The sequence below is a fragment of the Streptomyces muensis genome, assembly GCF_021474425.1.
Taxonomy (GTDB): domain Bacteria; phylum Actinomycetota; class Actinomycetes; order Streptomycetales; family Streptomycetaceae; genus Streptomyces; species Streptomyces muensis.
Window position 1 is genome coordinate 1 of sequence record NZ_JAKEIP010000016.1, and the last position, 57,671, is coordinate 57,671.

Genomic DNA, 57,671 nt, shown 5'->3' on the forward strand with positions numbered 1-57,671 from the left:
GATCGTGGGGGGTGGGGTGGGGTCGCATCCGGTGCCCACGCCTGTGCTGACTCCTCGGGGGTCCACTGCGCCGCCGTCTCGTTGAGCGCCGTTGGTGGCTGCGGGTGCGTTGTGGCTGGTCGCGCCCACGCGGCGGAGCCGCACATCGATACAGCCCCGCGCCCCTATCGGGGCGCTCCAGCACCGTCGGCTCTGATGTGACGTTCGCCGCTCCCGCCCCCAGGACTGTGCAGCCACGTTACTCGTAAGTAGCATGGGCCTGAGCGCGCGCTCAGCGCTTGCGCAGTGCAGCAGTGCCATCCCGCATCTGGAGGAGAGCCATCGTGCCTCGTACCGTCAGGGACGTCGTCTTCGTCGACGGCGTCCGCACCCCGTTCGGCAAGGCGGGCCCGAAGGGCATCTACCACGAGACCCGTGCCGACGACCTCGTCGTGAAGGCGATCCGGGAGCTGCTGCGCCGCAACCCGGGTCTGGACCCGAAGCAGATCGACGAGGTCGCCATCGCCGCGACCACGCAGATCGGTGACCAGGGCCTGACCATCGGCCGTACCGCCGGCATCCTCGCGGGGCTGCCGCAGTCCGTGCCGGGCTACTCCATCGACCGTATGTGCGCCGGCGCCCTGACCGCCGTCACCACGGTCGCCGGTTCCATCGCCTTCGGCGCGTACGACGCCGTCATCGCCGGTGGTGTCGAGCACATGGGCCGCCACCCGATGGGCGAGGGCGTGGACCCCAACCCGCGGTTCGTGAGCGAGAAGCTGGTCGACGAGTCCGCGCTGTTCATGGGCATGACCGCGGAGAACCTGCACGACCGCTACCCCACCATCACCAAGCAGCGCGCCGACGAGTACGCGGTGCGCTCGCAGGAGAAGGCCGCGAAGGCGTACGCCAACGGCAAGATCCAGCAGGACCTGGTGCCGATCTCCGTACGCCGGACCAACGCCGAGGCGGGCGAGACGGGCTGGGGCCTGGTCACCGCCGACGAGCCGATGCGCCCGGGCACGACCCTGGAGAGCCTCGCCGGTCTCAAGACGCCGTTCCGCGTCCACGGCCGCGTCACGGCCGGTAACGCGGCGGGTCTGAACGACGGCGCCACCGCCTCGATCATCGCGTCCGAGGACTTCGCCCGCGAGAACAACCTGCCGGTCAAGATGCGTCTCGTCTCGTACGCCTTCGCGGGCGTCGAGCCGGAGGTCATGGGCTACGGCCCGATCCCGGCCACCGAGAAGGCCCTCGCCAAGGCCGGTCTGTCGATCGAGGACATCAACCTCTTCGAGATCAACGAGGCCTTCGCGGTCCAGGTGCTCGCCTTCCTGGAGCACTACGGCATCGCCGACGACGACGCGCGCGTCAACCAGTACGGCGGCGCCATCGCGTACGGCCACCCGCTCGCCTCGTCGGGTGTGCGTCTGATGACGCAGCTGGCCCGTCAGTTCGAGGAGCAGCCGGAGGTCCGTTACGGCCTCACCACCATGTGTGTCGGCTTCGGCATGGGCGCCACGGTGATCTGGGAGAACCCGAACCACAAGGACGCCGGAGGCGACAAGTGAGCACCACCGCTGAGCTTCTGAAGGGCGCAGCCGAGCTGTTTCCCGACGAGGTAGTGACGTCCGCGCACGTACGTCACCTCGACCTGCCGTTCGGCGCCGGGCGCTTCGCCCTGATCACGCTGGACAACGGCTTCGACCACACCAAGCCGACCACCTTCGGCCCGGCCTCGCTGGCGAACCTGAACGCCGCCATCGACCAGGTCGAGAAGGAGGCCGCGGACGGCGGCATCGTCGGCGTCGGCATCACCGGCAAGCCGTTCATCTTCGCCGTCGGCGCCGACCTCAAGGGCGTCGAGCTGCTGAAGGAGCACAAGGACGCGCTGGCCATCGGCAAGGGCGGCCACGAGGTCTTCAAGCGCCTCGCGGGCCTCGCCGTGCCGACCTTCGCGTACTACAACGGCGCCGCCATGGGCGGTGGCGTCGAGGTCGGTCTGCACTGCAAGTACCGGACCGTCAGCAAGGCGCTCCCGGCCTTCTCGCTCCCCGAGGTCTTCCTCGGCCTGGTGCCCGGCTGGGGCGGCTGCACGATCCTGCCGAACCTGATCGGCGCCGACAAGGCCGTCTCGGTGATCATCGAGAACAGCCTCAACCAGAACAAGCAGCTCAAGGGCCAGCAGGTCTTCGATCTGGGCATCGCCGACGCCATCTTCGAGGGCGCCGACTTCCTGGAGCAGTCGCTGATCTGGACCGCCCAGGTGGTCAAGGGCGACGTCGAGGTCGACCGTCCGGTGATCGACCGCGGTGAGGCCTGGGACCAGGCCGTCGCCAAGGGCCGCTTCATCGCGGACAGCAAGGTGCACGGCGCCGCTCCGGCCGCCTACCGTGCCCTCGACATCATCGCCGCCGCCAAGAACGGTGACCTCCAGCAGGGTTACGACGCCGAGGACAAGGCGCTCGCCGACCTGATCATGGGTGGTGAACTGCGCTCCGGCATCTACGCCTTCAACCTGGTGCAGAAGCGCGGCAAGCGTCCGGCCGGGGCGCCGGACAAGAACCTGGCGCGTCCGGTCACCAAGGTCGGTGTCGTCGGCGCCGGTCTGATGGCCTCCCAGCTCGCGCTGCTCTTCCTGCGCCGCCTGGAGGTGCCGGTCGTGCTGACCGACATCGACCAGGAGCGCGTCGACAAGGGTGTGGGCTACGTCCACGCCGAGATCGACAAGCTGCTCGGCAAGGGCCGTATCAACCAGGACAAGGCCAACCGCCTCAAGGCGCTGGTGAGCGGTGTCCTGGACAAGGCCGAGGGCTTCTCCGACGCGGACTTCGTCATCGAGGCCGTCTTCGAGGAGATCGGCGTCAAGCAGCAGGTGTTCGCGGAGGTCGAGGCGGTCGCCCCGGCGCACGCCATCTTCGCCACCAACACCTCCTCGCTGTCGGTCTCCGAGATGGCGTCGAAGCTGAAGCACCCCGAGCGGGTCGTGGGCTTCCACTTCTTCAACCCGGTGGCCGTGCTCCCGCTGCTGGAGATCGTCCGCGGCGAGCAGACGGACGACGCCTCCCTGGCGACCGCCTTCGCCGTCGCCAAGAAGCTGAAGAAGACCGCGGTGCTGACGAAGGACGCCCCGGCGTTCGTCGTGAACCGCATCCTCACCCGCTTCATGGGCGAGATCCAGAACGTCATCGACGAGGGCACGCCGGTCGAGGTCGCGGAGAAGGCGGTGGAGCCCCTGGGCCTGCCGATGTCTCCTCTCGTCCTGCTGGAGCTGGTCGGTCCCGCGATCGGTCTGCACGTCTCGGAGACCCTCAACCGGGCCTTCCCGGACCGCTTCACCGTCTCCCCGAACCTCGCGGCCGTCGTCAAGGCGGGCAAGCGCGGCTTCTACGTCTACGACTCCGGGAAGCCGGAGCTGGACCCGGAGGTCGCCGCGCTGCTGAAGCAGGGCGACTCCGTCCTGACCGAGGAGCAGGTGCGTGACCGCGTCCTCGACGCCGTCGCCCAGGAGATCGGGCTCATGCTCGACGAGGGCGTCGTCGCCGAGGCCCAGGACATCGACCTCTGCCTGATCACGGGCGCCGGCTGGCCCTTCCACCTGGGCGGCATCACGCCGTACCTGGACCGCGAGGGTGTCTCCGAGCGCGTGAACGGCAAGAAGTTCCTGGCACCGGGCGTGGCGAGCGTCCCGGCGTAACGCTCCGCTGTGCACGCCGGTGCCCCGCACGCCGAGTTGGTGTGCGGGGCACCGGCGTTGTCGGTAGGCAGGGCTGAAATACCGGGACCGGGATTTCAGGCGCCTCAGACCTCCCGCCAAGCCTCCAGCGCCAGCCCCGGCTCGTCCTTGCGCCGGGTGATCAGCAGCTGGCCCGTCGACGGGGACACCGAAGCCGCCACCACGCGCTCGTCCTCGTCCACCGCCAGCGCCACCACCGCGTCGGCGGGCAACTGCGGGCCGGATTCGGTCCACCACGCCCCGGCCGACTCCTGCTCCGTCGGATACGCGGCGAAGGCGACGCGGCCGCTCGCCGAACGCTGGGCGAGCAACGTGCAGTCGTGGCCGTCGAGTTCGCAGCGGATCGCGGAGACCGGGCCGGGGCCCGCGGAGGCCAGCAGGGTCACCGGCTTGGTGCCGGGGCGCCAGGCGCGCAGGTCGCCGGAGTCGTCGGCGAAGAAGAGGGTGGTGTGCTCGGCGGAGGTGGCCAGGGCGTGCAGGGTGCCCGGGCGGACCGGGGTCTCCATCGCCTCCTCCAGGACCGGGACGGCGCCCGGCTTCTCCTGCTGCCAGTGCAGCAGGGCTCCGGGGACGGCCGCGTACAGCTCCACGAGCCCGGACTCGCCGGTCACGGCGGCCAAGTGGTCCTGTACGGAACGGCCCTTGAGGTCACGCCAGGGGCCCCAGCCGCCGGCCTCCTTCTGGCCGCGCATGCTCACGCCGCCGCCCTTGTTCCGGACGAAGACATGGGCGCGTCCCTGCGCGTCGACCGTGACGGCGGGGGTGCCGGTGCGGTCGCCGGTCTGGTTCGGGTGGCCGATGGGGATCCAGTCCAGGGCGGCCAGGCGCGGGCGGAAGTGCGTGGAGTGGACGAGGCCCGCCTCGCCGGCCTTGGTGGGGCGCCAGGCGGCCAGATGGGCGTAGGCGTCGGCGCCCTGTCCGACTGCGGGGCCGGGGCGCAGCTTCTGGTCGCCGCCGACCGTGCGCGCGGGTTCCCAGGGGCCGCCGGGTCCGAGTTCCGCCCGGCACAGGACGGCCTCGTCGGTCGGCAGATAGACGCTGAGGCGGCCGTCACGGCCGCGGATGAGCCAGTCGCCGTTCACCGGATCACCATATGCGGGGCGGGCCTGTGGTCGGGTGGCGCCCCCCGGCTTCCGAGCGCACGGCATTCCGGCCCCGGGTCTCTCCTTACGGGCTGTCAGCGCCGAGGTACGTCATGGCGCCGATTCCGCCGCGGTACGCCCAATGGAAGTCACCCGGCTTTCGAACGCGCACCACCAACTCGGGATCGTCCCCGCGGACGTTCAGATGGTGCCCGGTATCGAATGCGACGCGCAGCCCACCGGAGGTGAATGCCACCGCCGACACCACGGTGGCACCCACCAGTTCTTCCCATTGCTCGGCAGGGACCGATAGCGCACCGGGAGCGGATGCCGGCCCGTGCGTCAGATCCGCCGTTCCGTCGAATGTCAGCTCCGCGCCGTGGCGGATCCGCTGTCTGCCGGACCGCGGTGACCAGAAGGCCTCGCAGCGCCAGGATCCACGAGGACGGGTCGGGCCGGAACTCCTGGCTCAGGGCGTCGAGGGCCTCTCTCACCTCCTCCTCGCGACAACCGCTCCGCAAGTACAACTCCCTGGACCTCAGGAACGCGCAGACGGCATCGAGCGTTCGGCGCCACTTCGCCGCGTCACCGCTTCCAGAAACCAGGTGCATACAGTCATCGCCATCCGTAGTCTCCCCGGAATTGTCAGTACTGGAAAAGCGGCCCCCTGCTCCCGAGTACGGGGAGCAGGGGGCCGCGTGGCGATGCCGGACCGCGTCAGATGGTCTCCGGCGGGAATCCGTGGTGGGCTCCACCACGGACGAAAGCCCGCCAGGCCTCGAAGTTCCCCGAGCAGTCGGGGAACACCTCGAGCCGGAAGCCCTGCTCCCAGGCCACGGTGAGCTCGCCCGCCGCGCCGACGGTCACACCGTCGACGGAGGGACGGAGCTGTCCGAGAATCTTGTTGATCTTCGTGGCGCGAGCGTCGTAGACCATGCGAAATTCATCGAAGGCCTGCTCTCCCGCGCCCTTTTGCGGGTACCGCATGTCCGCGGATCCCAGGATGATCTTCGCGTCGTGCACGATCCGGAACGGGCACTGCATGTGGACCATGACCTCCTCGCCGTCGGGGCCGCGGAACTCGACGATGCCCATGTCCACGGCCCTGCCGACGGAGTGGGCGACGGCGCCCGTCAGGATTCGGGTGATCTCGTCCACCCGCAGCTCAGCAGCCACCGAACAGCCCCCTGCCTTCCTCGACGATGCGATGGTAGCCGTAGCCCTGGCCGGTGATCCGGTCGTGCAGCATGCGGCGCTCCGCGGGGGTGACGTCGCGTCCGAGTTCGCCCTCGATCTTCTTCAGCGCGTCCCTGAACTCCTTGTTCTCCGCCTGGTTGCCACGCGGGGAGTGCTTGCCGTCGTCGTCCAGATCACCGCCGTCCCAGGTCTCCTTGATTTCCGCCAGGCCCTTTTCCCAGTCGAACCCACCGTCGTCGTTGTGGACGAGGAGCGGGGTCGCACCGGCGACGACGTAGTACGTGTGGATGTCGTCGATGGTGAGGTCGTGCGTGCGCTGGAGCTTGTGGTACTCGCGGGTCTTCTCGACCCGGACCGTGCCGCCGTCGACGGTGCGCAGCGTCATACCCGGTACGAGGTGACCGGCGTCGACCCAGGTGCCCTCGGAGGGCGACCAGAACGGGTGCGTCGTCGTGGACGTCAGTGACTGTGCGCCCCGGACACCCTCGCGGGAGACCGTGAGGTCGATGAAGTGCTTGTCGTCCTTGGTGATGATGGTGGCGACGACGGTCCGCGTCGTGGTCAGTCCGCTCTCCGGGTCGGTGACCACGATCTTGTCGCCGAGCCTGACGTCCTCGATCGGCTTGCTGGACCCGTCGGACATCAGCACGTGCGTGCCCGGCGTGAAGCTGTGCCGGCCGCCTCCGACGAGGCACTGGATGGGTACGGAGTCCGTCTTCTTCAGGGCCGCCTTGAAGCCCTTGAAGACGACCTTGGCGCCCTTGCCCAGCAGTCCGGTGCCCACCGCGATGCCTGCGTCGATCGCCGCGGCCTTGCAGGCGCTGCCTGAGCCCCTGATGCAGCCGATGTAGTCGTCGACGCCCAGGACCTCCAGGATCCCCGGCCCGTTCTGGTCGCCGAACCAGCCGAGCTTGCCCACCGCGGAGCAGAACTCCGAGCCCATGTTGTTCAGGCCTGTGCAGCGGGCTCGCGCCCAGTTCTGGAGGTTGTGCTGGTAGTCCAGGCGCTCGTGGTAGTACGGGAAGTGCTCGGCGAGTTCCGCCTGGGTCGGGATGTAGACGCCCTGGATGGTGATCGAGTCACCCTTGGGCGCGATGACGATCGGCTTCTTGCCGTAGGTGCCGTTCCTCCTCGCCTCCTCCGACATCTTGACCGCGGTGTCGTAGCAGGACTGCGTCCGCTGACAGTTGTTGGAGGTGCCGTCGATGACGCCGTCGGTGTCGCCTTCGACGCCCGCGCAGATTCCGTCCGCTCCGCCGCCCGGCGCACCGTGGATGCAGCCGAGGCCGTCGGGGTCGCTGAAGGTGAGCGGGCTGTTGTTGCTGTAGGCGTAGGCGTTCAGTGCCTGCGGGTCGCCCGGGGTGAGCAGCGGGTCGACCGAGAGGAACCGGCCGGTCGCCGGGTCGTACTCACGGGCGCCGAGGTGCTGCAATCCGGTGGACTCGGTGTCGTCCACGCCGCCGACGAAGCCCTGGACACCGGGCCAGTTGCTCGGCTCGGTGCCGCGGGCACCGCCGAAGGGCAGCATGCGACGCTGCGTCAGCTGCTGGCTTCCCGCGTCGACCGCCAGCTGTCCCGTGCCGAGGTGGTCGGCGATGGTGAACGAGACGGAGCCGTCGTTGTCGATCACGGCCTGGTGCCCACTGCCGAGGTCCAGGGTGCGGGTGGCCTCGGCGGTGGTGCCGCCCTTGGCCACGGTGATCCGGGTGGCGCCGAGGTAGAGCGTGTTCTCCTTCGAGGTGCGGGCGATGAGCCGGTTGCCGGCCGCGTCGTAGACGTACTCGGTGATGTCGTCCGGCTTGCCCTCGACCGGCTTGGTCACCTTGACCAGATGGCCTTCGGCGTCCCAGTCGAGGTCCTGGGTGGTGCCCGCGAGGGTGCGGGTGTCGGTGTTGCCGACGACGTCGTAGCCGTAGGAGTCCTGCGCGGTGCCGCCGGGACCGGTCTGGGTGACCGTGTTCACGGCGTGCGGACGCGGCTTGCCCGGGTCCGGGTAGTCGTAGGTGCGCACGGTGTTCTTCGCCGTGTCACCGGTGACGTCGTGCAGGGTCTCGGTCTCCCGGTTGCCCACCTTGTCGTAGGTGTAGGAGTGCCAGTACGGCGCGGGGCCGCCGACCGTCTGCCCGCTCGGTGCCGTGGCGCAGGTGGTCGTGGACTGGGTCCAGGCCGTGGTCATGCGGCGCAGGTGGTCGTAGTCGAAGCACTGCGTGTCCGTGCCGGAACGGGAGACGTCCGAGACGGACAGGACGTTGCCCATCTGGTCGTAGCCGTAGGTGTTGTGACGGTCGACGCCCGCCACGTCCTGACGGTCCACCCGGGAGGTGGCCAGACGCTCGGTGCCCCACTCGTAGGTGTTGGTCACCCAGGTCTTCTTGCCGCCGTTGTTCGACAGTTCGAACTGGAGCGGCCTGCCGGTGAGGCTGTAGCTGGTGGCGAAGTCGATGCCCTGGCTGCCGCTGAGCGCGATCGGCCGCTGGGTCTGGTCCTCGTAGGTGAACGCCACCGTGGTGGCGGGCAGGGCGCCGGCCGCCGGGGAGCCGGTCGTGCGGACGGAGCCGTCCACGTTGTACGCGGTGGCCGACAGATAGGTACCGGCGAGCGCTCCCTCGCTCGCGGGGATCGTCACGGTCGAGCGCAGCGGTCGGTAGAGCCGGTCGTAGGCGACGACCTTGTTGGTGTACGCCTCGGAGCCGACGTAGCGGGTGGACTCGGCCAGGTGGCCCTTCGCGCCGCTGATGGTGTCGTAGACCCACTTGGCCCGCAGCTGGCCCGTGGCGCTGTTCTCCCGCAGCTCGGTCTGCCGGCCGAGCCCGTCGCGGACGTAGTACAGGTCGGTGGACCGGTCGTCGGAGATGGACAGGACCTGGCCACGGTCGTCGTACTCGGTGGAGCTGGGGCCCCGGTCGGGGTCGACGGTCGTCTTGAGGTTGCCGAGCAGGTCGTAGGTGTAACTCCAGACGTTGCCCGCCGGATCGGTCAGCTTCTCCAGTTCGCCGCGCGGGGTGTAGGTGTAGCGGGTGGTGTCGAACGCGGCTTGCTCGGAGCGGGTGTGGTGCTGGCGCAGCTCCGTGGTCCGCCCGCGGGCGTCGGTGACGGTCGTGGTCGCGGTGCCGCCCACCGGCGGGACGACCGTGGTGCGGTCGCCGCCGTAGCTCGTGCGGGTCGTGCCGAGCACCGTGCCGCCGTCGCCGTTGCCCGCGATCTGCTCGCTCACGGTCGGCCGGCCCATACCGTCGAACGTGGTGCGGGTCTGGGTCTCGACCGAGAGCGCGTCCGCGGGCTTGAACAGGGTCCGTGAGGGCGCCCCGGTGGCGTAGTAGGTGTCGAAGGTCTTGGCTGTCAGCCCGCGTTCGTCGTAGAAGGCGTCGGAGAGCAGCCGCCCGCCGTCCGGGCCAGGCTTCTGCGTCTGGCGCTGGCGCAGGAACCCGTCGTACAGGCTGTACGCGGTGACCTGGCTGCCGTTGGTGCCCAGCGCCTTGGTGGAGACCGCGACCGGCTGGCCGTCGCTGACCAGGTAGTCGAACTCGTACGTCGGGGTCAGCGTCGTCTGCCGGTCGGCCAGCCACACCTTCGAGGATCTGCCGAGCGCGTCGTAGGTGAAGGTCGTGACCTTGCCGTTGGCGTCGGTCTGGGTCAGCGGCAGGCCGCGGCGGAGGTCATGGGTGGCATAGCTGACCAGGGCCGTGGTGGCGTCCCCGGCCTTCGCCGGCGGTGTGGTCGTGGTCGTCTTCGTGACGAACCCGGTGCTCGGCGTGCGGTCGGTGGTGGTGGTACGGCCGTCCGTGCGCGCGGTGCGCACGGGGGCGCCCGTGCCGGTCACCGTGACGTTCGCGGTGAGGTCGGTGCTGGTGAGGACCCGTCCGTAGGAGTCGAAGGTCGCCCCGGACTCCAGGTAGCTGGCCGTGGTGCCGTCGTGCTTCTTCAGCAGGGCCGTGGCCGTGACGTCGCCCTTGGTCGGGGCCGCGCCGTAGGCGCCGCCGTCGTAGGCCGTGCGGACGTCGGAGATGACCTCCTTGGAGCGGTCGACGGGGTCGGCGCAGGACTTCGCGACGGTCTCGACGCGGTCGGGCAGGCCGAGGATGTTGTCGGAGCTGTTGGTGGCGTAGGTGGTGCGGGTGCAGCGGTTGTCCGCGGCGGTGGTGTTGTCGCCGAAGTCGTCGACCTGGGTGACCCGTCCGGCCACGGTGTCGTACGAGGTGGCGGTGGAGGTGGTCCGCCAGGACGCGCCCGCCCCGTCGTCCAGGGAGGTCCAGGTCTTGGTGTGGGCGACGCCGGTGAAGTTGGCGGTGACCGTGCCCCAGTCGCGGGTCTTCTTCGCGGTCTGGTGGTACCAGGGGCGGTTCACGGTCTTGGTGAGGGCCTTGCCGCCGTTGCCGGAGTAGCCGACCGTCTTGTAGGTGGTGCCGGCGAGCGCCTCGTGGTCGGTGATGGGGTCGCCCTCGCCTTCGCCGAGGGTGACGCTGACGTTCTTGGTGCCGCCGGTCGGGGACTCGCGGTCGCCGTCCATGCCGCGCAGGAAGTAGGAGTCGGACTGCGACTTCATCGCCGTGTCGCCGCCCTGACCGCCGGTCTTGACGCGGACGTGTCCGTAGCCGCGCCACTGGGACCAGGTCTTGGACTTCTCCTTGGTCAGACCGTCGTCATCGTCGTAGTGCCAGGCGGCTCCGCCCAGGTACTCGTACCGGGTGACCTGGTCGGGCGCTCCACCGGTGCGGTCGGTGCCGGTCACGGAGGTGACGACGTACTTGTTGAACCAGTGCCGCTCGGGGTCCTCCGTGGAGCTGCCGCCGATGTACTGCGGGAAGCAGCGCGTGGTGTTGGTCTGCGGGGTGGGCAGGGCGGCCCAGTCGCAGGCCGGTGCCGAGTAGTTGACGTCGATCTGGCCGCCGTACTCGTCGGCGATCGTCGACAGGCGTGACTTGATGAACGGGGCGAAGCCGTCACCGGTCTTGTCGAGCCGGTTCTCCAGCTGGGTGTAGCTGAAGGTGGTCTTCGGCAGGGTGACCGTGGGGGTGGCGGTGTGGCCAGTGTGCTGGATGGAGTCGAGCAGCAGCTGGTAGTCGATGTCGGCCATGCCCCAGCGGTGGGCCAGCTTCCAGGAGTCGACCTTCTGGTAGGCGCCGGCGGCGTCGATGACCTGCGTGGTCACCTCGCTGAGGCGCTTGCGCGTCCAGAACGTGGGCGACAGGCGCCCGTCGTCGCAGTCCTTGCCCTCGTCGCAGTTGAGGTCCCAGGGCGTGTCGTACCAGTACGCCGAGTCGGTGGAGATGGACGAGCAGGTGGTCTGCGCGTCCGGCAGGCAGCGTTCGGCGTTGGTGAAGGTGACCTTCGCGAGCGCCGGAGTGCCGTACATCGAGGACGACTTGAGGCCGTACTGGATCTCGTCGAGGTGGCCGCCACGGGTGTAGCGGGTGTCGTCGGTGGCCTTCAGGTTGCGGCCGTAGGAGTTCTTCTCCTGGGTGTAGTAGTACGCGATGGCGTTGCCGCGCGGGTCGACGACGTAGTCGAGGTTCCAGCGCCAGGCCTGCTGGCACCAGGAGTCGGCGAAGGCGGCGGCGTGGCAGGCCTCGCCCGTGTCGTCGCCGAAGACGGGCGCGGTCCACGTGGAGTTCGTGGTCTTCTTGCCGTCGGCCCAGCCGGGCAGCCGGTGGTAGCCGAAGTAGTAGCGCACCCCGTCGGGGTCGGTGAGCCGCCAGTACTCGCCGTTGTCGTCGCCGTTGCCGCGGTTGGTGGACGTCAGCCGGGCGATCCGGGTGCCGTCGTCCTGGCGGAGCTTGAACTCGCCGTCGGTACCGGTGGGGACGAGCTCGCCGCCCTTGCCGTTGAAGCTGATGAAGGCGTTGTCGTAGCCCCAGCACAGGTCGCCGGGCTTCATGCCGTCGCTGTTCTCGACGCCGTCCTCGGCGCACGGCTTGTAGCGGCGCTCTATATAGCCCGGCCACATGTCGAAGCCGCTGCCGATCCAGGAGGACTGGTTGTTGGTCTCGGTGGTGCGGCCGTCGACGGAGCCGGAGGAGTAGCCGATTCCGATGCTGGGCTTCAGTCCGCCGGGCACCTCGGGGACGCCCATGTCGTAGGACCAGGCGAAGTCACCGGTGTTGAGGTTGGTCTGCCAGGTCGCGGACGGGGCGAGGGTGGTCGCCTTGTAGTCACCGGTGGCCGCGCTGTCGTCCGCGACGGCCGCGAGCACGGTCGGCTGTGCGGAGGCGATCCGCACGGACGGGGCGGTGAGCGCGCCGGCCTCCGTGTCGTTCACGGTCTCGACGGGCTTCTGGGTACGGCACTTGGCCCGCTCCGGCGTCTTCAGGACACAGGCGGGCAGCTGGACCAGGCGGAGCCGGGCGCCGTAGCCGCCGCCGTAGGCCTGTGCGAGGTCGCGGTAGTCGACGCGTACCTGGGCGGCGCCGTCGGTGAAGCCGGTGCGCTCGGGGGCGAGCGTCACGAGCAGGCCGTCGATCGCGGCCTTCTTGGTCTGCCCACGCCCGGCGAGCTCGACCCGCACGGCACCGGCGGCACCACGTGCCTTAGCGGCGCCGACGGAGACCGGCAGCTTGCCGGCCTTCACCGGAGCCTGGGCGGCGCCGCCCTTCGCGCCCTTCGCGCTCGCCGAGCCCTTCGCGCCCTTCTGACCCGCCGGGGTCCCGGTGAGGGTCACCCGGCCCGAACCCGCCCCGGGCCACTCGGCCTTGGGCGCGGTCCGCGGGGTGCGCGGGCCGCGCTCCACCGTGCGGGGCTTGGTCTTGGCCGCGGCGCCGGCCACGGGCCGCTCCGCCTTCGGCAGGGCCGGCCGGCCCCGCCCGTCGTCCGCCACGGCTCCCGCGCCCGCCGGGGCGGTGACGCCTTGGAGCACCGTGGCGATCATGACTATTCCGGAAGCCAGCGCGGTCTTCCGTCTCCATCGGGCCGCGCGGCCCGGTTGTCCCGTATCCCTCATCGTTCCCCTTGATGTGTGACAGCTCGTGTGCGGCCGGTGGCGGCCCGGGCCGGACCCGGGCGGCAGCGCGGTGCCGGCCCGTACGCGCGGGGCGACGGGCCGGCACCGCCTCCGGTCAGTCCGTGCCGGGTACCTCGGTGGCGACGCCCGGCATGCCCAGCGACAGATGGGCGATCTGGGAGTCGCTGAGCGCGCCCTGGAAGGCCCAGACGTCGTCGATGGCGCCGGGCCAGTACTCGCCCCACGCCCCCGCCGTGCGGGCGCGGCCGATCTGGAGTCCGCCCGTGGCCTTGTACGACAGGACGTTCTCGGACCACGACAGGCGGTCGGCGCAGGCGGTGTCGTCGGACTCGCCGTCACCGTCGTCGTCCGCGCAGGCGACCTCCTCCAGCTGCCCGTTCACATAGAGCCGGGCCTCCTTGGCGAAGCCGTCGTAGACGAGCGCCAGGTGGTTCCAGTCCCGTGCGTCGTAGAACTGCTGGTTCTCGGTGCGTACGACGGTGGCGTCCGCGGCGTCGGAGTCCGGCATCGAGATCTGCCAGCGCCCGGCGCCCGCCTCGCCCTCGGCGGCCGGTACGTGCCGGACCGCGAAGGCGCTGTTGGACGTGCCGGGTGCGCTGAGGACCGCTGCGCTGCGGGTCGGGGCACCGGCCGAGGTGGCCCAGCCCATCACCGTGAAGCTGGCCGTCGTGTCGACGACGGGTGTCGCGGTCGCGGCGTGGTCGTCGACGCCGTCCAGCTGGAGGGCGCCGTCGTCGACCCAGGAGGCCCCGACCTGCGCGCCGCCGCCCACGGTCAGCGTCCGGTTCTCGGCGGAGGCGTCCGGGCTGGTGGCCGGGGTGCCGGTGGCCACCGTGTCCAGCAGCCAGCGGCCCTTGACCAGCGGCCGCTGCCGGAACATCTGCCGGACCTCGTCGGCGGAGAGGGGCCGGTCGAACAGGTTCACCTCGTCGATCTGCCCGGCGAAGAACGATCCGGGCGTGCCGTCGTAGGAGCCGGCGCCGATCTGCACCGCGCCGCCCGCGTACCAGCCGGCCTGGAGATCCGTCTCCCCCGCCTTGACGCCGTTGACGTACAGGGTGAGCTTGTTCGCGACGGTGTCGTGCACGCCCACCAGGTGGGTCCAGGTGTCGCCGAACGCGGTCTGCCCGTCGGCCTGCATCGCCCGGATCGGGGTGGCGGTCGAGGTGTCCGACGAGTACTGGTTGACCGCCCAACGGTCGTACGTCTTGGAGTAGTAGAGCTCCAGACCCGGCCGGTGGGTGCCCGTCTGGGTCACGATGACGGCGGCGTGGTCGGGCTTGGTTTTGGGCAGCTTCGCCCAGGCCGAGACCGCGAAGCTGCGCTGGTTGTTCAGCAGCGGCCGCCCGGTGGAGGCGTAGTCGTCGGTGCCGTCGAGGGTCAGGGCCTTGCCCGCGATGCCGGGCTGCCCTGACGTGAGGCCTCCGGAGAACGTCGCGGACGCGACCTCCGCGGCACCGGTCAGGACGGTCGTCGGGTTGCCGGCGCTGTCCGTGGGCTGCTCGTCCAGCGGGAACACGGCGCGTGCGCTGCGGCCCGAGATGAGCGAGTCCTTGCCGTAGAGCCGGGTCACCTCGCCGGACGACACCGGCTTGTCGAAGATCTGCAGCTCGTCGATGGCACCGGGGAAGAACGACCCCGGCTGTCCGCTGTAGGAGCCGGCGCCGATCTGGAGCCCGCGCCGCGCGTCCCACGGCGAGTCGTACGTCGTGGTCCCGGCCAGCTGGCCGTTGACGTACAGGTTCATCTCGTTGTAGGTCGCGCTGTAGGAGCCCACCAGATGGGTCCATTCACCGGCCTTGACTCCGCCCGGCGCCGCCTGCATGGCCCGTACGATGCCGGCGCTCGCGCTGTCGGACGTGTACTGATTGAACGCCCAGCGGTCGTAGCTCTTCGAGTAGTACAGCTCGAAGCCCGGGGAGTGGTTGCCGGGCTGCGCCGCGATGATCGCCGCGTGGTCCGGCATCGCCGACAGCTTCGCCCATGCCGAGACGGCGAACCCGGTGGAGGTGTCCACGGTGGGGATGTCGGTGACCGCGTAGTCGTCGACGCCGTCGAACGACGCCGCGTTCCCCTTGGCCCCGGCCACGCCGAGGGTGACACCGCCGCGCAGTTCGGCGGTGCGTGGCGGCGCCGAGCCCTTGGCCGTGCTCGCGCCGGCGCCCTCGTCCAGCTGCCAGGTCGCCCGCTCCGGCTGCCCGGCCTTGACCCGGAACTGGTAGGTGCGGATCTCGCTGTCGTTCCCCGCCGAGTCGAACGCCTGGGCGGTGATGAAGTTCAGCCCGGGCTTGGCGGGCAGCAGGGGTGCCGTCTTCAGCGCACCGGAGGACGTGGTCAAGGTGTTCTTCGAAGTCGGGTCGCCGTTGATGCCGAACCAGTACTTCGTCACGTCGGTCTCGGGCGAGTCGATGTCGAAGAAGCCGTACTTGCCGACGCCGTCGTACCAGGGGTCCTCGGGGTTCTCCGGGTCGGAGGCCGGGTACTCGCCGGATGTGATCGTCGGGGCCTTGGGCACCTTGGTGTCGTAGACGAAGTAACAGCCCGTGGGGTCACCGGTGTACGACCACGGCGAGTACTGGGCGCCGTCGTAGGAGCGCGCGTACCAGTGGACCGTCTTGTTCGCGGTGACCGAGGGCAGCGCGATGGAGAAGCTGGACCCGGACTTCTTGTACGAGGTCAGCGCCGGCTTCCAGCGGGCGATGAGGCCCTTGCCGTCACCGGAGTCCCACTTGGCCTGGAACTGGACGGCGATGTTGTCGCCGTCGGGGTCGGTGACGTTGTTCGCGTAGACCTTGCCCAGGGTGCGCACGCGGGCCGGAGCGGAGGGCTTCTTGCAGGTGCCGCCGTACTCCATCGTCAGCTGGGACGTCTTGATCTGGGACGGCGGGCGGTTGTACTTGACCCGCAGGAACGCGTCGTCCGAGAAGCGCTTCCAGGCGTATTCGTCCGTCTCGCTGGACGCCCGCAGACCGAAGGTCATCGTCGACCACTTGCCGTTCGCGGCCTGCTGGACGGCGGAGCGCACGTCGAACTCCGCGTCCTTGGCGGCGCAGCCGTCATAGCCGTAGGCGAAGCTCTCCGTCTTGAGGTGGTCGATCCAGAAGTCCGAGTTGTCCTGGGAGTTCCAGGTGGTCGACGAGCTGATGCCCTTGGTGCGCCACAGCTGCACCCCGCGGTCCGAGCACGACGCCGACCAGGTGTTGCGCACGACGAACTCGGCGGACAGGATGCTCCGGCCCGCGAACTTGGAGACGGGGATGCGGTAGAAGAGCCGCTTGGTGTCGTACGGCTGGCAGTAGTGCCAGCCGCAGTAGCCCATGCCGGCGGTGGACTCGCCGTTGAACTTCCACTGCGGCGACGACGCCCAGTACTTGGACACCATCGTCCACGCGGACCGCTTGGGCGAGTACCACTGCGGGTCGATGTAGACGGGGTACTCGGTGTCCGGGCCCTTCAGCACGTCCGCGTCCGGCTTGAGCACCAGCTCGCGTCCGGTGGCGGGCAGTTCCACGCCTACGGGTGCGAGCTTCCCGGACTCGGCGGCGTCGGTCCCGTCGCCGTTTCCGCCCGGCGGGGCGGCCTTGGCGTCCCCGGAGGCGACCGTGGCCCTGGCACGCTCCACGCCGCCGGCCGACTTGGCCGTGGCGGTCGCGCTCTTGCCGGGGCTGGAGTCCCACATGACGGGCCGCGGCGCCTCGAACACCGCGCTGCCGGCGCCCTCGTCGACGGCTTCCAGACCGCCCGAGGGCGTCTCGCGTACGTCCAGGTCCTGAGCGGACAGCTTCAGCCGCAGCTCCTTCAGCGCCGGACTGGCCGCCGCCTCGGCGGACTTGACGACGAGCAGCTGGGTGAAGCCGTCCTCCTGCGCGCCCATGCGCAGGTCCACGTCCGGAAGAACGTTCCGGTAGGTCGCGGTCTCCCCGTCGAGTTCCGGCGCCGGGAGTTTCGTCGGCCAGGACAGGGCGAGCTCACGTCCGGCGCGCTCCATGCGCACCAGGGGCTGGTCGCCGCCGCCGGAGAACTCCAGCCGTACCGTGGTCGCCCCGGGGGCGACCGTGCCGTCGGCTCGCTTGGCGAGGCCGGTGTCGATCGGCTTCCACGCGCCGTCGACCCGGGCGCGTACGGGGCGCAGGTGCTCCCGCGCCTCGAGTTTGCCGTCCGGTGTCGCGTACACCTCGCTGCTCTCGGCGCGCAGCGACACGATCTCCACGGCCGTGCCGGTCCGCTTGGCCTTGGCCAGCGCCTCTGCCTCGGACAACGTCTCGGTGTCCGTGCTCTGTCCGGCCGTCTGCCGCGGTGCCGCCGCCGATGCGGCCGTGGTCACCGCCGGTGGCAGTGCGACCACCAGGCCCAGCCCGAGTGCCACGGACAGCGCGCCGCCCAGGACGCGTCTTCGTGACTTCCCTTCGGTGCTCACACACCTCACCCCCCTGTATGAAGATTTGATGAGAACAAGCTGACGGACTGTACTCCGGCGCCGACGCGGTGATCGAGAGGAGAATCTGGGCATACGGAAACGACCTCACGCGTGTGACCATGATCTTGGTCACAGCACTGGTAGCAACGTCCGTACGAGAACAGGAAGTCGACGTCATGACCGACAAGCTCACCGTGAGCGTCCTGGGCACCGGCATCATGGGCGCCGCGATGGCCCGCAACCTCGCGAGGGCCGGGCACACCGTCCGCGTCTGGAACCGCACCCGCGCCAAGGCCGAGCCCCTGGCCGCCGACGGCGCCCTCGTCTCCGGCACCCCGGGCGAGGCGGTGCGGGGCGCCGACGTCGTCCTGACCATGCTGTACGACGGTCCCGCGACGCTGGACGTCATGCGCGAGGCGGCGCCCGCGCTGCGCCCGGGTGCCGCGTGGGTGCAGTCGACGACCGCGGGCATCGAGGGCATCGCCGACCTGGCCGGCTTCGCGCGCGAGCACGGTCTCGTCTTCTACGACGCCCCGATGCTCGGCACCCGTCAGCCCGCCGAGGCCGGTCAGCTCACCGTGCTGGCGGCGGGCCCCGTCGAGGGCCGGCCGACGGTGACGCCGGTGTTCGACGCGGTGGGCGCCCGTACGGTGTGGACCGGGGAGGACGGCGGGGCCGGCAGCGCGACCCGCCTGAAGCTGGTCGCCAACAGCTGGGTGCTGGCGGTGACGAACGCGGCCGGTGAGGTGCTGGCGCTGTCCAAGGCCCTGGACGTGGACCCGCGGCGGTTCTTCGAGGTGATCGACGGCGGCCCGCTCGACATGGGGTATCTGCGCGCCAAGACCGGGCTGGTGCTGAACGACGGGCTGTCCCCGGCCGCGTTCGCGGTGCGTACGGCCGCGAAGGACGCGCGGCTGATCGTGGAGGCGGGTGAGCGGTACGGCGCCCGCCTGGACGTGGCCGCGGCGAGCGCGCAGCGGTTCGAACGGGCGGACGCGCAGGGCCACGGGGACGAGGACATGGCGGCGGCGTACTTCGCCAGCTTCGAGGAGGGGGACGGCAAGGAGAAGGAAGAGGGGCAGTAGCCCCTGGCCGCCGTGCGACCCTTGCCCCCATGAATGAGGACGCTCTTGCCCCCGTGACCGAGGACGCTCCCCTGCTCGTGATCGTCGACGCCGCGAATGTCGTCGGCTCGGTGCCGGACGGCTGGTGGCGGGATCGGCGGGGGGCCGCGGAGCGGCTGCGGGACCGGCTGGCGGCGGACGGGGTGCCGGGGCGTGCGGGGGCCGTGGAGATCGTGCTCGTGGTGGAGGGGGCGGCCCGGGGTGTGGAGTCGGTGCCGGGCGTGCGGGTGGAGTCCGCGGCCGGGAGCGGGGACGACCACATGGTCGAGCTGGTGGAGCGGGCGGCCGGGCGGGCCTGTCTGGTGGTGACGGCGGATCGGGAACTGCGGCGCAGGGTGACGGAGTTGGGGGCGGACGTGGCGGGGCCGCGTACGGTTCGGCCGTAGTCGGCTGCCGTACGCGGCCCCTGAGCGTCGGTTTTTCGGTTACGCGCTGTTCCCAGGCTCGCCCTTCTCCACCTCCGCGACGGTCGTCTCCTCGTGCCGTCCGAGGCGGCTGTGGGAGCGGCCGTAGAGGAAGTACACGACGAAGCCCGCGACCATCCAGATGGCGAACCGCACCCAGGTCTCGGCGGGCAGGTTGATCATCAGCCACAGCGAGGCGCACACCGACAGGATCGGGATGACCGGCACCCAGGGGGTGCGGAAGGCCCGGTGCAGGTCGGGGCGGGTCTTGCGGAGGATGATCACGCCGATAGCGACGACCACGAAGGCGAACAGGGTGCCGATGTTCACCAGGGCGGCGAGTTCGGTGAGCGGGGTGAAACCGGCGAGGATCGCGATGATCACGCCGAGCAGGATGGTCGGGCGGTGCGGGGTCTTGAACCGCGGGTGGACGTGGGAGAAGAAGCGGGGCAGCAGTCCGTCGCGGCTCATCGCGAAGAAGACGCGGGTCTGGCCGAGGAGCAGGATCATGCAGACCGTCGTCAGGCCGACCGCGGCCCCGAAGCTGATGAAGCCCGCGAACCAGGGGTGCCCGGTGGCCTTGAACGCGTCGGCGAGCGGGGCGTCCACGGACAGCCGGCTGTAGTGCTGCATGCCGGTGACGACGATGGACACGGCGACGTACAGGGTGGTGCAGATGATGAGGGAGCCGATGATGCCGCGTGGCATGTCGCGCTGCGGGTTCTTGGTCTCCTCGGCGGCGGTGGCCACGACGTCGAAGCCGATGAAGGCGAAGAACACGACCGAGGCGGCGGTGAAGATGCCCATCACGCCGAAGTTGGAGGGCGCCCAGCCGAACATCAGCTGGATCAGTGGCGCCTGGAGACTCTCCCCGGCTTCCACGGCCTTCTGCTTCGGGATGAAGGGGTCGTAGTTGTCGCCGTCGATCAGGAACGCGCCGGCGATGATCACGACCAGGACGACGGTCACCTTGATGGCGACGACCAGGGACGTGATCCGCGCGGACAGCTTCATGCCGACCACGAGGATGCAGGTGAGGACCAGGACGAGCGCGGCGGCGAGGATGTCGAAGCCGAAGACGTCGGCGCCCTCCCGGCTGCCCAGGGCCGCCGGCATCTCCCAGCCGGCGTTGTCCATCAGCGACTGGATGTAGCCCGACCAGCCGACGGCTACCACCGCCGTCCCGAGCGCGAACTCCAGGACCAGGTCCCAGCCGATGATCCAGGCGGGCAGTTCACCGAGCGAGGCGTACGAGAAGGTGTACGCGGACCCGGCGACCGGGACCGTGGAGGCGAACTCCGCATAGCAGAGGGCGGCCAGCGCGCAGGCGACACCGGCCGCGACGAACGCCAGGGCCACCGCGGGCCCGGCGTTGTTCTTCGCGACGGTGCCGGTGAGCACGAAGATGCCGGTGCCGATGATGACGCCGACGCCGAAGACGGTCAGATCCAGCGCGGACAGGGACTTCTTGAGCGCGTGCTCTGGCTCCTCGGTATCGAGGATGGACTGCTCGACTCTCTTCGTCCGGAAGAGTGTGCTGCTCACGGGTCTTACCTCCCACGCTTGTCGTCCTCGACATGATCGAGAGGGGGCGTGGTACGCATGCCCCGACGCGGGCGGATTCACACAGATGGGCCGGTTTCACCACCCTTCGCGGTGGTGAAACCGGCCCCTGCGGCCCTGTGAGCGGACGTCAGTCGCGCGCGGGCTCCACCGAGTCGACCTCGGCCGCCGTACGGTCGAACCGGCCGTCCAGTTTGGAGACGAGACCGGTGACCTGGCGGGCGATGTCCGGGGCGGTGAGGCCGATCTCCGCCATGACCTCGGCGCGGGAGGCGTGGTCGAGGAAGCGCGGCGGGATGCCGAAGTCGCGCAGCGGGAGGTCGACGCCCGCGTCGCGCAGGGCCTGGGCGACGGCCGAGCCGACGCCGCCGACCCGGGAGTTGTCCTCGACGGTGACGACCACGCGGTGCCGCTCGGCGAGCGGGGCCATGGCCTCGTCGACGGGCTTGACCCAGCGCGGGTCGACGACGGTGGTGGTGATGCCCTGCTTGTCGAGGAGCGAGGCGATCTCCAGGCACATGGGAGCCAGCGCGCCCACCGAGACCAGCAGCACGTCGGGCGTGTCCGTCCCGGGCTCGCGCAGGACGTCCATGCCGCCGACGCGGCCCACGGCGGGCACGGCGGGGCCGACAGCGCCCTTGGAGAAGCGGACGACGGTCGGGGCGTCCTTCACCTGGACGGCCTCGCGCAGTTGGGCGCGCACCTGGTCGGCGTCGCGCGGGGCGGCGAGCCTGAGGCCGGGGACGACCTGGAGGATCGACATGTCCCACATGCCGTTGTGGGAGGCGCCGTCGGTGCCGGTGACGCCGGCCCGGTCGAGCACGAAGGTGACACCGCACTTGTGCAGCGCCACGTCCATGAGGACCTGGTCGAAGGCGCGGTTGAGGAAGGTGGCGTAGACGGCGAAGACGGGGTGCAGTCCGCCGGTCGCGAGGCCGGCCGCGCTCACGGCGCCGTGCTGCTCGGCGATGCCGACGTCGTAGATCCGGTCCGGGAAGGTGTCGGCGAACTTCTTCAGGCCGACGGGCTGCAGCATCGCGGCCGTGATGGCGACGATGTCCTCGCGCTCCTTGCCGAGCTTGACCATCTCGTCGCCGAAGACGGAGGTCCAGTCGGCGCCGGAGGCCTTGATCGGCAGGCCGGTGTCGGGGTGGATGGGGCCGATGCCGTGGAAGCGGTCGGCCTCGTCCTGGAGGGCGGGCTGGTAGCCGCGGCCCTTCTCGGTGAGGCAGTGCACGATGACCGGGCCGCCGAACCGCTTGGCCCGCGCGAGGGCCGACTCCAGCGCCTCGATGTCGTGCCCGTCGATCGGGCCGACGTACTTCAGGCCGAGGTCCTCGAACATGCCCTGCGGCGCGATGAAGTCCTTCAGGCCCTTCTTGGCCCCGTGCAGGGTCTCGTAGAGCGGCTTGCCGACGACGGGCGTGCGGTCGAGGATCTCCTTGGTCCGGGTGAGGAAGCGCTCGTACCCGTCGGTCGTCCGCAGCGTGGCCAGATGATTGGCCAGCCCGCCGATGGTGGGCGCGTACGACCGCTCGTTGTCGTTCACGACGATGACCAGCGGGCGGTCCTTGGCCTCGGCGATGTTGTTCAGCGCCTCCCAGGCCATACCGCCGGTCAGCGCGCCGTCACCGATGACGGCGACGACATGGTCATCGCGTTTGCGCAGCTGGTTGGCTTTCGCAAGCCCGTCCGCCCACCCGAGGACGGTGGAGGCGTGGCTGTTCTCGATGACGTCGTGCTCGGACTCGGCCTGCGAGGGGTAGCCGGACAGGCCGCCCTTCATCTTCAGCTTGCTGAAGTCCTGGCGGCCGGTGAGCAGCTTGTGCACATAGGACTGGTGGCCGGTGTCCCAGAGCACCTTGTCCTTCGGCGACTCGAACACCCGGTGCAGGGCGATGGTCAACTCGACCACACCGAGGTTGGGGCCGAGGTGGCCGCCGGTCTTGGAAACCGCCTCGACGAGGAAGGTGCGGATCTCCTCTGCCAGCTGGTCCAGCTGCTCAGGGCTGAGCCGGTCCAGATCGCGCGGTCCCGTGATGCGGGTCAGCAGCGGCACCCGTGCCTCCTTGCAGTAGAGCTTTTCGAGCTGTTGCCGGGCTCGTCGAGTCTAATGTTCCGCCCAGCCGGAAGGTTCCCGGCCCACCTGTGGCAGGTCACGCATTCGGCTCTACCCAGTAACGCCCCGTACTACAACGCCGCAAAAAGGGGCGCGGGACTGTGTCTACATGCGGCTACCGCCGCGTGCGCGCGACCACAACGCCGCAAAGGGGCGCGGGACTGTGTCTACATGCGGCTACCGCCGCGTGGGCGCGACCACAACGCCGCAAAGGGGCGCGGGACTGTGTCTACATGCGGCTACCGCCGCGTGCGCGCGACCACAACGCCGCAAAGGGGCGCGGGGAACTGCGCGACCAGCCCCAACGGACCGGCACCCGCAATCTCACCCACGCCCCTACGGCGCCACCGCGTTCCGCGCGGAGCGCTACGCGCGACCCGCGGTCTTCTGCGTCTTCCGAGTGATCGAGTCAATGACCACCGTGGTCAACAGCACACCCGCGGTGATCATGTACTTCACCGGCTCGGCGATCGACTCCAGCTGCAGCCCGTACTGGATCGACACGATCACCAGCACACCGAGCAGCGCGTTCCACGTACGCCCACGCCCACCGAACAGCGACGTACCACCGATGACAGCGGCCGCGATGGCGTTCATCAGCAGGTCACCGGTACCCGCGCTCTGGTTGGCCGACGCGATCTTCGAGGCCAGGAACAGACCACCGATCGCCGCGAACCCACCCGAGATCGCGAACACGGAGATCCGCACCGCGGTCACGTTGATACCGGCACGACGCGAGGCCTCGACACTGCCACCGAGCGCGAAGATCTTGCGTCCGTACGACGTCCTGCGCAGCAGGAAGTCCGTGGCGAACAGGAACACCAGGAAGATCACCGTGGCCAGCGGCAGGCCCTTGTACTGGTTGTACATGATCGCCGCGGCGAAGGAGACCACGCCCAGCAGGACCGTCCGCAGGACCGTGTCGGTCAGCGGCCGGAACGGGATCCCCGCGGCCTCACGACGACGGTTGCTGAGGAAGGAGGTGACGAAGAACAGCGCGGTCACCACGGCCGCCAGACCGTACGCGGCCGCCACGTCCGTGAAGAAGTACGTCGTGAGCTTGCCGATCAGCCCGTCGCTGTCGAGGTTGATCGTGCCGTTCTCGCCCAGCGTCTGGAGCATGAAGCCGAGCCAGAACAGCAGACCGGCCAGCGTCACCGCGAAGGCGGGGGCGCCCAGCACCGCGAAGAAGAACCCGTGCGCGGCGCCGATCACGGCACCGGCCGCGATGGCGAACAGCACGGCCGCCCACTCGGGCCAGCCCTGGTTCACCGCGAGGACGGCCGCGATGGCGCTGGACGCGCCACTGACCGAACCGACGGACAGGTCGATCTCGCCGAGCAGCAGCACGAAGACGATGCCGACGGAGATCATGCCGGTGCCGACCATCGTGACGGTGATGTCACTGATGTTCTGCGCGGACAGGAACGCGGAGTTCAGGCTCTGGAAGATGACGCAGATGGCGACCAGGCCGAGGATGACCGGCAGGGAGCCGAGTTCACCGGCCTTGATCTTGCGCCGGAACTCGGTCACATAGCCGGCCAGGCCCTGCTCCTGCACCAGCAGGCGGGGGTCGACCGCGGTCACCGCGGCCGCGGCGGCCTCGGTGTTGAGGACCTCGTGCTCGTCCTGCGGCGTCGTGGAGGTCTTGTCGATGCTCACTTGGAAACCTCCCCGTTCGTGCGCGCCGCACGGCGGGTCACGGCGTTGTCGGTGGCGCCGGTGATGGCGGAGATGATCTCCTCCTGCGAGGTCGTCTTGACCTCGAAGACGCCGTTGTTCTGACCCAGGCGCAGTACGGCGACCTTGTCCGCCACGGCCTTGACGTCGGCCATGTTGTGGCTGATGAGGATCACGGCGTGGCCCCGCTCGCGCAGCCGCTCGACCAGGTCGAGGACCTGGGCGGTCTGCTCGACGCCGAGGGCGGCGGTGGGCTCGTCGAGGATGACCAGCTTGGGCTCGCCGAGCATGGAGCGGGCGATGGCCACGGTCTGGCGCTGACCGCCGGAGAGCGAGGCGATCGGGATACGCACGCTGGGGATGCGGATCGACAGGGTCTGGAGCAGCTCGCGGGAGCGGCGCTCCATCTCGACCTCGTCGAGTACGCCCCACTTGCGGACCTCACGGCCCAGGTACAGGTTGCCGACGACGTCGATGTTGTCGCACAGCGCGAGGTCCTGGTAGACCGTCGCGATGCCCAGGCTCTGGGCGTCGTGCGGCCGGTTGATCGAAACGGCCTTGCCCTCCCATTCGATGACGCCCTCATCGATGGGGTGCACGCCGGCGATCGTCTTGACCAGCGTGGACTTTCCGGCGCCGTTGTCGCCCACCAGGGCGACCACTTCACCGGCGTGGACCTCAAGCTCTACGTCGGTGAGCGCCTGGACGGCACCGAATCGCTTGGAGACCCCGCGCAACGCCAGCACGGGCGTAGCGGACACGTGAACCATCTCCTTCGCCGCCTGACCCGGCGGAAGGGTTGTGCAGAAGAGTTAAGGGGGTCCGTCCGGCGCCCCGCGCCGAGCTTGCGGGGCTGACGTATGCGCGGGGCGCCGGAGGAGTCTTGGTGCAGTCATGTCCCCGTGCGGGAATTCAAGGACGAATTCCCGCACCTGGAAAGGGACTCGGTACTGCTTACTTGACGCCGAGCTTGTCGCAGGCGGCCTTGTACTTGCCGGTGCAGATCTCGGCGGCGGTGTAGACGCCGTCCTTGATGACGGTGTCGTTGATGTTGTCCTTCGTCAGCGAGGTGACGGGCACGAGCACGGACGGGACGCCCTTCTCGCTGCCGCTGTCGACCTTGTCCTTGGCGATGGAGTCGAGCGACTTGCCCTGGGCGAGCGCGACGGCCATCTCGGCGGCGGCGGTGGCCTCGGGGGCGTACGGCTTGTAGACGCTCATGTACTGCTCACCGGCGACGATGCGCTGCACGGCGGCGAGCTCCGCGTCCTGACCGGTGACCGGGACGTCGATGCCGGCGGCCTTCAGGGCGGTGATGATGCCGCCCGCCATGCCGTCGTTGGCGGAGTAGACGCCGACGATCTTGTCCTTGCCGAGGGCCGAGATCGCCGCCTCCATGTTGGCGTTGGCGTTCTCCGGCTTCCACTCCTTGGTGTCGTACTCCTTGCCGACCTTCACCTTGCCGTCGAGGGCGGAGTGCGCGCCCTCCTTGAACTGGGCGGCGTTCGGGTCGGTGACGGAGCCGTTCATCATGACGATCTGGCCGTCCTTGGCCTTGTCACCCAGGGCCGTCAGCAGGGCCTCGCCCTGGGTCTTGCCGACCGACACGTTGTCGAAGGACGTGTAGGCGCTGATCGGGCCCTCGGCCAGGCGGTCGTAGGCGACGACCTTGATGCCCTGGTCCACGGCCTTCTGGACGGAGTTCTTGATCGCCTTGGCGTCGACGGCGTCCAGGATGAGGACGTCCACCTTGTTGGTGATCATGGTGTCGACCTGCTGCGCCTGCAGGTTCGCGTCCTGCTTGGCGTTGTTGTAGTCGATCGTCGCCTTGCCGTTCGTCAGCTCCTTGATCTTCTCCTCGATCAACGGCCGGTCGAACTTCTCGTAGCGAGCGGTCTGGTTCTCCGGGAGCAGGAGACCGACCTTGATGTCGTCGCCCTTGGCGGCGGAAGCAGTGGAGTCATTGCCGCCGCCCGCTTCCTCGGCGCTGCCACAGGCAGCCAGCGAGATGGCCATCGCACCAGCGGCAACGGCGACAGCGGCACGACGCATACGCGTGTTCACTTCAGAAACCTCCCTGACGAGGCCGCGTCGTTGCGGCCGAGGTGGCTGGAAGTCAACTCGGCCACACGTGCGACGTCAAGAAGTAAATCCTTAACGGGTTGGCAACGGTGCCATCCGTTCTCTAAGTGAAGGCAGGCGCGGCCGCGTGCAGCGTGCTGTCCAAAAGGGTTGAATCGCCCATCTCGCTGAGCGCGAGGGCGAGGGCGCCGAGCACCTCCGCACGACCGCCAAGTGCCCCGGGGAGAACGGACAGTTGGCGCGCCGCGCTGGGGATGGCGTAGCGGCCGACGGACTCCCGGATCGGCCCGAGGACCAGCTCACCGGCCTCGGCGAGATCACCGCCGAGGACCACGCGGCTCGGGTTCAGGAGATTGCAGAGATTCGCGACTCCACTGCCGATGTGGCGGCCGACGTCGGCGATCACCCGACGACAGCCCGGGTCTCCGTCCCTGGCCAGCCGTACGACACCCTCCATGGTCAGATCCGTGCCGTGACTGGACTGGAGGAGCGGCAGCACATAGCGCGCGGCCGCGAAGGTCTCCAGGCAGCCCCGGTTTCCGCAGCGGCAGACCGGGCCGGATTCATCAAGGGTAATATGACCGATTTCTCCGGCTGTGCCGCCGGGACCCCGGTAGATCTTGCCGCTGATCACCAGACCGGCGCCGACACCGCTGGCGACCTTGATGTACGCCAGGTCCCGCACGCCCCGCCCGCTGCCCCAGACCAGCTCGCCGAGGGCGCCGAGGTTGGCGTCGTTGTCCACGTGCACGGGCACGCCGAGCCGGCCGCGCAGCTCCTCGGCGGGCTTGGTGCCGATCCAGCCCGGGAGAATCGCGGAGGAGCCCAGGGTGCCGGACTCGACGTCGATCGGGCCGGGCACACCCAGACCCACCCCGGCGATCTTGGACCGGTCGACGCCGGTCGCCTCGATCAGCCGGTTGACCAGCTGTTCGGCCCGGTCGAAGCCCTGCGCCGAGGAGGCGTCCACGTCGAGTGGCTCGGACTCCTCGGCGAGCACCTGGTGGGCGAGGTTCCCGACCGCGACGCGCAAATGCGTATGGCCGAAGTCGACCCCTATGACAATGCCGGCGTCCCCGCTCAGCGAGACGCTGCGGGCCCGGCGGCCGCCCGCGGATGTGGGCGTGACCTCGACCGTTCCGCCGTCCTTGAGCTCCCGGACGATGTTGGAGACCGTCGCCGCGGACAGTCCCGTGGTCCTGGCGATCTCCGCCTGGGTGAGGGATCCGGCCAGCCGGACGGCCCGGACGACCCGCTCCAGGTTGGCTCGGTGCAGCGACGACTGCGACCCCGGAGTCTCCACGACGACCTCCTGCGCGCGGGGCCGCTTCGGCGAGGCCCCGTTACGTGTCCAACTAGTGAACTCTAAGCTGAGCCGTTCGGGTTGCCTCCCGTCAAGAGGTTGAACCGTATCCGGGGATGTGTGCGCGCACACGTGAGCCGCCCCGGTGCGGGGCGGCCCAGGTGTGACGTGGGGTGATGCGGCGCTCACCCTGGAGCGAACAGAGAGCGTTTACTTCAGCGCACCTGCCGTCAGGCCCGCCTGCACCTGCCGTTGGAAGATGAAGTAGACGATCAGCACCGGCAGCATCGCGATCATCATGCCGGCCATCAGGGCGCCCCAGTCGTTCTCGTAGCCCTGCTGCAGGGCGATCATCGCCAGGCCCTGGGTGAGCACGTACTTGTCCTCGTTCTGGTTGAGGACCATCGGCAGCAGGTACTGGTTCCACTGCCCCAGGAAGTTGAAGATGCCGATGCTGATCAGGCCCGGCTTGGCCATCGGCAGCATCACCTGGAAGAACGTTCGCGTGTGCGACGCGCCGTCGATCAGCGCCGCCTCCGCGACCGAGGTGGGCAGCGTGCGGAAGAAGGCGGTCATGAAGAAGACCGTGAACGGCAGCGAATAGGCGATGTAGACCAGGATCAGCCCCTGGTACGTCGCCAGCAGTGAGCTGCCGGGGAAGTCCCGCAGCACGAAGAACAGCGGGATGACCAGCATGAAGACCGGGAAGGACATGCCGGCCACGAACATGAAGTAGATGAACCGGTTGCCCGGGAAGGTGAACCGGGCCAGCACATAGGCGGCCATCGAGCCCAGCACCATGGTGCCGACCACCGAACCGCCCACCACGACCGCGGTGTTGAGGAAGTACTGGCCCATGTTCGCCTTGTTCCAGGCGTTGGCCCAGTTCTCGAAGTGCAGCGAGGTCGGCAGGCCCCACGGGTCGGAGAGGATGCCGTTGCTGGTCTTGAAGGAGCTCCACAGCACCCACAGCAGCGGCACGCCCACCATCAGCGCCCACAGCACGAGCATGCCGTGCGAGAAGACGTGCAGGACGCCGCCCTCGGAGCTGCGGCCGTCGGTCGCGCCGAGCTTCCTGGTCAGGCTCGGCCGGTCCGGCTCGTCCGCCTTGGTGACGGTGCCGGTGTTCGTGTCGGTCGTCATGTCGCCCCGTACCCCTAGAACTCGATCCGTTCACGCCGCGCGAAGCGCAGGGTGAGCACTGCGAACGTCATGGTGACGATGAGCATCGCGACGCCCATCGCGGACGCGTAGCCGAACTGGCTGTCGCGGAACGCCGTCAGATACAGCCGCAGTGGCATGACGTCCGTGGCGCCGTCGGGGCCGCCCATGTTGACCGACATGATCTGCACCAGGGCGAAGCCGTCCAGGGCGATGATGCCCATGTACACCCAGCCGGTCTGCACGGTGTCCCACAGCAGCGGCAGGGTGATGCGGAAGAAGGTGTGGAAGCGGCCCGCGCCGTCCAGCAGGGCCGCCTCGTAGATGTCCCGCGGGATGGACGCCATGGCCGCCGAGAACAGCACGACGTAGAAGCCGACGTGGGACCAGATCATCACCGCCATGATGCACAGCAGGGCGAGGCTCTTCTCGCCCAGCCAGGCGTTCTGCCAGCCGTCCAGTCCGACCGTGCCCAGCAGGGAGTTGAGCATGCCGTCCTGCGGGTCCGGGTTGTAGATGTTGAACCAGATGACGGCGATGATCGTGATGGAGATGACCTGCGGGAAGAAGAAGACGAAACGGTAGAACTTCGAACCCGCGACACCGGTGATGACCTCGTTCTTGCGTCGCTTTCCGCCGACATTGAGCATGAAGGCGAAGAACAGACCGAGTCCCAGCGTCACGATCGGCACCGCGATCAGCATGTAGACGTTGTGCCACAGCGCGTTCCAGAAGTCCTCGTTGTGCCACAGCCTTTCGAAGTTCTCGAATCCGACGAACTTCGCCGTGCCGACGAGCCCCGACCAGTCGGTCATCGAGATCTGGAACGCCTGGACGAACGGCGAGATCACGAAGACCGCGTAGACGATGACGGGCAGGGCCAGGAAGCCCACGATGAATCGGTATTTGCCGTGTTGCATGGTGCTTCCCGGCCCTTCCCCTTTGAGTGCCGTTGTACCGGACCGGACTCTCAGCTCTCGCGCTTGAACTTCTTCACCGAGTCGTCCTTGGCCACGGCGTCGGCGTATTGCTGCGTCTTCTTGATCCAGTCGGCCGCGCTCATCTCACCGGTGAGCAGCTGCCCGGTCAGACCGCCGATCTTCTCGTCGGTGAGCGAGGGGTACCACTCCTGGAGCTGGAGGCTGATGATGTTGTCCCCGGCGTCCTTGAACGCCTTGCTCGCCGACGCCAGGCCCGGCGAGAGAGTCATGCCCTCGGTGGCGTCGACCACACAGGTGAGCGACTTGACCTTGGTGGCGAAGTTCTGCGCGTGCTTCTTGGAGAGCATGATGCGCAGCAGCTCCATGCCGCCGGCCGGGTTCTTGCCCTTGGCGGACACGATGTACGGCTCGCTGGGCTCGGCGCGCAGGGTGCCGTGCGGCAGCTTGTCGCCGCTGGAGCCGTCGAAGAGGGCGCCGACGGACATCGCGAAGTCCTTGGGCGTGGTCGGGGCGGCCTCGTTCTCCACCCAGGAGCCGTTGGGGATGAAGACGGCTTTGCCCTTGTTCCAGGCGGTCTGCGACTGAATGTGCGTCAGACCCTGGCTGCCCGCGAGGAAGTACTTCTTGGCGGCCAGCTCCTCGTAGTGCTCGACGACCTGCTTGACGGCGTCGTTGCCGGTCCAGGCGTTCGGCTCCAGGTTGTCGATGGCGATCCAGCCGTCCATGCCGCCGATCTTGGCGATCTGGGCGAACAGGTTGAAGTGGACGTAGTACGGATACTTTCCGGCGTACGTCCAGGGCGCGATGCCCTTCTTCTTGATCTCGCCGCAGAGCTTGACCATGTCGTCCAGGCTCTTGGGGTATTCCCAGCCGTTGTCGTCGAGGGCCTTCTGCGAGTACCAGGTGCCGTAGATGGTGAAGGCGTAGTAGAGCACGTCGAAGGTGTCGCCGTGCTTGCCCTTCTCGATGGTGCTCGGGTGGATGACGTCCGAGATCTTCTTGCTCGCGTCGTCCAGCGAGGGCGCGTCCAGCAGCGCCTTGAGGTCCTGGAGCTGCCCCTGGGTGGACAGCTTGTTCATGTCCAGGTGGTCGGCGCCGGAGTTGTCGATGACGTCCGGCGGGTTGCCGCCGGCGAAGCGCGGGGTGAGCTTCGGGCCGACCTGCTGGGTGCCGGTGTGCTTGACCTCGGCCTTGTACTTGGCCTTGTAGTCGGCCTCGGCGTCCTTGGCGTACTGGTCGCCCAGACCGCCCTTGAAGATGAACGCCTCCAGCGCGGTGCCTTCCTTGACCCCGAGCGGGTTGGTGGCGGACTTCGCGCCACCGGGCGCCTTGCTCTCCTCGTCGCTGCCGCCGCCACCGCCGGTGGCACACGCCGACAGGAAGGCCATGGTCGGAACGGAGATCAGACCGAGCGCGGCGGACCGCTTGATCAGATCGCGGCGCCCCACACCTGCGGAGCCGTTGTTCTCAGGGTTCTCGGCGGAAGTGGATCCCATGCTCAAGTCCTCGCCTTCTCCAGGACTCAGGCGGTGAACCGGATCCTCCCGGCACCGCGGTCGGGTCGAGCTGGTCGTGCAGGCTGGGTCGTGCAGGAAGTGCGAATCGTGTGAATCGCCGACAGGTATAGTCCACTTCCCGCCAACGGATCAAGATCGAATGCAAGGTTGGCCGGTGGTCTTTTCCGAGTTGAGACCTGCCGGAAATATGAGCGGCCTGTGTGTTCCTTGGCGGAAAAATCCCCGTCATTGCCCTCGAATGCCACACCCAACACCCTTGACACGACAGAGCACTTGAGCCACAACTGTTCCTTGCGCAGCGATGTTGACAACGTTGTCCCGTGCGCAGGGAGGGTACCCGCTTATGCAGCAGAGAGCTCGGCACAGATGGGGTGGACCGGCGGTCGTGTCGGCGGCCGCCTTCGCATTGACCGTGGGCTCGCAGGGCGCGGCGGTCGCCCTGCCCACCGCCCCCGCGGCGGCCGACCGGAGTTTCACGTCCTCCTTCGAGGCTGACGATCCGGCACCCGACTGGCTCAACACCGTCGACACCGAACCGGACGGCACCAAGCGCGCCTCGGGCGTCGACGGCGGCTACACCAGTGGCATTCCGGGCAATGTGACCGACCATGTCACGGACGTCCGGGCGAGCGGCGAGAACACCGGCGGCGGCGAGGTGAAGGAGAACCTCACCGACGGCGAGTCGAGCAGCAAGTGGCTGGTCTTCGAGCCCACGGGGTGGGCGGAGTTCGACCTCGACAAACCGGTACGTATCGCGAAATACGCGCTCACCTCGGCCAATGACTACGCCGAACGCGACCCCCGCGACTGGACCCTGAAGGGCTCGACGGACGGCAAGGACTGGAAGACCCTCGACACCCGCTCGGGTGAGACGTTCGCCGAACGGTTCCAGACAAAGACCTACGACCTCGCGGAACCGGCCGAGTACCAGCACTTCCGGCTGGAAGTCACCAGGAACAACGGCGCCGACGGCATCCTGCAGCTCGCCGACGTCCAGTTCTCCACGGGCGGCGGCGACGGCCCGGTCCCGCAGGACATGCTCTCCCTCGTGGACCGCGGCCCGAGCGGCTCCCCGACCGCGAAGGCGGGCGCCGGCTTCACCGGCAAGCGGGCGCTGCGCTACGCCGGGCGGCACACGGCGGACGGGCGGGCGTACTCGTACAACAAGGTCTACGACGTGAACGTGGCCGTCGGCCGCGACACCCGCCTCTCCTACCGGATCTTCCCGTCGATGGCGGACGGCGACCGCGACTACGACGCCACGAACGTCTCCGTCGACCTGGCCTTCACCGACGGCACCCACCTCAGCGACCTCGGCGCCACCGACCAGCACGGCTTCCCGCTGTCGCCGCGCGGACAGGGCGCGGCGAAGGTCCTGTACGTCAACCAGTGGAACAACGTCGCCTCGCGGATCGGCTCGGTCGCGGCCGGCAAGACCGTGGACCGGATACTCGTGGCGTACGACTCCCCCAAGGGCCCGGCGAAGTTCCGGGGCTGGCTGGACGACATCGCGCTGAAGGCCGTAGCGCCCGAGAAGCCGAAGGCGCACCCGTCCGACTACGCGCTCACCACGCGCGGGACCCTGTCCAGCGGCGGTTTCTCGCGCGGCAACAACTTCCCGGCGACGGCCGTGCCGCACGGCTTCAACTTCTGGACGCCGGTGACGAACGCGGGCTCGCTGAGCTGGCTGTACGACTACGCCCGCGCCAACAACGACGACAACCTGCCGACGATCCAGGCGTTCAGCGCCAGCCACGAGCCGAGCCCCTGGATGGGTGACCGGCAGACCTTCCAGGTGATGCCGTCGGCCGCCTCGGGCACCCCGGACACCGGGCGTGAGGCGCGCGAGCTGGCCTTCCGGCACGAGAACGAGACCGCGCGGCCGTACTACTACGGGGTGCGGTTCGAGAACGGGCTGAAGGCGGAGATGGCGCCCACCGACCACGCGGCGGTGCTGCGCTTCACCTACCCGGGTGACGACGCGAGCGTGATCTTCGACAACGTGACGGACCAGGCGGGGCTGACCCTCGACAAGGACAACGGGGTCGTCACCGGCTACTCGGACGTGAAGTCCGGCCTCTCGACGGGCGCGACCCGGCTGTTCGTGTACGGCACCTTCGACAAGCCGGTGACCGAGGGTTCCGCCAGCGGCGTGAAGGGACACCTCCGCTTCGACGCCGGAGGCGACCGGACCGTCACGCTCCGCCTCGCCACCTCCCTCATCAGCGTCGACCAGGCGAAGGACAACCTGCGCCAGGAGGTCGACGATGCCTCCTTCGAGACGGTGAAGTCGCGCGCCCAGCGCCAGTGGGACAAGCTCCTCGGCAAGGTCGAGGTGGAGGGCGCGACGCCGGACCAGCTGACCACGCTGTACTCCAGCCTGTACCGGCTGTACCTGTACCCGAACTCGGGCTTCGAGAAGGTCGACGGGAAGTACCGGTACGCGTCCCCGTTCTCGCCGATGCCCGGTCCGGACACGCCGACGCACACCGGCGCGAAGATCGTGGACGGCAAGGTGTACGTCAACAACGGCTTCTGGGACACGTATCGGACGACGTGGCCGGCGTACTCGCTCCTCACGCCGAGCCAGGCGGGCGAGATGGTCGACGGCTTCGTCCAGCAGTACAAGGACGGCGGCTGGACCTCCCGCTGGTCCTCTCCCGGCTACGCCGACCTGATGACCGGCACCTCCTCGGACGTCGCCTTCGCGGACGCCTACGTCAAGGGCGTCGGCTTCGACGCGAAGTCGGCGTACGACGCGGCCGTGAAGAACGCGACGGTGGTGCCCCCGTCGTCCGGTGTGGGCCGCAAGGGCATGGAGACCTCGCCCTTCCTCGGCTACACCAGCACCGAGACGCACGAGGGCCTGTCGTGGGCGTTGGAGGGCTACCTCAACGACTACGGCATCGCGAAGATGGGCCAGGCGCTGTACAAGAAGACGGGTGACAGGCGGTACAAGGAGGAGTCGGCCTACTTCCTCAACCGCGCCCAGGACTACGTCAACCTCTTCGACTCGAAGGCCGGCTTCTTCCAGGGCCGCGACGCGAAGGGCGACTGGCGCGTCGAGTCCTCGAAGTACGACCCGAGGGTGTGGGGCTACGACTACACCGAGACGAACGGGTGGGGCTACGCCTTCACGGCCCCCCAGGACAGCCGGGGCCTCGCGAACCTGTACGGCGGCCGCAGTGGCCTCGCCGACAAGCTCGACGAGTACTTCGCCACCCCGGAGACGGCCTCGCCCGACTTCGTCGGCTCCTACGGCGGTGTCATCCACGAGATGACGGAGGCACGGGACGTCCGGATGGGCATGTACGGCCACTCCAACCAGGTCGCCCACCACGCGAACTACATGTACAACGCCGCCGGGCAGCCCTGGAAGGCGCAGAAGAACGTCCGTGAGGTGCTGTCGCGGCTGTACGTCGGCAGCGAGATCGGGCAGGGCTACCACGGCGACGAGGACAACGGCGAGCAGTCGGCCTGGTTCCTGTTCTCCGCTCTGGGCTTCTATCCGCTGGTGATGGGGAGCGGCGAGTACGCCATCGGCTCGCCCCTGTTCACCAAGGCGACGGTCCAGCTGGAGAACGGCCGCGAGCTGGTCGTCAAGGCGCCGAAGAACAGCGCCCGGAACGTGTACGTCCAGGGCCTGAAGGTCAACGGCGTTCCCTGGAAGTCGACTTCACTCCCCCACTCGCTGATCGCGAAGGGTGGGGTCCTGGAGTTCGACATGGGGTCGAAGCCCTCGTCCTGGGGCACCGGCAAGCACGCGGCGCCCGTGTCCATCACCCAGGACGACGAGGTGCCGACGCCCCGGGCGGATGTGCTGAAGGGTGACGGGGCGCTGTTCGACAACACCTCGGGTACGGAGGCGAGCGTCACCTCGGTGGAGCTGCCGCTGTCCGAGGGCGGCGCCAAGGCCGTGCAGTACACGCTGACGTCGCCGTCGGACCGGACGAAGGCGCCGACCGGCTGGAAGCTCCAGGGGTCGAAGGACGACGGGACGACGTGGCGGACCCTCGACGAACGCTCCGGACAGTCCTTCGCATGGGACCGGCAGACACGGGCGTTCTCCGTGGGATCACCGGGTACGTACGGGAAGTACCGTCTGGTGCTCGACGGCGAGGCGGTGGTGGCGGAAGTCGAACTGCTCGGGTGAGCCAGGGAGTTGAGGTCTCATGCAGGGTGTCGATCCGGTACGGGATGTCGATCCGGCCTGGCTGCCGGACGAAGCGTTCCGACCCATCGGCACCCGGCGGACACTGATCCGTGGCGCGGGTCCGCTGGTGGACACCGTGCACGGCGAAGTGGCAGGGGCCTGTGAGCGGTTCGGGGGCCGCGTCGAGCGCGACGCGGCCCCCGGGCCGTTCGACCTCGTCCTGGAGCTGGCCGGCGAGGACTCCCCGGAGGCCTTCACCTGCGAACGGAACGGCGGCTGCACGACGGTCACCGCGTCCGGCCAACGTGGGCTGCTGTACGGCCTGTTCCATGTCGTACGGCTCGGCGAGTCCGCGTTCCTCGGGCAGCGACAGCGGGAACGTCACGCACCGGCGCTGGACCTGCGGATGCTGGATCACTGGGACAACGTGGCCGTGCACCCGGTCATGGGCCAGGTGGAACGGGGTTACGCCGGCGGGTCGCTGTTCTGGGAGGACGGCCGGGCGCGCGGTGAGCTGCTGGGGCGGGTGCGGGCCTACGGCAGGCTGCTCGCGGCGTGCGGGATCAACGCCGTCACGGTGAACAACGTCAACGTGCACAAGACCGAAGCCCATCTGCTCACGGACCGGATCGACGAAGTCGCCGACATCTCACGTGAGTTGGGACGGTACGGGATCCGCACGCATCTGTCGGTCACCTTCGCCGCTCCGATGGTGCTCGGCGGGCTGCCGACCGCCGATCCGCTGGACGAGGCGGTGCAGGCGTGGTGGTCCGAGGCGACCTCGCGGGTGTACGAAGCGATACCCGGCTTCGGGGGATATGTGGTGAAGGCCGACTCGGAGGGGCAGCCGGGACCGTTCGCGTACGGCCGCAGTCACGCGGACGGCGCGAACCTGCTGGCCGGCGCACTCACCCCGTACAACGGCACCGTGCACTGGCGGGCGTTCGTCTACGACCACCGTCAGGACTGGCGGGACCGTACGACGGACCGGGCGCGTGCCGCGTACGACCATTTCGTGCCGCTGGACGGACAGTTCGCTCCGAACGTGATCCTCCAGGTCAAGCACGGCCCGATGGACTTCCAGGTCCGCGAGCCGGTGTCCCCGCTGATCGGCGCGATGCCGCGCACCAGGCTCGCGGTGGAGACGCAGGCCACGCAGGAGTACACCGGGCAGCAGCGGCATGTGTGCTGGCTGGGCCCGATGTGGAGCGAGGTGCTGCGGTTCCGGCCCGAGGAGGGAGCTCCCGTGGGCGAGTTGGCGCGCGGCGGTCTCGTCGCCGTGTCCAACGTCGGTGACGACCCGTTCTGGACCGGGCATCCGCTGGCCCAGGCGAACCTGTACACCTTCGGGCGGCTGGCCTGGCAGCCGGACGCGAATCCCTACCGGCTTCTGGACGAGTGGATCAGGCTGACCTTCACTCCCCGGAGGTCCGAGGAGAGCGCGCGGCTGGAGGCGGGCGTTTACGCGGTGCTGGCCCACTCGTGGCGGACGTACGAGAAGTACACCGCGCCGCTCGGCGTGGGCTGGATGGTACAGCCCGACCACCATTACGGGCCTAGCGTGGACGGCTACGAGTACAGCCCCTGGGGCACCTACCACTTCGCCGACCGCGACGGCATCGGGGTGGACCGGAGCGTGGCGACCGGTACCGGGTACGCGGGGCAGTACGCCAAGCCGTGGGCCGAGGTGTACGAATCACCCACCACCTGCCCCGACGAGCTGTTGCTGTTCTTCCACCACGTGTCGTACGACCACGTACTCCGCAGCGGGAAGACGGTGATCCAGCACATGTACGACACCCACTTCGAGGGTGTGGAAGAGGTGGAGGCGGCCCAGCGGGTGTGGCAGGGGCTGTCGGACCTCGTGGACCCGGCGCGCCACGCGCGGGTGGCGGAGCGGTTCGAGGAGCAGCTCCGCAGTGCCCGCGAGTGGCGCGATCAGATCAACAGCTACTTCTTCCGTAAGTCGGGTGTGGCCGACGCACATGGGCGGCGCATCTACTGACTGCGGAGGATCAGTGTGCCCAACGGGTCGAGGGTCAGTGGCTCGCCCTCCTCGAACCGCTTGCCGGTCAGCAGGTCCGTGGCGGTGGTGTGGGCGCAGAGGTGGGCCGGTTCGGGGGCGTGGTTGAGGAGGAAGAGGAGGCGGGTGCCGTCGGGGGCGACCCGGGTGGCGGTCTCCAGCGCCGGGTGGCCGCTGTAGGGGCCGAGCAGGTCATGGCGGGCGAGGATCCGGCGGACGACCCGGTCGACTCCGGGTTGGTCGAGGGCGGTGCCGACGTACCAGCCCTCGCCCTTGCCGTAGGCGTGCCGGGTCACGGCCGGGGTGCCGGCGTAGAAGTCCGTGCCGTAGGTGCCGACCGGCTCGGTGGCGCCTTGTGGCAGCACGATCTCGAAGAGCAGACGGGCCTCGCAGGTGAGGTCGCCCAGCTGGACGGTCTGGACGAAGTCACGTGGCCGGGAGTCCCACTCGTCGACGCGGACGCCCATGAGGGACGCGAGCGGTCCGGGCACATCGGCCAGGAACGCCCGGTCGTGTGCGTCGACGCGGCCGGACAGGAAGGTCGTCAGGACGGTTCCGCCACGTGCGGCCACGGCTTCCAGGCGCCGTGCCAAGCCCCCTTTGACCATGTGCAGGACCGGCGCGAGCACCACGTCGTACGCCGTGAGGTCGGCCGTGACCGGGACGACGTCCACGTCCGCGCCGGCCTCGCGCGCGGCCCGGTAGTAGGCGTGGACCACCTCCTGGTACTTGACCAACCGGGACGGACCGTCGGAGATCTCCAGCGCCCACCAGCTGTCCCAGTCGAAGAGCAGGGCGGTGCGGGCCGGGGTGCGGGCGCCGAGGGTGGCGTCGCCGAGAGCCTCCAACTCACCTCCCAGTTCGGCCACTTCACGGAAGACCCGGGTGTCGTCCCGGCCCGCGTGGCCGATCACCGCGCCGTGGTACTTCTCGCAGGCGCCGCGTGAGGCGCGCATCTGGAAGTAGAGGGCGGCGTCGGCGCCGTGGGCGACGGCCTGGAAGGTGACGAGCCTCAACTCACCAGGTCTGCGCAGGGGGTTGACGTCACGGCAGGCAGTCGTGGACGGGGTCTGCTCCATCAGCCAGAAGGGGGCGCCGTCCTTCAGGCCGCGCATCAGGTCGTGGGCGAGGGCGGGCCAGGTCGGCGGGGCGTCCAGGGGCGGGTAGCTGTCCCAGGAGGCGAAGTCGAGATGGGGTGCCCAGCGGTGGTAGTCGAGGGGGCGAAACATGCCCATGAAGTTGGTGGTGACGGGCGTTGTCCGGTCATGGGCGCGGATCACCTCCTTCTCGGCGAGGAAGCAGCCGAGGAGGGCGTCGGTGGTGAAGCGGAGGTAGTCGAGGGTGATGCCCTGGAAGGCGGTGTGGTCGGGACCGCGCCAGTGCTCGGTGAGGGCGCTCGGGGGTTCGATCTCGCCGAAGTCGGTGTAGCGGTGGGACCAGAAGGTCGCCCACCAGGCGTCGTTGAGGGCGTCGAGGGTACCGTACCTGTCTTCCAGCCATGCCCGGAAGGCCTCGGCGCACAGGTCGCAGTAGCAGGCGCCGCCGTACTCGTTGTTGATGTGCCAGGCCAGGAGCGCCGGGTGGTCCGCGTAGCGTTCGGCGAGGCGGGCCGCCATGGCCGTGGCGTGGTCGCGGTACGCCGGTGAGCTGGGGCAGAAGTTGTGGCGCTGGCCGTAGCGGTGGCGGCGGCCCTCGAAGTCGGTGCGGTTGACCTCCGGGTGCCGTTTCGCGAGCCAGGGCGGGAGCGCGGCGGTGCCGGTGGCCAGGCAGACCTGGCGGTGCTCGGCGGCGGCGCGGTCCAGGACGCGGTCGAGGAACGTGAAGTCGTAGGTGTCGGGGGCGGGTTGGGTGAGGGACCAGGAGAAGACGCCGACCGTCAGGGTGTCGATGCCGGCCTGTGTGAAGAGGCGGTGGTCGTCGTCCCAGACCGGCTCGGGCCACTGCTCGGGGTTGTAGTCGCCGCCGTACGGGATCTTCGGGGTGCGCGGCGCTGTCATGCCGTGAAGTCCTCCTCGGTCTCGGCGATCACCGGGCGGCCGCTGTGCAGCAGGGAGAGCAGCAGCGGGGCGGCCAGCAGGGCGGGCAGGGCCTCGGTCAGCAGGGCGGTCGAAGCGGCCACGAGGACGAGCAGGGAGGCGGCGCCGAGGGTGGCGCGGGCGTGCCGGAAGAGGAAGTACCCGGCGAGGCGGGCGGTGTCGCGGGCACGGAAGGTGAAGAGGGAGGTGAGAAGCAACATGTGCGCGCCCCACAGGAGGGAGGCGCAACCTATGGCCGCGAGCAACACGGCCCACCAGCCGGGCAGGCCGGTCGCGGAGAAGTGGGTCAGGGTGAAGGCGATGACCGTCAGCCAGGCGAGGAGGGGCGCCCAGAGCTTCAGGGCCGGGAGGGCGTTGAGCCGCCAGCCGCGTGCGAACGCCCGCGCCGGGTGCAGTTCGGTGAGGTCGCGGCTGCGGTGGTGCAGGGCGTACAGGGCGGCGGACAGGGCCGGGCCGAGCGGGAGCAGGCATACGGCGGCCAGGGGCAGGTTGGCCGGGTCGGGGCCGAGGAGGAGCAGGCCGACGAGTCCGGGTGCGGCGGCCAGGAGCAGCAGGGCCTCGACGGCGACCAGGGTGTGGATCAGGGCGGCGGCCCGGGAGAGGGCTCCGGTGCCGAAGTCGGCCGCGGGGGCGTCGCCGCTCACCCGTTCTCCTTCTTGAAGCGTTCGTACGCCGTGTTGTGCAGGTCGACGAACTTCTGCATGTTCTTCGCCTTCAGCTCGGCGAGGTACGCGTCCCATTCGGACATGGGGCGTTTGCCGAGGACGAACTTGAGGGTGTTCTGGGTGACGTGGTCCCTGAGCGGCGTCTCCCACAGGGACGCCTGTTCCTGCTCGAAGGACTGCAGCGGGTGGGCCGGGGCGATGGGCGTCTGTTCGCGCTGGGACATGGCGTCCTGGAACTTCTTCTCGTCGGGGCTGAACATGGAGGAGACGAGTTCCCAGCTGCCGCCGTAGGCGAAGACGCCGTTGTAGAAGCCGTAGTCCTTCTGCATGTCCTTCGGGGCGTCCGGGTCGGAGCCCATGAGGCTGATGCCGGGCTCGGCCTTGTACTGGCCCCCGGAGCGGGTGTAGGTGACGCCCTCGACGCCCCAGCGTGCGAACCGCTGGCCCTCGTCCGAGTACCACAGCCAGTCCACGAACTGCATCATCGCGACGAAGCCGTCGCTCTTGAGGGCCTCGCTGGAGATCATGACGCCGTTCTCCAGCCGGACGCCGCCCAGCACCACGGGACCGGCGGGGCCGAGCGGCACCGGGATCATCTCGATCTTCGCGCCCTTGACCTGCTTCTGAAGGTTGTACCGGTATTCCTGCACCAGTACCTGCGGGTTGGCGCTGATCGCGAAGGACTTCTCACCGAGCAGCTTCTGCGCGGCCTCGTCGTCGGTCTGGGTGAAGCTCTCCGGGTCCACCAGCTTCTCGGCGACAAGCTTGCGCACGTACTCGATCATCTGCCGGAAGGCGTCGGTCGCCCCGGTGAAGACGAACTTCCGCGTGTTCGCGTCCCAGCTGATGTTGTCGTACGTCCATCCGGCCCGGACACCGTAGGCCTGGCCGAGGTAGCTGAAGAGGGCGGCGGCCGGGTAGGGCGTGTTCTTGCTCCAGCGGTCGGAGAACGGGTAGCGGTCCGGGTACTCCTCCTTCACCGCCTTGAAGACGTCGTACACCTCGTCCCAGGTGGTGGGCGCGCTCAGTCCGAGCCGTTCGAGGACGTCGGTGCGCAGCGCCAGCGAGTAGCCGGATCTGGGCTTCTCGTGCAGGCCGGGCAGCAGATAGAACTTGCCGTCGGACTGCCGGATCGAGTCGAGTTCCGGCTCCAGCTTCCAGCGCTTGACCTTGTCCTGGAAGTTGGGCATGAGGTGCGTGTAGTCGCTGACCGGGAGGATCGCGCCCGACGAGACGAACGCGACCTCGGAGGGGTGGTACGTCTTGGGGATCAGGAACGGGGCGTCGCCCGAGCCGATGAGGACGCTGCGCTTCTTCTCGTAGTCGACCAGGGGGACGGCGACGGGTTCGAAGGTGACGCCGGTGCGCTTGGTGAGCTCCTTCCAGAACAGCCAGTTCTTCTTCATCGGGTAGACCGGGTTGTCGTTGTGCAGCACCGAGAAGGAGAGCGCCTTGGTCGCCTTGAACTGCTGGCCGGCGCGGTACTCCTTCATGGCGCCGTCCCTCTTCTTCGACAGGTCCTTGGAGTCGGCGCCGTCGTCACCGCTGCCGCAGCCGGTGAGGGTGGCGAGGCCGATGAAACCGGCGGCGGCGAGGATCTGACGCCGTGACAGCTGTCCTGTGTTCTTCACAGTTGCTCCTTTGGGTTAGCCCTTGACGGCGCCGAGCATCACGCCCGAGACGAAGTAGCGCTGGACGAACGGATAGACACAGAGGATGGGCAGCGAGGTCAGCACGATGGTGACCGCCTGGATGTTCGCCCCGACCTGGCTGAGCTGGGCGTCGGCGGCGCCCGCGTTGCCGCCCGTGGTGGCGCCGGAGATGAGGTTGCGCAGATAGACCGTGACCGGCATCAGCTCGGACTTGTCCATGTAGAGGAAGGCGCTGAACCAGGAGTTCCAGAACGACACCGAGTAGAACAGCACCATGGTCGCGACGACCGCCTTGGACAGCGGCAGCACGATCCGCAGCAGGATCCCGTACGTGCTGAGCCCGTCGATCTGGGCGGCCTCCTCCAGTTCGGTCGGCAGGCTCTCGAAGAAGGCCTTCATCACCAGCAGGTTGAAGACGCTGATGGCGTTGGGGAGCGCTATGGCCCAGACGCTGTTCTTCAGGCCGAGGCTGGTGACCAGGACGTAGTTGGGGATCAGGCCGCCGGTGAAGAACATGGTGAAGACGGCGACCCCGACCAGGACGCCGCGTCCCTTGAGGTGCTTCTTCGACAGGACGTAGGCGTAACAGGTGGTCAGGACCATGGCGACGGCGGTCGCGACGACCGTGTACAGCACGGTGTTGCCGTAGTTCCGCCAGAACATGGAGTCCTGGAACACGATCTTGTACGTGGTGAGGTTGAACCCCTCGGGCCACAGCGTGACCTCACCGGCCCGGATCTGCCGTTCCGCGCTGAACGAGCGGGCGACGATGTTGGCGAACGGGTACAGGGTGACGATCACGACGAGGGTGAGGACGACGCCGTTGACGCCCTGGAATACGCGGTAGGAGCGGCTCGGCTTCACCACAGGCTGGTCCCCACTGTGCGGCGCGAGAGCTGGTTGGCGGACGTGATCAGCACCAGCCCGATGATCGCTTCGAAGAGACCGATGGCGGCGGCGTAGCTGAAGCTGTTGGACTCGACGCCCGCGCGGTAGAGGTAGGTCGAGATCACGTCGGCCTTCGGGTAGGTCAGCGGGTTGTAGAGCAGCAGGACCTTCTCGAAGCCGACGGCCAGGAAGGTGCCGACGTTGAGGATCAGCAGCGTGATCATGGTGGGGCGGATGCCGGGCAGCGTGACGTGCCAGATCTGCTGCCAGCGGTTGGCGCCGTCGATGCGGGCGGCCTCGTAGAGGTCCTCGTCGATGGTGGTGAGCGCGGCGAGGTAGAGGATCGTGCCCCAGCCGGCGGTCTGCCAGATCTCCGAACCGACGTAGATGGTCCGGAACCACTCGGGTTCCTGGATGAACCGGATCGGGTCCTGCCCGAACCAGCCGAGGACGTGGTTGACCGGGCCGTCGGTGGCGAGCATCTGCATCGTGATACCGGCGACGATCACGATGGACAGGAAGTGCGGCAGATACGACACCGACTGCACGAACCGTTTCAGCGAACGTCTGCGCACCTCGTTCAGCAGCAGGGCGAGCACGATCGGGATCGGGAAGCAGAAGACGAGCGTGAGTCCGCCGAGCCACAGGGTGTTGCGGAACACCTGCCAGAAGGTGGGGTCGCTGAGGAACATCTCGACATAGCGCAGGCCCACCCACTGCTCGCCGAAGATCGAGCCGCCCGGTTCGAAGCGGCGGAAGGCGATGACGTTGCCGATCATCGGCAGATAGCGGAAGACCAGGAAGAACAGCAGCGGCAGCACGGCGAGCGAGTACAACTGCCAGTCCCGGCGCAGCGCCCGGCGCCAGCCGATGCGCGTCGCGCGCCGCCCGCGGCGGGGTGGGGCCTTGGTCGGCGGCGGCTCCTTTGTGCCGGGCGGTGGAGCCGAGGTGGTGGAGGTGCTCATGCAGGTGGCCTCCCGGTGGCACCGAAAGTTTCGGAGTCGTACCGGCAACTTTGCGGCGAGGTTAGGGGCGGGTGTAATGGCTGTCAATGGGACTGACAGGAAGGTCAGTTGAGGAGGCCGCGACCCGGAGGAGTCAGGGACAAGCGAAACATTCTGATGTTATGCCGCAACAATCGGAGGTCATGTTGCCCGCGTTCGACCTGCCCTTGACGGACCTGGAGCGCTACCGCCCGGACCTCCAGGAGCCCGCCGACTTCGACGAGTTCTGGCACGACACCCTCAAGGAGGCGGACGAGTACGAGGTGTTGGTGGCGTGCGAGCCGGTCGAGACGGGCCTGCGGCTCATCGAGACCTGGGACGTGACCTTCCGGGGATTCGCCGGCGACCCGGTGCGGGCCTGGTTCAGCAGACCGGCCGGGGCGGGCGAGCCACTGCCCGCCGTGGTCGAGTACGCCGGCTACGGGCGTGGCCGCGGCCTTCCGCACGAGCGGCTGACCTGGGCGAACGCCGGCTACGCGCATCTGCTGATGGACAACAGGGGCCAGGGCGACCAGTACGGCAACGGCGGCGCCACCCCGGACCCGCACGCCACGGCACCGGGCGGCCCGGGTCCGGCGGTACGCGGTCTGCTCTCACCCCGGGACCACCACTACCGGCGTCTGATCACGGACGCGGTACGCGCGGTCGAGGCGGTGCGCGCGCTTCCCGGCGTGGACGGCGCCCGGATCGCGGCGGTCGGCAACAGCCAGGGCGGCGGGCTCGCCCTGGCCGTCGCGGGACTCGTCCCCGGCCTCGCCGCGCTCCTGGTCACCGCCCCGTTCCTGTGCAGCATCCGGCGCGCACTCGACCTCACCGACGCCGCGCCCTACGGCGAGATCACCGCGTACCTCTCCGTGCACCGGGGCGCCGAGCGGGCCGCCTACGACACGCTCGCCCACATGGAGGGGATCTCCTTCGCCCGGCGCGCCCATGCCCCGGCCCACTTCGGGATCGGCCTGCGCGACACGGTGTGCCCACCGAGCGGGGCGTACGGCGCCTTCAACCGCTACGCGGAACTGTCGGGCGCCGGCCCACGCAAGGAGATCCACCCCTACCCGTTCAACGGCCACGAGGGCGGCGACGCGGTGCACGTACGCCGCCAACTGGACTGGGCGGCCGAGGTGTTGGGGATCGACCGACCGTCGGTGTGAACACGCGTCGTCTGCCGGCGGCGCCTCGGAGCGCAGTGCTGATCCGAGCCCTCAGCCCGAACCGGCGACCAGCGCCTCGCCGAGCGGGGTCCGGCGGTAGAGCACCGACCGTCCGGACCGGGCGCGGACGAGCAGCCCCGCGCCTCGCAGGATGGCGAGGTGGTCTCCCACCGCGCCGGGTGCCATGGCGAGGCTTCGGGCGAGGTGGCTGGTACTGGCCGGGGCGTCCAGCGCCAACAGCAGCCGGGCTCGGGCCCGGCCGACCAGAGCGGTCAGTGCGTCGTGCTGGGGGACGGTCGCCTGTTCGCCCCACAGGGCGGCGGTGCCGCGGGCACGATAGACCAAGGTCCTGGGCCAGGGGGTTTCCAGGTGGGCGGCGATGTTCGCGACGAAGACCGACGGGATCAGCAGGAGCCCGTCGCCGGCGAGGGGGACGTTTCCGACCGGAGGGAAGAAGCCGATCTCGATATCGCCGGCGCGCCAGGCGATGCTCGGGTGCAGACTCTCGATGGCCGTGGCCCATCCCTGTTCGCCGATCACACCCACCCGGTGCACGACATCGCGCTCACAGATCGCGCGCAGTTGCGGCCAGTCCGCGGCCAGCAGCTCGTGCCACGCCTGGTCCATCGCCTCGGCGATCCTGGAGACGGCGTCCGTGGAGTCCAGCACCGCGCGTACGCGGCGGTCATGGGCGGACGGGCCGGTCGCGGTGGTGGCGAAATCGCGGCGGGCCGCCTCCAGCGGTGTGGCCCGGATCATGGCCAGGTCGTCCGCCCAGGTCTGGTTGAGGCCGCGCGGGGGCGGGGCGACGAAGTCCGGCCCGGATCGCGGGGTCTGCAGGGCGAGGGCGGCGTCCAGTTCGGTCTCGCGGCGAAGCCGTTCAAAGACCGGCAGGAGCCGGGCGGACCAGGCTCGCGGCAGCGGCCGGTCGTGGCCGGCGAGCGAGCGCAGCAGTAGGCAGAGGTCCAGCGCGGGCGACAGTGCGAAGCGGCTGCGCAGCAGGTCCTCGACGGAGACTTCGAAGCGGAGCACCCTGCGATGCTAACGCCGGACGTCTGATCAGATTCGTCCAGCGACGAATCATTGGTGGGTGGCCTCGGCGCACGGTGAGGCTGGGCGTCATGATCCCCACCGTCGAACCCGCGCACGGCAACCAGCGTGCCACCTACCGGGAGGTGCTGGCCGAGCCGCGGTTCCGGCTGCTCTTCTCGACCCGCGCCGTCGCGATCACCGCGGGCTCGCTGCGGATCACCACGTTCTCGGTGCTGGTCTTCGCGACCACCGGCTCCGCGCTGCTCAGCGCACTGGCCTTCGGCATCGGCTTTCTCCCGCAGTTGTTCGGCTCGCTGCTGCTGGGCTCACTGGCCGACCGACTGCCGCCCCGCGCTCTCATCGTCGGCGGCTACGCCTTGGAGTGCGCCGCCGCCCTGCTGCTCGCCCTGGTGCGGATGCCGATCGCGGCAAGCCTCGGTGTCGTGGCGCTGGTCGCCCTCGCCACACCGGTGTTCGGCGGCGCGTCGAGTCGGCTGGTCGCACACTGGCTGAAGGGCGACGCCTACGTACTGGGCTGTTCCCTGAACAACCTCGCCTCCTCCGGCGCGCAGTTGTTCGGTCTGGCGCTGGGAGGTGCGGTCGTCGCGGCACTCGGCCCGCACAAGGCGCTCGCGGTGAGCGCCGCCCTCTACCTCGGCTGCGCGCTCGCCATCCGCATCCGGCTACCCCGGCTGGAGCCGGGAGAGTCCGGCGGCACACCCGGCGGCGCTCGGGACGACGGCGGCGCCGTCCGGGCAAGCCTGCACGGTGCCGGCCTGCTGCTGCGCGGACCCACGGTACGACGACTGATGCTGGCCCAGTGGCTGCCGCCCGCGTTCGTAGCGGGCGCGGAAGGCCTGATCGTCGCCTACGCGGGAGGACACCACTTCGCACCGGGCTGGTACGCGGTGCTGATGGGCTGTCTGCCGGTCGGCATGCTTGTCGGCGACCTGCTGGTGGGTCGACTGCTACGGCCACCCACCCGGGAGCGACTGGTCGTGCCGTTGATCGCGCTGACGGGACTGCCGCTGGTCGGCTTCGCCACCGAACCCGGAGTGGGCGTCTCGTCCTGTCTGCTGCTGCTCTGCGGCTTCGGACTGGCCTACGGTCTCGGCCTGCAACGGCCGTTCCTGGACGCCCTGCCGAAGGATGGCCAGGGCCAGGCCTTCGGTCTGCTCGGCTCCGGCAGCATGACGCTGCAGGGCGTCGGGCCGGCCTGCTTCGGCTCGGTGGCCGCAGGCATCGGAACGGGCGGCGCCATCGCCCTGGCAGGCGGCGCGGCGCTGCTCACCGCCGGCTGGATTCTCACCTGGCGTCGCGGACCGCATACGGGATCTTGAGACCACGAACAGCCCATGGAAGGTACCTGCCGCATGATCGATGAATTCGCGAAAGACAACCTGCGCGGGAGACTGCGGCGGGACCGCGAGGCACTGCTCTGGAAACTCGACGGCTTGTCCGAATACGACGCCCGCCGGCCTCTGACAGCGACCGGGACCAACCTCCTCGGTCTGGTCAAGCACATGGCCACCGTCGAGGCCAGGTACTTCGGCGAGGTCTTCGACCGCCCTTCCCCGGAACCGCTGTGCCGGTGGCAGGACCACGACGGCAGCGATCAGTGGGCGGCCGAGGACGAGACCCGCGATCAGATCATCGGGTTCTACCGGCGCACGTGGCACCACTCGGACGCGACGATCAACGAGCTTCCCCTCGACGCGCCCGGCCACGTGCCGTGGTGGCCGGAGCCTTGTCCCAACACGAACCTGTTCGCCGTCATGGTCCATGTCCTCGGCGAGTCCAACCGGCATGCCGGGCACGCCGACATCCTGCGCGAGGGCCTCGACGGCCGCACCGGGGTGCGCGCCGAACACGAGAGGCGGATCGACGAGGAGGCCCGTGCGGCCTACCGCGCGAAGGTCGAGCAGGCCGCCAGGTCGGCCGCACCGATCCGGGCTTGGCGACCTCAGGGCTGAGGCGGGTCGGCCGCCGTCACGACGGGTACCCGGTGGCCGGCTGACGGCCTGCCACCGGGGCCCATCTCAGGGGGTGTTCAGCCGACCCGACAGGGCAGCGTCGTCGTACTGTCCCCGCCCGAGCCGGACACCACATAGCCGAACGTCGTGCTCTCCCCCGGATCGAGGGAGCCGTTCCAGTCGACGTTGTGGACCATCACATCCTGGCCGGTGTAGGTCGCGTTGCCGCTCCACAGGCTTTCGACCTTCTGCCCCGTGGGGAGCGTCCAGTCGACCATCCAGCCGAGCATCGGGACGTCGCCGGAGTTGGTGACGGTGACCTCCGACTGGTAGCCGCCCGACCAGGTGCCGGTCGTGCGACGGGTGGCGGAGCACTCGCCGGGCACCGGGTCGGTCGGGTTGCCGGGCTCCTTGATGCCGGTGACCTCGCCGTTGCCGCCGTCGAAGACGATGTCGGAGCAGGAGTAGAAGGTCTCCGCGCTGTCCGAGCGCTGCCAGACCATGTAGATGATGTGGCGGCCCGACTTGTTCGCCGGAAGCTGCCCGGACCAGGAGTAGTTGGCCTCGACCGTGCCCGGGGAGCCGTTGAGCGGCGGGTGGTCGACCGAGAGGAAGGGCCGTTCCTCCATGTCGTCCCAGGTGAGGGTCTGCTTGGGGTCGAAGCCGTCCTTGGTGATGAAGACGTAGAACCAACCGGGGTGCGCGGCCCAGGCGTTGTAGGAGAAGTCGACGGTCGCGCCCGAGGTGAGATGGGTGAGCGGCCAGTCGTCGCGCGGGGCGTTGAAGCCGGTGAAGTTGGTGTTGCCGCCGCTGCAGAGCTCGCCGTCGGGCACGAAGCCGCGGGTGCGGCCGGCGCCGTCGGAGCGGAGCACCGAGAACCAGTTGTAGAACGGCGTGGTGCCGCTGACCTGTTGGGCCGCCCTGCAGGCCGGGTTGACGGGCTTGATCTCACCGGTGTCGGTGAGGCCGTCCTGCCAGCACAGGAAGGTGCGGCTGCCGGGCTTCATGGGGGTGCCGTGGGCCTCCGCCTCGCCGCCGGTGCTCATGACGAGGGCGACGGCGGGGATGGTCGCGAGCAGGGAGACCAGGACGAGGAAGAGGGCTCTGGCGCGGGTGGGGAGGGTTAATCGGCGGGGCGGGGTGGTCCCGGTCGCCCCTTGTTTTGTCAGGATCATGACAGTCCAGTCCGTTCCGTCAGGCACGGGCCGTGCGGGCCTTTGTGTGGGTGTGCGTGCGGATGCGCGGGGCGGGAACGGTCCGGGGCGACGGGTTCCGGTCCACCGCTATGGGAGCGCTCCCACCCCGTCTGCTGCGGAAGGTAGCGCCGGGGAGCGTGGTTGTAAACGCCTGTCGCACAAGGGCTCGCGGGAGGAGCGGGTGGTGGCCGTCGCCGGCGGCAGCTCGGCTCAGGAGAAGAAGTGGGCGACCGCCGCCCGAACGGCCGTGGCCGTCTCGTCGGGCCGGGGGGCCTTGGTGGGCAGCTGCCGTTCCCGTTGACCGACCAGACGCCACAGGTCGGTCAGGGAACGGTCCGGGGGGACGTCCAGGAACCAGGTGAAGCCACGCGGTCGCGGAGGGATCCCGGCCTCGGTGAGGAAGGCGTTGACGTCCTCCTCGATGAGATCCTGGTCGGCCTCGGTGCGTTCGGAGAACTGCACGACGGGCTCGCCGGCGTCGGCCCCGGTGGCCGCGAAGGTGGTGCGCACCGAGTGCCAGCCGGGTTCGTCGGGGACCCGCACGACATGCTCAGGACCGGCGAACCAGCAGATCGCCATGTGCCAGCCGGAGTCGCCCACGCGCCGGTGGACACGGCCGTCGTGACGGAGTTCCACGGGGTCCCGCCGGGTGGCGAGTCCACGGGGGTCGGATGGACGCGCGACGGGGAAGTCCGCCCAGGTGTGGGGGGTGCGCGACACGGCTGAGGCTCCTCTCGTCGACCGCCCGCGGCGTCGCGGACGGACCCCGGCCGGTGCCCGTCCGCGACGCCCTAGCTGTGCGACGGTCTCTGCTGTCTGCTCCTACTGTGCCCTCACTCGGTGAAGTAGCAGGGGTCCGCGCCCCAGCAGTAGAAGTACGGGGTCTCGAAGAGCCTGCCCGACAACGGGGCGTAGCCCGTCGGGACCCAGCCGGCGTCCAGCGCGTGGTAGTACTCGTTGGAGTTCTCCAGCCGGTCCCCGTAGCGCAGGCCACTGTTCCAGCGGGAGCCCTCGGTGGTGAGGTAGGCGCCGCCCATGGTGTCGGTGCCGCAGGTGTCGTCCGGCCACAGGGTGTGCTCTTCGTAGCAGGTCGTGGTGATGGTCGGGAAGTACAGCGGCGGCCCGTCGTCGAGGATCAGGGTCGTGGTGAGGCGGGGCTGCCTGCCGTTCAGGTTGTTCCGCAGGACGGCGTCGTAGGAGCCGACGGTCTGGTCGCCGTAGCCGTACCAGATGTTGGCCTTCGTCTCCCGGATGTAGTCGCTGACCAGCCGGGTGCACAGGCCGGTCGTCTCGCACCAGCCGTCCTCGTCGTCGGGCGCGTAGGCCGAGACGGTCGGCCGCTGTTCCTGTGGGCCGAGCTGCTCGACCTTGCCGTTCGCGAGGAGTTCGGAGCCGACGCAGGCCCAGGACGCGAGGTCGCGACTCTCGGCGGTCTCCACGCACTTCTTCGCCGGACCGTCCGGTACGGCGGCGGTCAGATCCCGCGCGCCGGTGCCGTTCTCCGCGGACTGGGCCGGGGCCATGGCGCCCAGGCTCAGCAGGACCGCGGTCAGCGCCGCGATCGTCGATGTGATCACTCTGCGCATGCTTTTCCATCCCTGACATGCCGTGGTGGATCAGGTCGAAAGGGACGCTACAAACGGGCAAAGGGGGCCGGACAGAGGGGTTTTCGGTGAACCGGCGAGGCTGGGGGAACCGGGTCTGCCGGTTGTGGTCGGCGGGTGCCCGCGTGCCTCGCCGGACCGGCGTGGGCGTGCGGGGAACTCGCCGACGGGTGCGGCCGGGGTCGCTCGGCGGTCACATGTGCGACCCGGGGGGCACCGCATTCCTACGTCGCGGTCACGGAGGCGTGACCGCGAACCGGGGGTAACCGTCGTGGCGGGCCCGCGATTTGTCCGAAAGCGCCGGGCGTGGGCAGCGGTTCGTGGGGCACGTGGCGCGTGGCCGGTCAGGGGTTGTGGGCGAACGTCCGGATGGACGACCGCGTGGGCTCACGCCGGGGCTCCCCCGTCGACGGCGGCGGAGGTTCGGCGCCCACGGGAGGCAGTTCGACGGTGAACTCCGTACGGCCCCGCTCGCTCTCGACGTGGATACGGCCGCCGTGCGCGGACACGATCGCCGCCGCGACGGCGAGGCCGAGACCGGAGCCTCCGTCGTGCGGGCCGCCGCGGGCCCGGGAGGCGTCGGCGCGGGTGAAGGGGGCGAAGACCTGTGGGAGGAGACCGGGCGGGATGCCGGGGCCGTCGTCCCGTACCCGGATCACGCGGTGGCCGGCGTCGGCCTCGACGGAGGCGACCACGGTGGTGCCCGGCGGGGTGTGGACCTGGGCGTTGGCCAGCAGGTTGGCCACCACCTGACGCAGCCGGGCCGCGTCGCCGAGGACCAACGGCGGGGCGTCCAGGCGGAGTTCGAGCCGCCACTCGCGCCCGTCCCCGGCGGCACGCGCGTCCCACACCGCCTCCGCGACCAGCGCCGCGAGGTCGACCTCGGCGGAGTACAGCGGGCGTCCCTCGTCGAGGCGGGCCAGCAGGAGCAGGTCCTCCACCAGGCTCGTCATCCGGGCCGACTCGGCATGGACGCGGCGCCAGGCGAGCACGGGCTCGATCCGGCCGGTGTCGCGGTTCATGAGTTCGGCGTAACCGGAGATCGAGGCGAGCGGGGTGCGCAGTTCGTGGCTGACGTCGGCGAGGAAGCGGCGCATGCGTTCCTCGGTGTGCCGGCGGGCGGTGCGGGAGGACTCGACGTGGTCGATCATGCGGTTGAGGGCGGCGCCGACCTGTCCGGCCTCGCTGGCGGGGTCGGTGTCCCCGGCCGGGATCCGGGTCAGGGCGCCGGCCTCGCCTCGGTCGAGCGGTGCGCGGGAGACCTCGGCGGCGGTGGCGGCGACCCGGTCCAGGGGGCGCAGTTGGCGTCGTACGACCACCGCGCACACGCCCCCGGCGACCAGCAGCCCCGCGCCCGCGACGACCGCCTCGCCCAGCACCAGGCCGCTGACCATGCGCTGGACGTCGTCCATGGGGAGCCCGGTGAGGACCCGGACGCCGTCGTTCTCGATGGCGGTGACCCGGTAGGTGCCGAGGCCCGGGACGTTCCGGGTGTGCGGGGAGCCGTCGGCGGCGAGGCCGGCCAGGGCGGCGCGCTGGGCGGCCGTGAGGTTCCGGGGCGGGGTGCCCTCGGCGACCGTCGCGGCGGAGACGATGTGTCCGTCGGCGTCCGGGCGGGCGGCGAGCAGGCCGGTGGGACGGCCCTGCTCGGTGAGGAAGGACAGGTCGTCCTTGTCGTACGGACGCAGCCCGGCCCCGTCCAGGCTGCGCTCGGCGGCTTCGGTGACACGGTCGTCCAGGTCGGCCATGAGAGCGGCGCGTTGGAGCAGGGCGGTGGTGAGCGCCGTCGCGGCGCACACGGCGACGAGGGTGGCGCCGATGAACAGGAGCAGGCGGGTGCGCATGGAGTGCGTGCGCAGCCGCGGCAGGGCGGTCATCTCGCGTCCTCCGCCGGCCGGACGGCTCGGCCGGTGCGGGAACCGGAAGTGGCGGACATGTCCCGATCCTGTCCCGGTCCGCTGGGGGAATCCTGTGTTCAGCCTGAGCGGGGGCGATGACCTGGGCCGGACACGGCGAAGGGCCGCACCCCGGTCACCCGGGGCGCGGCCCTCGACTGCCCTGCCGTGCCGCTTACTTGCGGATCAGGCTGCGCAGCACGTACTGCATGATGCCGCCGTTGCGGTAGTAGTCGGCCTCACCGGGGGTGTCGATGCGGACGACCGCGTCGAACTCGACGCCCGTGTCGGTGGTGACCTTGACCGTGCTCGGGGTGGTGCCCTCGTTGAGCTCGGTCACGCCGGTGATGGAGAAGGTCTCCTCGCCGGTCAGGCCGAGCGAGTCGGCGTTCTGGCCGGCCGGGAACTGCAGCGGGAGGACGCCCATGCCGATGAGGTTCGAGCGGTGGATGCGCTCGTACGACTCGGTGATGACGGCCTTGACGCCGAGGAGCGCGGTGCCCTTGGCCGCCCAGTCGCGGGACGAGCCGGAGCCGTACTCCTTGCCGCCCAGGATGACCAGCGGGGTGCCGGCGGCCTGGTAGTTCTGCGAGGCGTCGTAGATGAAGCTCACCGGGCCGTCGGCCTGGGTGAAGTCGCGGGTGTAGCCGCCCTCGGTGCCCGGCGCGATCTGGTTGCGCAGGCGGATGTTGGCGAACGTGCCGCGGATCATGACCTCGTGGTTGCCGCGGCGGGAGCCGTAGCTGTTGAAGTCACGACGCTCGACACCGTGCTCGGTGAGGTACTTGCCGGCCGGGGTGTCGGCCTTGATGGCACCGGCGGGCGAGATGTGGTCGGTGGTGACCGAGTCGCCGAGCTTGGCGAGCACGCGCGCACCCGAGATGTCGGAGACCGGGGTGGTCTCCATCGTCATGCCCTCGAAGTACGGGGGCTTGCGGACGTAGGTCGACTCGGCGTCCCACTCGAAGGTGTCGCCGGTCGGGATCGACAGCGCCTGCCACTGGGCGTCACCGGCGAACACGTCCTCGTACGACTTGGAGAACATGTCCTCGCCGATGGCGTTGGCGACGACGTCGTTGACCTCGGCCTCGGAGGGCCAGATGTCCTTCAGGAAGACCGGGTTGCCGTCCTGGTCGGCGCCCAGCGCGTCACGCGTGATGTCCACCTTCATGGAGCCCGCGATGGCGTACGCGACGACCAGCGGCGGGGAGGCCAGGTAGTTCATCTTGACGTCGGGGTTGATACGGCCCTCGAAGTTGCGGTTGCCCGAGAGGACCGAGGTCACGGCCAGGTCGTGGTCGTTGACGGCCTTGGAGACCTCCTCCGGCAGCGGGCCGGAGTTGCCGATGCAGGTGGTGCAGCCGTAGCCGACGAGGTTGAAGCCGACCTTGTCGAGGTACGGGGTGAGGCCCGCCTTGTCGAAGTAGTCGGTGACGACCTTGGAGCCCGGGGCGAGGGTGGTCTTGACCCACGGCTTGCGGGTCAGGCCCTTCTCGACCGCCTTCTTGGCCACGAGCGCGGCGGCGACCATGACGTACGGGTTGGAGGTGTTGGTGCAGGAGGTGATGGCCGCGACCGTCACCGCACCGTGGTCGATCTCGTACGTCGAGCCGTCGGGGGCGGTCACGGTGACCGGGTTGGACGGGGTGCCGTTCGGGGCGACGGCCGGGGCGTCGGAGGCCGGGAAGGACTCCTGGCCGGCCTCGTCGACGACGTCGACGTAGTTGCGGACGTCCAGCTTGAACTGCTCGGCGGCGTTCGCCAGGACGATGCGGTCCTGCGGGCGCTTCGGGCCGGCGATGGACGGGACGACCGTGGAGAGGTCGAGCTCCAGCTTCTCGGAGAAGTCCGGCTCGGCCTTCGGGTCCAGCCAGAGGCCCTGCTCCTTGGCGTACGCCTCGACGAGCGCGAGCTGCTGCTCGGAGCGGCCGGTGAGCTTGAGGTAGTTGATCGTCTCGGCATCGATCGGGAAGATCGCGGCCGTGGAGCCGAACTCCGGCGACATGTTGCCGATGGTGGCGCGGTTGGCGAGCGAGGTGGCGGCCACGCCCTCGCCGTAGAACTCGACGAACTTGCCGACGACGCCGTGCTTGCGGAGCATCTCGGTGATGGTCAGCACGAGGTCGGTGGCGGTGGTGCCGGGGGTGAGCTCACCGGTCAGCTTGAAGCCGACGACGCGCGGGATGAGCATGGAGACCGGCTGGCCGAGCATCGCGGCCTCGGCCTCGATGCCGCCGACGCCCCAGCCCAGCACACCGAGGCCGTTGACCATGGTGGTGTGCGAGTCGGTGCCGACGAGGGTGTCGGGATAGGCCTGGCCGTTGCGGACCATGACGGTGCGGGCCAGGTGCTCGATGTTGACCTGGTGGACGATGCCGGTGCCCGGGGGGACGACCTTGAAGTCGTCGAAAGCGGTCTGGCCCCAGCGCAGGAACTGGTAGCGCTCCTTGTTGCGGCCGTACTCCAGGTCGACGTTCTGCTTGAAGGCGTCCGAGGTGCCGAACTTGTCGGCGATGACGGAGTGGTCGATGACCATCTCGGCCGGCGAGAGCGGGTTGACCTTGGCCGGGTCGCCGCCGAGGGCCTTCACGGCCTCACGCATGGTGGCGAGGTCGACGACACAGGGCACGCCGGTGAAGTCCTGCATGATCACGCGGGCCGGCGTGAACTGGATCTCCTGCGACGGCTGGGCCTGGGAGTCCCAGCCGCCGAGGGCGCGGATGTGGTCGGCGGTGATGTTCGCGCCGTCCTCGGTGCGGAGGAGGTTCTCCAGCAGCACCTTCAGGCTGTAGGGGAGGCGCGCGGCGCCCTCGACCTTGTCCAGCCGGAAGATCTCGTACGACTCGTCGCCCACGCTCAGCGTGCTGCGGGCGTCGAAGCTGTTCGCCGACACGACAGTCTCCTTCATTGATGTGCGCGTTCCCACCGCATCCTGCCGCCACGATGTCTTGGCCGATCCGCTAAGGTCAGGCTAAGTTAGGTAACCCTTACCGCCGGACTCGACGACGCGTGCGGCTGCGGTACGCCTCGGCAGATATCTCGATGTCGAGATAACTCTAGTACATGGGACCGGGATGGTCATGTCCCGGGGCTTCGACATGCCTGCTTCTACATGCCTCCGCATGACCCCTTTGCATGACCATGCGTCTTCATGCATACTCTTCCTATGTCCAAGGTCCTCACCTCCCTGCCCACCGGCGAGCGCGTCGGCATCGCCTTCTCGGGCGGCCTCGACACCTCGGTCGCGGTCGCCTGGATGCGCGACAAGGGCGCCGTCCCGTGCACCTACACCGCCGACATCGGCCAGTACGACGAGCCCGACATCGCTTCGGTGCCCGGCCGCGCCAAGACCTACGGCGCCGAGGTCGCGCGCCTGGTCGACTGCCGCGCGGCACTGGTCGAGGAGGGCCTGGCCGCGCTGACCTGCGGCGCGTTCCACATCCGTTCCGGCGGGCGGGCGTACTTCAACACCACGCCGCTGGGCCGTGCCGTCACCGGCACGCTGCTGGTGCGGGCGATGCTGGAGGACAACGTCCAGATCTGGGGCGACGGCTCGACCTACAAGGGCAACGACATCGAGCGGTTCTACCGCTACGGCCTGCTCGCCAACCCCCACCTGCGGATCTACAAGCCCTGGCTGGACGCGAACTTCGTGACCGAGCTCGGCGGCCGCAAGGAGATGTCGGAGTGGCTGGTCGCCCACGGCCTGCCCTACCGGGACGCCACGGAGAAGGCGTACTCCACCGACGCCAACATCTGGGGCGCCACCCACGAGGCCAAGACCCTGGAGCACCTGGACACCGGCATCGAGACGGTCGAGCCGATCATGGGCGTCCGGTTCTGGGACCCGTCGGTCGAGATCGCCACCGAGGACGTGACGATCGGCTTCGAGCAGGGCCGCCCGGTCACCATCAACGGCAAGGAGTTCGCCACCGCCGTCGACCTGGTGATGGAGGCCAACGCCATCGGCGGCCGGCACGGCCTGGGCATGTCGGACCAGATCGAGAACCGGATCATCGAGGCCAAGAGCCGCGGCATCTACGAGGCGCCCGGCATGGCCCTGCTGCACACGGCGTACGAGCGCCTCGTGAACGCGATCCACAACGAGGACACCCTCGCCCAGTACCACAACGAGGGCCGGCGTCTCGGCCGCCTGATGTACGAGGGCCGCTGGCTGGACCCGCAGGCGCTGATGATCCGCGAGTCGCTGCAGCGCTGGGTCGGCGCGGCCATCACCGGCGAGGTGACCCTGCGGCTGCGGCGCGGCGAGGACTACTCGATCCTCGACACCACGGGCCCGGCGTTCTCGTACCACCCGGACAAGCTCTCCATGGAGCGCACCGAGGACTCGGCGTTCGGCCCGGTCGACCGGATCGGCCAGCTCACCATGCGCAACCTCGACATCGCCGACTCGCGCGCCAAGCTGGAGCAGTACGCGGGCCTCGGCCTGATCGGCACCGGCAGCCCCACCATCGGCGCCTCCCAGGCGGCCGCCACCGGCCTGATCGGCACCATGCCGGAACTCCCCGAGGGCGGCGCCGAGGCCATCGCCTCCCGCGGCGAGGTCTCCGAGGAGGACGCGCTGCTGGACCGCGCGGCGATGGAGTCCGGCACGGACTGATCCGCCGGGACGAACCATCGGAAAGGCCGGTTCGACGCCACGAGCGTCGGGCCGGCCTTTTCAGGTCATCCCCCACCGTCCCCCACCTCCATCGGGCCCGCGCCACTAGGCTCACCGGATGATCATCTGGCTGAACGGAACCTTCGGCGCGGGCAAGACGACCACGGCCGGTGAGTTGGTCGACCTGGTGCCGGACGCGACGGTCTTCGACGCCGAGTACGTCGGTTACATGCTGCAACACGTCCAGAAGCTCCCCCAGGTGACCGACTTCCAGCACTGGCCGCCGTGGCGCCATCTGGTGGTGGAGACGGCCACGCAGCTGCTCGGCTACCTCGGCGGGGCGCTCGTCGTACCGCAGACGGTTCTCGTCGAGCGGTACTGGACGGAGATCCGCGGCGGCCTGGAGAAGGCGGGCATCCCGGTCCACCACTTCGTGCTCCACTCCGACCCGGAGACCCTCACCCGGCGGATCGAGACGGACGACGTGACCAACACCCAGTTCCCCAAGGCCCGCCAGT

The 57,671-nt window shown here is 69.4% G+C and carries 36 protein-coding genes (1 of these 36 running past the window's edge); 11 read left to right on the top strand and 25 right to left on the bottom strand.

What is annotated here, in order from left to right:
- Positions 1-323: 323 nt before the first annotated feature.
- Together L0P92_RS06730 and L0P92_RS06735 are read left to right on the top strand one after the other, a co-directional pair.
- Complete coding sequence (locus L0P92_RS06730) at positions 324-1,550, top strand: thiolase family protein (protein ID WP_234761594.1); 1,227 nt, start codon at positions 324-326, stop codon at positions 1,548-1,550.
- Positions 1,547-3,676, top strand: coding sequence for a 3-hydroxyacyl-CoA dehydrogenase NAD-binding domain-containing protein (locus tag L0P92_RS06735; RefSeq protein ID WP_234761595.1), 2,130 nt, complete (start codon positions 1,547-1,549; stop codon positions 3,674-3,676). The genes L0P92_RS06730 and L0P92_RS06735 overlap by 4 nt, the downstream gene beginning before the upstream one ends.
- Before the next feature lie 104 nt (positions 3,677-3,780).
- Here L0P92_RS06735 and L0P92_RS06740 read toward each other — a convergent pair whose 3' ends face one another.
- The 5 genes from L0P92_RS06740 to L0P92_RS06760 all read right to left on the bottom strand — a co-directional run bounded on the left by L0P92_RS06740 (position 3,781) and on the right by L0P92_RS06760 (position 17,366).
- Positions 3,781-4,797 carry a PLL family lectin gene (locus L0P92_RS06740; RefSeq protein WP_234761596.1) on the bottom strand — a complete coding sequence of 339 codons (1,017 nt, stop codon included), beginning with the start codon at positions 4,795-4,797 and terminating at the stop codon, positions 3,781-3,783.
- 85 nt (positions 4,798-4,882) lie between these two features.
- Positions 4,883-5,185 carry a DUF6188 family protein gene (locus L0P92_RS06745; protein WP_308289638.1) on the bottom strand — a complete coding sequence of 101 codons (303 nt, stop codon included), beginning with the start codon at positions 5,183-5,185 and terminating at the stop codon, positions 4,883-4,885.
- A 329-nt stretch (positions 5,186-5,514) separates the two neighbouring features.
- Positions 5,515-5,973, bottom strand: coding sequence for a hypothetical protein (locus L0P92_RS06750; RefSeq protein ID WP_234761597.1), 459 nt, complete (start codon positions 5,971-5,973; stop codon positions 5,515-5,517).
- Positions 5,963-12,856 carry a polymorphic toxin-type HINT domain-containing protein gene (locus L0P92_RS06755; protein WP_234761598.1) on the bottom strand — a complete coding sequence of 2,298 codons (6,894 nt, stop codon included), beginning with the start codon at positions 12,854-12,856 and terminating at the stop codon, positions 5,963-5,965. The genes L0P92_RS06750 and L0P92_RS06755 overlap by 11 nt, the downstream gene beginning before the upstream one ends.
- Positions 12,857-13,043: 187 nt before the next feature.
- Positions 13,044-17,366 carry a LamG-like jellyroll fold domain-containing protein gene (locus L0P92_RS06760; RefSeq protein ID WP_234761599.1) on the bottom strand — a complete coding sequence of 1,441 codons (4,323 nt, stop codon included), beginning with the start codon at positions 17,364-17,366 and terminating at the stop codon, positions 13,044-13,046.
- 176 nt (positions 17,367-17,542) lie between these two features.
- Here L0P92_RS06760 and L0P92_RS06765 point away from each other — a divergent pair, with 176 nt between their 5' ends.
- Both L0P92_RS06765 and L0P92_RS06770 read left to right on the top strand, forming a co-directional pair.
- Positions 17,543-18,451: an NAD(P)-dependent oxidoreductase gene (locus tag L0P92_RS06765; protein ID WP_234761600.1), complete on the top strand. Its 909-nt coding sequence runs from the start codon at positions 17,543-17,545 to the stop codon at positions 18,449-18,451.
- Positions 18,452-18,480: 29 nt separating this feature from the next.
- Positions 18,481-18,876: a PIN domain-containing protein gene (locus tag L0P92_RS06770; RefSeq protein ID WP_234761601.1), complete on the top strand. Its 396-nt coding sequence runs from the start codon at positions 18,481-18,483 to the stop codon at positions 18,874-18,876.
- A gap of 39 nt (positions 18,877-18,915) precedes the next feature.
- On the opposite strand, the gene L0P92_RS06775 is transcribed toward L0P92_RS06770, so the two are convergent.
- The 9 genes from L0P92_RS06775 to ngcE form a co-directional block, all read right to left on the bottom strand.
- Entirely contained in the window at positions 18,916-20,439 is a 1,524-nt protein-coding gene (locus L0P92_RS06775; RefSeq protein WP_234761602.1) for an amino acid permease, read from the bottom strand.
- 148 nt (positions 20,440-20,587) lie between these two features.
- Positions 20,588-22,516 (bottom strand): 1-deoxy-D-xylulose-5-phosphate synthase, encoded by a 1,929-nt coding sequence (gene dxs, locus L0P92_RS06780; protein ID WP_234761603.1) that lies wholly within the window; start codon positions 22,514-22,516, stop codon positions 20,588-20,590.
- Between the two features lie 426 nt (positions 22,517-22,942).
- On the bottom strand, positions 22,943-24,238 hold the full coding sequence (locus tag L0P92_RS06785; protein WP_062719592.1) for a sugar ABC transporter permease: 1,296 nt from the start codon (positions 24,236-24,238) through the stop codon (positions 22,943-22,945).
- Positions 24,235-25,026, bottom strand: a complete 792-nt coding sequence (locus L0P92_RS06790) for an ATP-binding cassette domain-containing protein (protein WP_062719591.1) — start codon at positions 25,024-25,026, stop codon at positions 24,235-24,237. Before L0P92_RS06790 ends, L0P92_RS06785 begins: the two co-directional genes overlap by 4 nt.
- 184 nt (positions 25,027-25,210) lie before the next feature.
- Positions 25,211-26,308 (bottom strand): sugar ABC transporter substrate-binding protein, encoded by a 1,098-nt coding sequence (locus L0P92_RS06795; protein WP_234761645.1) that lies wholly within the window; start codon positions 26,306-26,308, stop codon positions 25,211-25,213.
- A gap of 133 nt (positions 26,309-26,441) precedes the next feature.
- Positions 26,442-27,641 (bottom strand): ROK family transcriptional regulator, encoded by a 1,200-nt coding sequence (locus L0P92_RS06800; RefSeq protein ID WP_234761604.1) that lies wholly within the window; start codon positions 27,639-27,641, stop codon positions 26,442-26,444.
- Positions 27,642-27,851: 210 nt separating this feature from the next.
- Entirely contained in the window at positions 27,852-28,784 is a 933-nt protein-coding gene (locus L0P92_RS06805) for a carbohydrate ABC transporter permease (protein WP_234761605.1), read from the bottom strand.
- Positions 28,785-28,798: 14 nt separating this feature from the next.
- Positions 28,799-29,722: a carbohydrate ABC transporter permease gene (locus L0P92_RS06810; RefSeq protein WP_234761606.1), complete on the bottom strand. Its 924-nt coding sequence runs from the start codon at positions 29,720-29,722 to the stop codon at positions 28,799-28,801.
- Between the two features lie 50 nt (positions 29,723-29,772).
- Positions 29,773-31,239: an N-acetylglucosamine/diacetylchitobiose ABC transporter substrate-binding protein gene (gene ngcE, locus L0P92_RS06815; RefSeq protein WP_234761607.1), complete on the bottom strand. Its 1,467-nt coding sequence runs from the start codon at positions 31,237-31,239 to the stop codon at positions 29,773-29,775.
- 364 nt (positions 31,240-31,603) lie between these two features.
- Here ngcE and L0P92_RS06820 point away from each other — a divergent pair, with 364 nt between their 5' ends.
- Together L0P92_RS06820 and L0P92_RS06825 are read left to right on the top strand one after the other, a co-directional pair.
- A complete protein-coding gene (locus L0P92_RS06820; RefSeq protein WP_234761608.1) occupies positions 31,604-35,413 on the top strand; it encodes a GH92 family glycosyl hydrolase in 3,810 nt (1,269 codons plus the stop codon).
- A gap of 19 nt (positions 35,414-35,432) precedes the next feature.
- Positions 35,433-37,418: an alpha-glucuronidase gene (locus L0P92_RS06825; protein WP_234761609.1), complete on the top strand. Its 1,986-nt coding sequence runs from the start codon at positions 35,433-35,435 to the stop codon at positions 37,416-37,418.
- On the opposite strand, the gene L0P92_RS06830 is transcribed toward L0P92_RS06825, so the two are convergent.
- From L0P92_RS06830 to L0P92_RS06850, 5 genes are read right to left on the bottom strand one after another with little or no spacing between them, the layout of a single operon-like run.
- Positions 37,412-39,433 carry a beta-galactosidase gene (locus L0P92_RS06830; protein ID WP_234761610.1) on the bottom strand — a complete coding sequence of 674 codons (2,022 nt, stop codon included), beginning with the start codon at positions 39,431-39,433 and terminating at the stop codon, positions 37,412-37,414. The two genes, L0P92_RS06825 and L0P92_RS06830, sit on opposite strands and share 7 nt — an antisense overlap.
- Positions 39,430-40,116, bottom strand: coding sequence for a hypothetical protein (locus L0P92_RS06835; protein ID WP_234761611.1), 687 nt, complete (start codon positions 40,114-40,116; stop codon positions 39,430-39,432). Before L0P92_RS06835 ends, L0P92_RS06830 begins: the two co-directional genes overlap by 4 nt.
- Positions 40,113-41,768: an ABC transporter substrate-binding protein gene (locus L0P92_RS06840; protein ID WP_234761612.1), complete on the bottom strand. Its 1,656-nt coding sequence runs from the start codon at positions 41,766-41,768 to the stop codon at positions 40,113-40,115. The genes L0P92_RS06835 and L0P92_RS06840 overlap by 4 nt, the downstream gene beginning before the upstream one ends.
- A 15-nt stretch (positions 41,769-41,783) precedes the next feature.
- Complete coding sequence (locus tag L0P92_RS06845; protein WP_234761613.1) at positions 41,784-42,656, bottom strand: carbohydrate ABC transporter permease; 873 nt, start codon at positions 42,654-42,656, stop codon at positions 41,784-41,786.
- Entirely contained in the window at positions 42,650-43,642 is a 993-nt protein-coding gene (locus tag L0P92_RS06850) for an ABC transporter permease (RefSeq protein WP_234761614.1), read from the bottom strand. The genes L0P92_RS06845 and L0P92_RS06850 overlap by 7 nt, the downstream gene beginning before the upstream one ends.
- A gap of 185 nt (positions 43,643-43,827) precedes the next feature.
- Here L0P92_RS06850 and L0P92_RS06855 point away from each other — a divergent pair, with 185 nt between their 5' ends.
- Entirely contained in the window at positions 43,828-44,832 is a 1,005-nt protein-coding gene (locus tag L0P92_RS06855) for an acetylxylan esterase (protein WP_234761646.1), read from the top strand.
- A 51-nt stretch (positions 44,833-44,883) separates the two neighbouring features.
- Here L0P92_RS06855 and L0P92_RS06860 read toward each other — a convergent pair whose 3' ends face one another.
- Positions 44,884-45,864 (bottom strand): winged helix-turn-helix domain-containing protein, encoded by a 981-nt coding sequence (locus tag L0P92_RS06860; protein WP_234761615.1) that lies wholly within the window; start codon positions 45,862-45,864, stop codon positions 44,884-44,886.
- Positions 45,865-45,953: 89 nt separating this feature from the next.
- On the opposite strand from L0P92_RS06860, the gene L0P92_RS06865 reads away from it, so the two are divergent.
- On the top strand, positions 45,954-47,204 hold the full coding sequence (locus L0P92_RS06865) for an MFS transporter (protein ID WP_234761616.1): 1,251 nt from the start codon (positions 45,954-45,956) through the stop codon (positions 47,202-47,204).
- Positions 47,205-47,237: 33 nt separating this feature from the next.
- Entirely contained in the window at positions 47,238-47,837 is a 600-nt protein-coding gene (locus L0P92_RS06870) for a DinB family protein (RefSeq protein ID WP_234761617.1), read from the top strand.
- A 77-nt stretch (positions 47,838-47,914) separates the two neighbouring features.
- Here L0P92_RS06870 and L0P92_RS06875 read toward each other — a convergent pair whose 3' ends face one another.
- The 5 genes from L0P92_RS06875 to acnA form a co-directional block, all read right to left on the bottom strand.
- Entirely contained in the window at positions 47,915-49,012 is a 1,098-nt protein-coding gene (locus L0P92_RS06875; RefSeq protein WP_234761618.1) for a lytic polysaccharide monooxygenase auxiliary activity family 9 protein, read from the bottom strand.
- 231 nt (positions 49,013-49,243) lie between these two features.
- Positions 49,244-49,753: a DUF5956 family protein gene (locus L0P92_RS06880; protein WP_234761619.1), complete on the bottom strand. Its 510-nt coding sequence runs from the start codon at positions 49,751-49,753 to the stop codon at positions 49,244-49,246.
- Positions 49,754-49,866: 113 nt separating this feature from the next.
- Complete coding sequence (locus tag L0P92_RS06885; protein ID WP_234761620.1) at positions 49,867-50,619, bottom strand: hypothetical protein; 753 nt, start codon at positions 50,617-50,619, stop codon at positions 49,867-49,869.
- A gap of 362 nt (positions 50,620-50,981) precedes the next feature.
- Positions 50,982-52,514 carry a sensor histidine kinase gene (locus L0P92_RS06890; RefSeq protein ID WP_234761621.1) on the bottom strand — a complete coding sequence of 511 codons (1,533 nt, stop codon included), beginning with the start codon at positions 52,512-52,514 and terminating at the stop codon, positions 50,982-50,984.
- A 193-nt stretch (positions 52,515-52,707) separates the two neighbouring features.
- Positions 52,708-55,425, bottom strand: a complete 2,718-nt coding sequence (gene acnA / locus L0P92_RS06895) for an aconitate hydratase AcnA (RefSeq protein WP_308289636.1) — start codon at positions 55,423-55,425, stop codon at positions 52,708-52,710.
- Positions 55,426-55,698: 273 nt separating this feature from the next.
- Here acnA and argG point away from each other — a divergent pair, with 273 nt between their 5' ends.
- A complete protein-coding gene (gene argG / locus L0P92_RS06900) occupies positions 55,699-57,153 on the top strand; it encodes an argininosuccinate synthase (RefSeq protein ID WP_234761623.1) in 1,455 nt (484 codons plus the stop codon).
- Between the two features lie 118 nt (positions 57,154-57,271).
- A protein-coding gene (locus tag L0P92_RS06905) for an AAA family ATPase (protein ID WP_234761624.1) crosses the window boundary here: on the top strand, positions 57,272-57,671 show its 5' portion. The gene runs 149 nt beyond the window's last position; only the first 400 of its 549 coding nucleotides appear in the window; the start codon lies at positions 57,272-57,274; its stop codon lies beyond the right edge, outside the window.

Coding starts and splice junctions, on each gene's coding strand:
- L0P92_RS06805 (WP_234761605.1), bottom strand. CDS start 28,784: ATGACGACCGACACGAACACCGGCACCGTCACCAAGGCGGACGAGCCG.
- L0P92_RS06755 (WP_234761598.1), bottom strand. CDS start 12,856: ATGATCGCCACGGTGCTCCAAGGCGTCACCGCCCCGGCGGGCGCGGGA.
- L0P92_RS06820 (WP_234761608.1), top strand. CDS start 31,604: ATGCAGCAGAGAGCTCGGCACAGATGGGGTGGACCGGCGGTCGTGTCG.
- L0P92_RS06875 (WP_234761618.1), bottom strand. CDS start 49,012: ATGATCCTGACAAAACAAGGGGCGACCGGGACCACCCCGCCCCGCCGA.
- L0P92_RS06870 (WP_234761617.1), top strand. CDS start 47,238: ATGATCGATGAATTCGCGAAAGACAACCTGCGCGGGAGACTGCGGCGG.
- L0P92_RS06850 (WP_234761614.1), bottom strand. CDS start 43,642: ATGAGCACCTCCACCACCTCGGCTCCACCGCCCGGCACAAAGGAGCCG.
- L0P92_RS06890 (WP_234761621.1), bottom strand. CDS start 52,514: ATGACCGCCCTGCCGCGGCTGCGCACGCACTCCATGCGCACCCGCCTG.
- L0P92_RS06790 (WP_062719591.1), bottom strand. CDS start 25,026: ATGGTTCACGTGTCCGCTACGCCCGTGCTGGCGTTGCGCGGGGTCTCC.
- L0P92_RS06865 (WP_234761616.1), top strand. CDS start 45,954: ATGATCCCCACCGTCGAACCCGCGCACGGCAACCAGCGTGCCACCTAC.
- L0P92_RS06885 (WP_234761620.1), bottom strand. CDS start 50,619: ATGCGCAGAGTGATCACATCGACGATCGCGGCGCTGACCGCGGTCCTG.
- L0P92_RS06810 (WP_234761606.1), bottom strand. CDS start 29,722: ATGCAACACGGCAAATACCGATTCATCGTGGGCTTCCTGGCCCTGCCC.
- L0P92_RS06770 (WP_234761601.1), top strand. CDS start 18,481: ATGAATGAGGACGCTCTTGCCCCCGTGACCGAGGACGCTCCCCTGCTC.
- L0P92_RS06830 (WP_234761610.1), bottom strand. CDS start 39,433: ATGACAGCGCCGCGCACCCCGAAGATCCCGTACGGCGGCGACTACAAC.
- L0P92_RS06825 (WP_234761609.1), top strand. CDS start 35,433: ATGCAGGGTGTCGATCCGGTACGGGATGTCGATCCGGCCTGGCTGCCG.
- L0P92_RS06795 (WP_234761645.1), bottom strand. CDS start 26,308: ATGCGTCGTGCCGCTGTCGCCGTTGCCGCTGGTGCGATGGCCATCTCG.
- L0P92_RS06765 (WP_234761600.1), top strand. CDS start 17,543: ATGACCGACAAGCTCACCGTGAGCGTCCTGGGCACCGGCATCATGGGC.
- argG (WP_234761623.1), top strand. CDS start 55,699: ATGTCCAAGGTCCTCACCTCCCTGCCCACCGGCGAGCGCGTCGGCATC.
- ngcE (WP_234761607.1), bottom strand. CDS start 31,239: ATGGGATCCACTTCCGCCGAGAACCCTGAGAACAACGGCTCCGCAGGT.